The following is a 57222-nucleotide window of genomic DNA, read 5'->3' as shown; positions in this document are numbered from 1 at the left end:
GGTTGCGTAAACCGTAAGGATGACAAAACCGACAAGCAAGCAGAAAATAAAAGCATCTTTGTGCAAGCTCCGCTGCAAAATACTCACGAATTGCATGTTCATCAGCGCATCCCAGCTATTTAGACGGTATTCTCTTCCCAAAAGAATGCCGTATCCGCTCAGCAGCGAGGTCGCGATGATGAGCAGCCACGAGAGGAGGCGGCCCCAGCTTTTGACCGCGATCACATGAATCATATACATGGAGCTGCACCCCAGCAATAATCCGTTCCAAGCAAATAAAAAAATAGTAAAAAGATCATACCAATAATTCATACTCCATGTTTTTTTAGGCATATAGGAGTTCTTTAGAATCGTTAAATGAATGAAATCGGTGACGATATACGGAGCATTAGGGAGGAACAGCAGCCAGGCTAGTCCTAATGCGAGTATGAGAATTTTTCGGGAAGCAAAGGGTTTTAGCGGATGTAAAAAGTAAGCTCCCAAAGCGAAGAGATTGGGGATCCACGCAAGAAACAGATTCCAAAGCAGAAATTCATAATACGTTTGGTTTTTGAAAAGCAAATAGATCCCGATCGTACACAAAGAAAGGAGAGCAAGTAAAATCTGCAGATACCATTGATTCAAAGTTTTCATTCTAAGCTCCAGTCATAATAATCGGATAGTTTATCTATATTTTACCAATTATAACTGCAACCAACAAGCAGAAAAACCCGCACCCCGAAGAGGGCGCGAGTTCACGGAAAGTTCGGCAGACGGCAAGAATGCCGCTATAAAATTTGTTTGCCCAGCAAGGAGCTGATCAGACCGACGGCTAATTGCGAGGTTTTGTTGTTATCGTCGAGCAGCGGATTGACCTCAACGAATTCAGCGGACGTGACGATGCCTGCTTCGTGCAGCATTTCTACGGCGAGATGGGCTTCGCGGAATTGCAGCCCGCCTTTTACCGCCGTGCCTGTGCCGGGGGCTTCAAGCGGATCCAAGGAATCGACGTCAAAGCTGAGATGAACGCCGTCCGTTTTCCCGCTGATATAAGCGATAGCATCCTGCATCACAGCCGCCATCCCTTTGATATCGATATCATGCATCGTGTAACATTTAATGCCCAGCGCCCGGATCAGTTTTTTCTCCCCTTCATCCAGCGAACGCGATCCGATAAGGACAATATTTTCCGGCTTTACTTTCGCTAAATCCCGTTTAATGCCGGTTAATAACGGATGCCCCATGCCAAGGCTGACCGCCAGGGACATGCCGTGAATATTACCGGTCGGGCTGGTGTCCGCTGTATTCAAGTCAGAATGCGCATCAATCCAAATAACGCCTAAGTTGTTATAATGCCCGGATAATCCTGCCAGAGTCCCGATGGCGATGCTGTGATCTCCGCCAATGACGAGGGGGAAATGCCCTTGCTCCGCAGCCTTGGACACTTGTTCGGACAGGAGCGTATTTATCTCGATAACCTCAGCTAAATATTTCAAATTCGTTTTATCCACCTCAGGCGCAAGCGGAGCTGCTTTATCGCCCGGGAGGCGAATTTCCGCCACGTGCTCGGCGGCGATATCCATTTGCTGCAAGCTCCGCAATAAGCCTGCTTGCATGATGGCTTTAGGGCCTTTACTAGCCCCGCGCCGGCCTGCTCCAAGGTCAAATGGCACGCTAATCGCAGCAATCGTCGGTTTGGTGCTCATACGATCAACTCCTCTTGTTTGGATAGGGTTGCCTAAATTTCCGTCTGTCTTCTGACTAACATTCCCAAATTGATAAGAAGCAATGCTCCCGGTTCGCTGTTATTTGTCCAACTAAGGACTTGAAACAGGTTGTTTCTTTACTATATGAAAAAAGAACCTCCCGCTCCACACTTATTGTGGGTTTGGAAGGTTTCTTTGGTTTATGTTACAATGCCCAATTGCCCTTGCGGAAAACAGGTTCAATGCGGCCGTCGGCATGCTCGCCGTCAATGTCCATCTCCCCAGAACCGATCATAAAGTCAACATGGATCAGGCTGTCGTTAAGGCCGGCTTGCAGCTGCTCTTCCTTGGACATGGAAGTTCCGCCCTGCACGCATGTCGGGAAAGCACTTCCTAGAGCCAAATGATTAGAAGCATTTTCATCAAAAAGCGTATTGAAAAAGATCAGATTCGAGTTGGAAATCGGTGAATCATGCGGTACAAGCGCAATTTCCCCCAAATAATGGGAGCCTTCATCCATTTCGATCATTTCTTTCAAGGAGTCGAAGCCTGTCTCGGCGGTATAGTCGACGATCCTTCCGTTATCAAAAGTGATCGTAAAGTTGTCGATCAGGTTGCCATGATAGCTTAACGGTTTCGTACTGCGTACCGTTCCTTGCGTCCCTTGACGATGCGGTGAAACAAACACTTCTTCCGTCGGAATATTCGGGTTGAACTCAAAACCGCCTGTTCCGTTGGTTGCGGAACCCCCTCGCCAAATATGGTTTGGCGGCAGCTCGACAATCAGCTCAGTGCCTGGGGCGCGGTAATGAATTTTATGAAATTGCTTCTCGTTAAGGAGCTCTCTTTTGCTGCGCAGTGTAGCATTATGATCGTGCCAAGTTTGCACAGGGCTGTCTTGATCCGCCCGGACCGCTTTGAAAATGGCGTCCCACAAAGCGTTCATGGCAGCTTCTTCCTCCAACTGCGGGAACACTTTGCTAGCCCAGGCCGGAGATGGCGCAGCGGCGATCGACCAGGTCATGAAATAAGAAGACATGCTTTCTCTCCACGTCTTAAGTTTCGGACCTGCCGCTTTGGAATTAGCGGAAATACGCGCGGGATCCACGTCCTTCAGCAGCTCGGGATCATCGGCGTTAATCCATAGGTAAGCCCCGTTGTTTTCCGCCAATTCTGTAAGGGCTTGCGCTCTCCATGACGGATACTCGTGAAAGGCTTCGTCAGGAGCATGCATATATTTAATTTGCGTGGAGATTTCATCCTGCCATTCGATATGTACGTGTTTGGCTCCGGCTTCATAAGCTTTACGGGATATGAGGCGCACGAGCGCAGGATGGAGGATGGGAGCATTGATCCAAAGCGTTTGACCAGACTGAATATTCAAACCGATGCGGACGATAAGCTCCGCATATTTGTCAAGATTACGTTCAAAGGTCATAGAAATCCTCCTTTATTCTATATCTTGCTTGCAGTTTATCGTGCGGGCACCGAACTGTCAAATAAATTTTACCGTCGTTCTTTCATAAAGGTGCTGGGGGTTGTGCCCTGCCATTTGCGGAATTGCTTGGTGAAGTGATTATAGTTTTGAAAGCCTACGTCATAGCACACTTCTGAAGCGCTGCGCTGTGTATGCTCCAGCAGCAGAGCAGCCTGCCTGATCCGCATCCGGTTGAGGGAATCGATAATGGAATAACCGGTGCTGGCTTTGAAAAGATGAGCAAGTCTCGAAGGAGAAAGCCCGACATGCTGCGCCAGCTCCTCGATGCGGACAGGCTCGCGCATCTGCTGCGACAGTAGGTAAAGGACCTCTTCAATGCGCGGGTCCATTTTACGGCTTGTTTTCTGCGCCATGATGAGCAGAATTTCCCGTAAGGAAGAGAGAATCAGCTCAAACCAATATTCGCCCCGCTCTCTGGAATCCTGGAGGATGCGTACGAAAGCTTGAAAGATGCGCTCTCGAAGCGACTCGCTTTCAATCGTAACGAAAAGCTGCTCTTCCTTCGGCAGCAGGTTTGTTTCTGTGAGGAGGGATGGAAAATGCGCCCAGACGAAATGCCAGGTATGGTTCTTCCTCGTACCGTAGTGCTGCGGTGTCCCCGGAGCAAGAAGGGTGAGGTCCCCGGTCCGGCAGCGCCGTTCATGGCCGGCGTGTTTGAAGTAGCCTTCTCCGTCCAGTGTGAAGCAAAGGAGCCAATCGCTGCGTCCCTCGGGACGTATGGTGACATACGAATCTGTTTCTTTGAAATGTCCTGCCAAGAATGTGTTTTCTTCGCTGTTCATGAGGATCTCTTCCTTCCTGACCGCTGCCGGATGATGATATGAGTATAACAGAAGATAGCAGAATTGTAGGAGTAATTAGCAGCATTCTTACTTCTATGCTATGGCAAAGTTCGATATGCTGGAAACATGAAAGAACACTATGGGACCTTGGGGGGAAGACGAGATGAAAAGCGCATTGCTAAGACTGACAGAGGAGCAAAAACAACATTTTGAAAGAGAAGGATATTTGATTGTAAAAGGGTTGTTTTCGGCGGGAAATCTGGCTGAAATCGACGCCACATTCGCAGAGATCGCCATGGGTACGGTGCCGGGCCATTTTGAGCCTGATTTGCAGGCGGACGGGGCCGATCCGTTAAAGCGTTACCCGCGAGTTATGCATCCCCACCGCTTCAATGAGACAGCGAAGAAGTATATGCTGCATCAGCCGGTTATGGAGGTGTTAGCCGATTTGTATGACGAAGAGGCGCTGGCTGCGCAGAGCATGTTTTATTACAAACCGCCGGGTTCCCGCGGCCAAGCGCTTCACCAGGATAACTTCTATCTGCAGGTTGAGCCCGGCAACTGTATTGCCGCCTGGACTGCGATTGACGCGGCGGATGAGGAAAACGGCGGCTTGCTCGTCGTTCCCAAAACAAACGCGCTGGAGCTGTCCTGCCCGGATCTTGCGGACGCCAAGGAATCGTTTACGACGCACTATGTGAAGCCGCCCAAAGACGAGAAGGCGATGCCAGTCGTCATGGACAGAGGCGATGTGCTTTTTTTTAACGGCAATCTCATCCACGGCTCGTATCGCAACAAAACGAAGGACCGCTTCCGCAGGGCGTTCATCTGTCATTACGCCAATCAGTCCGCTACGCACATTAGCAGCTACTATCGCCCTTTGTACCGCCAAAACGGCGCCACTGTCGACTTGGAAATCAACCCGAACGGCGGCCCTTGCGGAGAAGAGTTCCAAATCGTTTACCCGCACTAAAGAACATCCTATAAATTGGAAAATAAGGACTTGTCCTCGGCCGGCCTCATGGTTGGGGACGGTCCTTTTTGCATGATCGTTATGAAATCATTTATGGGGTATGGAAAATTTTCAATTGTTTACAATAGGGGAGGGGTGATTGATTTGATGATACATGGATGGATTGCGGGGCTGCTGCTTTTATTACAGCAGAGTGAAGCGCCGGAAGCCGCAACCAAAGATGGAACTTCTCCAATTCAAGCGAATGTGCAGCGTGAGGCCTATAGGCTTGACTTTGTGGATTTGCCTTTGATCGATAATGAACGTGTAAATCGACTTATGGCCGAGATGGAGAAGAAAGCGTACCGGAAGCCGGTGAACGCTACGATTAGCGATGCCGGCGGCATTGTGAAGGAGATCCCGGGCGCAAGGCTGAACCGGAAAGCGTTTGTGGAACAATTTTATACCCATTTCTACAGTGATGGACCTTTGACATTCGATGTTCCGCTGACGTCCATTTATCCTAAAGTCGATAGTGAACTGCTGGCCAGCATTCGGGTACATCCAATCGGCTATTATGTCACGTATTTTAATTCGAATAATAAGCACCGCTTTACGAACATTAAACTGGCGACTCAGGCGATTAACAATTACGTCGTTCTCCCGAACGAGACGTTTTCTTTTAACCGGGTTGTCGGTGTTCGTACGCGCGGCAGGGGCTATATGCCCGCCAAAGTCATTGTCAGGGGCGAATTCTCGGAAGGGATTGGCGGCGGCATTTGCCAAACGTCCTCAACGCTATTTAACGCGGTGGACAGGGCGGGGCTTACGATTGTGGAAAGATACTCGCACAGCCGGTCGGTTCCCTATGTTCCCTCAGGGAGAGACGCGACGGTGAACTGGGGAGGTCCTGATTTTAGTTTCAAAAACAACTATAACCAGCCTGTCCTTATCAGGGCTCAGGCTTTGCCCGGGCGTGTGTATGTCAGCATCTACTCCTCCGAGCAAATCAATCATAAGCCGCGGCATGTTCCGGGCGCTTCCAAGGCTTTGCCGGAAGAAATAACGGTGGGGGCAGATCCGAAAAATTCAGCTCCCTAGTCATGGGCAAGGTCAATATATGCATATTTCACAAAATTAAAGCAAAAAATCACAAGACTTCACCTCCACCTTCCGCTACAATTAAGGGCAGATCATGCAGGTTAGAGAAGGGTGGAAATTCACTTTATGAAAACGTTTTTAGATGAAAATTTTTTGCTTACCAATGAAACAGCCGTTCATTTGTTCCACGAATATGCCAAAGATCTGCCGATTATTGATTATCACTGCCATTTGAGCCCTAAAGAAATTTATGAAAATAAACAATTCAATACGATTACCGAAGCATGGTTGTATGGCGACCACTACAAATGGCGTATGATGCGCGCCAACGGCGTTGAAGAAAATAAAATTACCGGCGAAGCTAGCGATTACGATCGTTTCGTTGCTTGGGCAGGAACGCTTCCGATGGCGATCGGCAATCCGTTATATCACTGGTCCCATATGGAGCTGCAAACGTATTTCGGTGTATATGACCTGATCAATGAACAGAATGCGCCTGCAATCTGGGAAAAAGTGAATGCCAAGCTGGCTGAAGGCAATTCACGCGCCAGAGACCTGATCAAGAATTCCAAAGTAACGGTCATTTGCACAACGGACGATCCGGTTGACTCCCTGGAATATCATATCAAAATCAAAGAAATCGAAGATTTCAATACGCAAGTGCTGCCGTCTTACCGTCCAGACAAAGCGCTTGAAATTAACCGCGCGACATTCCTACCTTGGATTGCTCAGCTGGAAAAAGCAGCCGGCATCGCGATCTCGTCTTACGACGATCTGCTCGCGGCGCTTGAGAACAGAGCGGAATTCTTTAATTCCGTAGGCTGTAAGGTGTCTGACCATGCGTTGGATTATGTGCCTTTTGCAGTGGCGACCAAAGAGGAAGTAGAGCAAATCTTCAAATCTGCGCTGGCCGGCAACGCGGTTAGTTTGGAAGAGGAGAAGAAATATAAAGCCTTCACTTTATTATTCCTTGGTGGCGTGTACAAAAAGCTGGATTGGGCGATGCAGTACCATATCAACGCGTCCCGCAACAATAACGGACAAGCTTTTGCGAAGCTCGGCCCGGACACTGGATTCGACTCCATTAACGATAGCCTTGTAGCGAGCGCGCTTACCGGCTTGCTTTCATCGCTGGCTGTTGCGGATTCACTGCCAAGAACCATTCTTTACTCCTTGAATGCCCGCGATAATGAAATTCTCGCCTCCTTGATGGGCAGCTTCCAAGGCGACGGCATCCCAGGCAAAATTCAGCTTGGCGCCGCTTGGTGGTTCAACGATACAAAAGACGGCATGGTATCGCAGATGAAATCGCTCGGCAATTTCGGCTTGCTCGGCCGTTTCGTCGGCATGCTCACCGACTCCAGAAGCTTCTTGTCATACACAAGACATGAGTACTTCCGCAGAATTTTGTGCAACATGTTCGGCGAGTGGGTCGAAGCGGGCGAATTCCCGAACGACGAGCAGCTGCTCAAGCAATTGGTGCAAGGCATTTCCTACGACAACGCGAAACAATACTTTGGGTTCTAAATAAGAAAGGGGCTTCCTGCGAGTAGAGTGATCTACTTGTGGGGAGCCCCTTTTTTTGCTACTGGCTGAGCCTCATCAGCTTCCGGCACTCCAGCGGCGTCTGCGTAGTGACCTGCTTGAACACGCGGCCAAAATGAGCGACGCTGTCGAAGCCGGATTGCTCGGCGATATGGATCACCTTCAGCTTCGTTTCTCTGAGGAGCCGCTGGGCTTCTCTGATTCGCACATTGTTCAAATACTCAACGAACGAAAAGCCGGTGGTCTCTTTAAACGAGCGGCAAAAATAGCTGGGACTAATATAGAACGTCTCCGAAATGGAGGCAAGCGTCAGCCGAGTCCGGTAATGCTCGTTGATATAAGCCACAATCTCAAAGATTTTGGGATTATGGGCTTGCGGGTGCTCCTGTGCAGAGCTTAGCTTATCGGTCAGCCGCGAGCAGAAAATCAGCAGCTGCGTAAACAGCGCTCGGCTGTTCAATTGCCAGCCGCTCAGCGCTTGCTGCTGTTCTCTAAGCAATTGAAACAGCAGATTCTCCACGAGGGTACGATTCGTACCGCTAAGTGAGAATACGTGCTGCTTTTGCACGAAAGGGAGGAGCAAATGCGTGACGGCATCTTCACCGATGGAGCGAATCCACCTGTCATCGAAACTGAGCAAAATGCGTTCATGCATCTCCTCATCGACATTCCGCGTTTTGTGAAGCTGATTTTTATCGATAAAGACGAGATCGCCTTCTTGAATGAGGTACGACCGGTCCTGGATAAAGTAGTAGCGCTTGCCGCTTAACAAATAATAAATTTCATAATGATCATGAAAATGGTTCAGCTGCATCGAGTAAGGGCGCTCTCTTCGCAGTCGTTCGATTTCGTATTGGATCACAAGGGACACCTCTCGGTCATGCCAAAATAAATGTACTCTCATTATAGCAAAATATGCAAGGATTGAAAGAGAATAGATAAGATTTGAATAGAAACGCAGCAAATATTGTATTAATCTTGAGGTAAGAAAACTTATTCTCGAGAGGGGTTAAATCAGTATGAAAAAACGTTATGCAATCGTCGGCACCGGAGGACGGGCTGAGTTTTTCTATGGCGCTATCGTGAGAGATTTCCAAGATACATCAGAGTTGGTTGCGATCTGCGATGTTAATCAAACGAGAATGGATTTTACAAACGGTTTGCTGCAAAACAAATATGAATATAAGGCGGTTCCAACGTATAAAGCAAATGAATTCGAAGAGATGATCCGCAGAGAGAAGCCGGATTACGTGATTGTAACCTCGGTTGACCGTACGCATCATACGTATATTATTAAAGCGATGGAGCTAGGGTGCGATGTGATTTCAGAGAAACCGATGACGGTGGATGAAGAGAAATGCCAAGAAATTCTCGACGCGATTAAAAGGACGGGCCGTCAGCTTCGCGTGACCTTCAATTACCGTTACGCTCCGCACAATACGAAAATCCGTGAGCTGATTATGGATGGAACGATTGGCGACGTGCATTCCGTGCATTTCGAATGGCTGCTGAATACGGAGCACGGAGCAGACTATTTCCGCAGATGGCACCGGGATAAGCGCAATGGCGGCGGGCTGCTGGTGCATAAATCTACGCATCATTTTGATTTGGTGAATTTTTGGCTGGGGACGCGTCCTGATACGGTTTTTGCGATGGGCGGCTTAATGTTTTACGGCCGGGAAAATGCCGAGAAGCGCGGAGAAACGAAGTTCTACCAACGCGCCACAGGGAACGAAAACGCGAAAGGAGATCCTTTTGCCCTCCATTTGGATCAGAATGAGCACCTCAAAGGCCTGTATTTGGATGCGGAGCATGAAGACGGCTACCAGCGCGATCAAAGCGTTTTCGGCGACGGCATTAATATTGAAGATACGATGGGCGTAATGGTTCGTTACAAAAACAAAGCAATCCTGACCTATTCCTTGAATGCCTATATGCCATGGGAAGGCTTCAACGTGCAAATCAACGGCAGCAAGGGCCGCATTGAGATGAAGGTCGTTGAGAAATCCTACGTGAATTCCGGCGGCAAAAAAGAAGACGAAGGCGCTTTGCAGGAAAAAACGATTAAAGTATTCCCGATGTTCGCGGCTCCTTATCAGGTTCATATCGAAGAAGGCGTTGGCGGTCACGGCGGCGGCGATCCTGTGCTGCTTCGCGATATTTTCGAGAAAGCGTCTGACGACCGGTTCCAAAGAGCGGCATCCCATGTGGACGGTGCGATGTCCATTCTTACAGGCATCGCGGGCAATATTTCACTGCGTACGGGACAACCGGTTGCCGTTGATAAATTAGTCACGTTTTAGCGGATGAGAGTGAGGGGATTGTATGTGGAATCCAGATGCTGTTATGGAGAAGCTTTATCATTCCTATGAGCAAAAGCGTCAAGCGCAGCTGCAGCAAGAGACTGCCGGCCAGACGAGAGACAGGCTGAAACAAGGGTTAGCCGACTCTTTGCAAATAGGGATGGAGAAGGAAGATGAGCTTCTTCCTGTTCTTCTTGAGCGGACTGAGCGGGAAGATCACATTCGCGAGCGCATCGAGTTCGGTACGGTGTTGGGATTCCGCGTCCCCGCTTACGTCCTTATACCTAAGGGGAAAAAGGGGCCGTCAAGAGCGGTGCTTGCTCTGCACGGGCATGGTTATGGCAGCAGGCAGATTGCCGGCATGCATCAGGATGGCTCCGAAAACACGGGAGAACCGGATTCCCATGGCAACTATGCGCTTGAATTAGTGAGGCGCGGCTTCATTGTGATGGTACCTGAGATCATCGGTTTCGGCGATCGCCGATTGGCTGATGATCTCAAGGAAGGAAAGGTTGGCAGCTCATCCTGCCAATCGCTTGCCTCCCATCTGCTGCTGTACGGCATATCGCTGGCAGGGCTGCGCGTGCAGGAGGCGCAGCGCGCCATCGACTATATGCTGTCTCGCGATGATGTTGACGGCGGCCGTGTGGGTTGTTTCGGCTTCTCCGGAGGCGCCTTGATCGCTTCATACACCGCGGCCATGGACGAACGGGTCAAAGCGGTGGTGCTATGCGCTTTCGCCAATACATTCAAAGGCAGCATTATGCATGTCCGCCACTGCATCGACAACTACTTGCCCGGCGCGCTGGCGTATGGGGAGCTGCCTGAATTCATGGGGCTCATAGCTCCGCGTCCGCTGTTCATTGCTTCAGGCAAACAGGATCCGATTTTCCCTGTTGCAACGGCGGAAGCCGCGGTTCAGTATTTGCGGGGCTTGTACGCAGAAGCGGGCGCGGCTGAGAATTTAGGGGTTCATTTGTACGAGGGCAAACACGAAGTGAATGGAAGCCAGGCGTATCCATGGCTTGTGGAGGCTATGGAAAGAGAGCTGTCCGGTCATTAACCGGCGGCTCTTTTTGCTTTCTATCGCATGCTATCTGTGCTACCCTGTAGGAAGAGTTTACAAGGTGGTGGGCTTTCTGAAACGAATCTTAATTACGGGCTATAAAGCATCCGAGCTGGGCATTTTTTCTTTAAAACATCCGGGTATCCCGATTATAAAAAAAGCCATTCAAAAAAGACTCACTCCGCTGATTGAAGAGGGACTGGAATGGGTCGTTGTCAGCGGTGGATGGGGCGTTGAACTGTGGGCGGCCGAGGCTGTCCTTGAACTAAGAGAGAGTACTTTTCCGCAGCTGAAATTGGCTGTCATTACGCCTTTTTTGGAGCAGGAAGAGAAATGGAGCGACGAGAAGAAGAGCTGCTACAGCAGCGTCATGAATCGGGCGAATTATGTCAACAGCATCACGAAGACCAAGTATGAAGGGCCGTGGCAGTTCAAAGAGCGGGACAAGTTCCTGCTGCGCAATTCGGACGGCATTCTGCTGGTGTACGATGAGGAAACGGAAGGATCGCCGAAGTTTATGAAGCTGCAGGCTGCGCAGTTGGCGGCCGCACACACCTACCCGATCATAACAATCAATGCCGCCGATCTGCAAAATGTCGCAGAAGATGAGCAGGGGGACCAGCAAGGAGATCAGTGGGGAGATATGGACGCCCCCATGCATGATACGGACTATCAGGAAATCTAAAGAGCACATCGCTCTAAGCTCCGGCATCTCCTGGGATCATACCGATTAATGCGTTAAGCGAGCTGCTGACAAAGGCATCTTTGCGCGTAATAAATTCAGTTTTGATAAAGCGGTATGGTTGAGGAATCGCAAATGTGCGAAGTAAACCTTCTACCTCATGTTTGTGCGTGACGGCTTTGGGCATGAGCGAAATCCCTAGTCCAGCGGATACGCCGCCTATAATGGCTTCCAGCATGCCGAATTCCATGATGACCGGATGCGGTGTGCCGACGGATTGCAGCCACTGTTCCAAAACGTCACGATAAGAGCAGCCCGGGCTAAAGACTAGGATGGGCTTCTTTAAAGCTTCATCGAGACTGGCTGTTTGAGGTCCGGCCGCGACAACCAATTCCTCTTCGTATGCCGGGATAGACTGCAGGTCAGGATGTGTGCAGGAACAGCCGATGAACGCGCCATCGAGCTCGTACCGAAGCACTTTTTCCATTAAAAATTGGGAATGTCCTGTCGTCAAAGAGAGCTGAACATTGGAATGCTGTTCGTAGTAGAAGGCAAGCAGTTTGGGAAGCCTGACCGCAGCAGCCGTCTGTGTTGAGCCTATCAAAAGCGGACCGCTGGGTTCGGCGGAGGAAGACATGGCCAGGACAGCTTCGTCCAGCAGGCCGACGATTTTATCGGCATAAGCGAGCAGCGTTTTTCCGTTGGATGTTAAGGACATGCCCCGGTTATGCCGGAAAAAGAGAACTGTCTGCAGCTCTGACTCCAGCTGCTGTATACGAGCGGTAATGTTGGATTGTACATAACCGAGCCGTCCGGCCGCTTTGGTCACGGAGCCTTCACGTGCAACCATTTGAAACACTCGCAAATCTGCGCTTTCCATTGTTTTGAGCCTCCGTATCGCGGTGATTTTGGTATCACTTTTTCTGATGTTGAGTATCCATAGTAATCATTATACATAATTTTAAACCTCCTTTACAATGGAATCAACTTGTTGATAGGGAGGCTTTTTAGGATGAATAAATATAAATATATGGCACTAATACTTGTCACAACCTTAATCATGGGGATTTCTTTTCCCGTTGGGAAAGTGGGGATGGCTTATGCGACGCCTTTCTTTTTGATGGGCATTCGGTTTGTTCTGGCAGGGGGGATACTCGCTGCTATCGTTTGGAAAAAGCCCCGTCCCGTTGGCTCGATGTGGGGGAAAGCGGCGTTGATCGGCCTGATTCAATCTGCCGGCGTGATGGGCTGCGCCTATTACAGCATGCATTGGATTAGCTCGGGCGAATCCTCGATTATTACTTGTACGAACCCGCTGCTCGTTATCGTGCTGGGGACTTTCTTTATGGGAGCCAAGTACCGCGGGCGTCAATGGTTCGGCGTAGCATTTGGTTTTCTCGGCGTCGTCATTACCTTCGGACTGCAGATGAATTTCCAAGTGGGTACTTTGATCGGCTTTGCCGGAGCTGTCTTTTTTGCTGCATCTACGCTGCTCATTAAGCGGTGGGGTGCTGAGTTTGATATGAACGTACTGGCTGCTTATCAGATGCTTGCAGGGGGGATTGCGCTTCTCCTTCTGAGTGCAGGGACGGAGCATCCGTATTTTGTATTTGCTGCTGCGTCGGTATCCGTGGTGCTTTGGCTTGTTATCATGGGATCGATCGTTCAATTCGTCTTATGGTTTTATTTGCTCCGCAGCGGAGACCCGGCCAAAACGAGCGCCTTTTTGTTTCTAGTCCCGGTGTTCGGCCTCCTTTCCAGCTGGCTGCTGCTTGGCGAGAAAGTCGCCTGGTATGTCAGCTTGGGCGGTGCTTTTATTTGTGTGGGTATCTTTTTGGTAAATTGGGAGGGGAAGGCTCGCTCGGAAGGGCGATTGGTTAGAGTGCTAAGGTGAGATGTGCTGGCTTGTGGTGGATATCCGGCAGAGATAATCATGTTTTACAGCGTTACCGAGAGAAATCAGAGCATCCCCATATAAGCAACTCACACCTCCATTGCCGCCCAATGGGGGTGTTTTTTTCTTCCTCCGACCAAAGAAAAACAAAAATAAAAATAATGATTCAAAAATAAACAAAGATGTGTTACGATGAATCCATCAAAAACAAACACAACTTCATGGGATGTGAAGAGGAGAGACTTTGAGCAGCGCTCAAGGATCCCTATATTAGGAGGGTATTTATGGTTGCGAATTTGTGGGAAGCAGAAAAAGCAAGCAGCGTTTCAAAAGGCGTCGAGGAACTGGTGTACCGTTCCAACTTACTGGGGACCGATCGCGCAGTAGCTAACTGGGGCGGGGGCAATACGTCTTACAAAACGATCGAGAAGGATTTCCGCGGCCGTGACGTTGAAGTTATGTGGGTCAAAGGAAGCGGTTCCGACCTTGCGACGATGAAAGCGAAGAATTTCACAGGTCTTCGCATGGAAGACATCCGTCCTTTGTACGAAAGAGACGAAATGTCCGACGAGGAAATGGTCGCTTACCTAGTCAACTGCATGATCGACAGCAAGCATCCACGCGCTTCGATTGAGACGCTTTTGCACGCGTTCCTGCCGTTCAAACATGTGGATCACACGCATCCGGATGCGATTATTTCGCTGTGCTGCTCGCATAACGGCCGTGAGCTGGCGAAAGAAATTTATGGCGACCGCTTCGTATGGGTACCTTACGTACGTCCTGGCTTTACACTGTCCAAGATGATCGCCGAAGGCGTAAGAAACAATCCGCAAGCCGAGCTGGTGCTGATGGAGAAGCACGGTCTGGTTACATGGGGCGAAACGTCCGAGGAAAGCTACCTCAAAACGCTGGCGATCATCAATGAAGCTGAGAGCTTTATCGAAGCGCGTGTTAATGAAGATAGCCTGTATGGCGGCTCCAAATACGAGTCCCTTTCCGAGTCCGAGCGCAGCGACATCTTGGCGCAAGTGCTGCCAATCGCTCGCGGAGCTGTTTCCCAAGAGAAGAAAATGATTCTTACCGTAGACAGCGCTGACGATGTTTTGAAGTTCGTAAACAGCAAGGATGCAGCTGTCCTATCCCAAGTTGGCGCAGCTTGCCCGGATCACCTTGTTCACACGAAAATGAAGCCGCTTTACATCGACTGGAATCCGAATTCCCGCGATGCCGCTTCCTTAACCGAGGCTCTAATAGCAGGCATCTCAGCATACAAAGAAGAGTACAAAGCGTACTTCGAGCGCAACAAAAATGAAGGCGACGTGATTTTTGAAACGGCTCCACGCGTTATTTTGATCCCGGGAATCGGGATGATCAACACGGGCAAAAGCTGGGCCATGGCGCAAGTAAGCGGCGCGCTGTACCACCGTGCGATTTCCGTAATGAGAGGCGCAACGGCTCTTGGAACATTCGTTTCCTTAAGCGAAAACGAGTCCTACAACGTGGAATACTGGCCACTTGAATTATACAAATTGACGCTTGCTCCTGCAGAAGCGGAATTTTCCCGCAAAATCGCTTTTATCACTGGCGGCGCAGGCGGAATCGGAAGCGTAACAGCCCGTCAATTCCTCAAAGACGGCGCGCACGTCGTGCTGGCTGACCTGAATCTCGAAGGCGCACAGAAATTAGCGGCAGAACTTAACGAGCAGTATGGCGAAAACAGAGCCATCGCCGTCAAAATGGACGTCACGAAGGAAGAAGAAGTGGAGGCGGCATACCGCGACTCGATCCTCAGCTACGGCGGGGTTGACATCATCGTGAACAATGCGGGTCTTGCGACATCAAGTCCTTTTGACGAAACTTCCCTCAAAGAGTGGAACCTGAACATGAACGTGCTCAGCACAGGCTATTTCCTGGTAGCCAGAGAAGCGTTTAAAATTATGAAAAAACAAAGCGTTGGCGGCAGCATGGTATTCGTCGGCTCCAAAAACTCTGTATTTGCAGGTAAAAATGCCTCTGCTTACTCAACAGCGAAAGCGGCTGAAATTCACTTGGCGCGCTGCATCGCAGCTGAGGGCGGGGAATACGGCATTCGCGTGAACTCCGTATTGCCGGATGCAATTCTGCAAGGTTCGACGATTTGGAACTCCAACTGGCGCAATGAGCGCGCTGCGGCTTACGGCATCGAACCGGACCAACTGGAAGAGCACTACCGCAAAAGAACGACGCTGCTTGTCAATATTTTCCCGAAAGACGTTGCGGAAGCAATCGTGTACTTCGCTTCTTCCAAAGCAGAGAAAACGACGGGCTGCATGCTCACCGTTGACGGCGGCGTTCCGGCTGCATTCACCCGCTAATCCGTTCCATATCCAAAAGGAGGCTATTATCCGATGAGCGATAAAGCATATGCGCTGTTTGAAGAACAGCAAGCAAATAGAGGGATTGACCTGGCGGCTGTCAAAGCCAAGCTGAAAGCCCTCAAAGTAGAAACCCCATCCTGGGGTTACGGAGATTCCGGAACTCGCTTCAAAGTGTATAAGCAAAACGGCGTGCCCCGCAATCCTTTCGAGAAGTTCGAGGATGCGGCGCAGGTTCATAAGCTGACGGGCGTTTGCCCGTCGGTGGCCATCCACATTCCTTGGGATAAAGTGGACGATTACGCGAAGCTGAAGCAGCATGCGGCTGATCTTGGCGTTTCCATCGGTGCGGTGAACCCTAACCTTTTTCAAGAAGATGATTATATTTTCGGAAGCGTGACGAATTCGAACGCAGCGATTCGCCGCAAAGCGACGGATCATTTGCTGGAGTGCGTGGACATCGCCAAAACAGTAGGCTCCGACATTTTGAGCCTATGGTTTGCTGACGGTTCCAACTACCCGGGGCAAGTCGATATTCGCGCACGCAAAACTTGGATGTATGAGGCGCTCAAAGAAATGTACGACGCTATGACGCCAAGCATGCGCATGCTGATTGAATATAAATTCTATGAGCCGGCTTTCTACCACACGGATTTGGCGGACTGGGGCATGGCGTTCAATATGGCTAACAAATTGGGTCCTCAAGCGGAAGTGCTTGTAGACACAGGCCATCATCCGCAAGGTACGAATATCGAGCATATCGTGACTTATTTATTAGATGAAAATAAACTCGGCGGCTTTCATTTCAACTCCCGCAAATATGGGGATGACGACTTGATCGTAGGCTCCGTGAACCCTTACGAGCTGTTCCTGATTTTCTACCAAATTATTGATGCAGCCAACGATAAAAATCCGCAAATCCGTCAAGCCGCAAACAACATCGCGTACATGATCGATCAAAGCCATAATATCGAGCGCAAAATTCCTGCGATGCTGCGTTCCGTACTGAACGTTCAAACTCAATATGCAAAAGCTCTTCTCATCAACCTCGACGAAGTGAAAGACGCTCAAGAGCGTCAAGACGTTCTAGGCGCAGAAGATGCGGTTCGCAAAGCGTTCGAATTCGATGTTACGCCGCTGCTGCATGCTGTTCGCGAAGAGATTGGCGTGCCTGTCGATCCGATGAAAGCGTATCTGGAGAGCGGCTACGACGAAAGCATCAATGTTAGGGGCAAAGGCGGTGCGAGCTGGTGAGCAAACCCTCAAGCGTTCTGGCCTTTGATTTGGGAGCAAGCAGCGGCAGAGCGATCGTCGGACGCCTTGATGCTGAAGCGGGCCAAGTGACGATCGAGGAAATTCACCGCTTTGCGAATGATCCGGTGCAGGTGGGGGACCGCCTTCACTGGGACATTTTGCGCTTGTTTCATGAGTTGAAACAAGGCATTTTACAAACCAAGCATTTGGGATACACGGAGATTGAAAGCTTGGCCATCGATTCCTGGGCGGTAGATTTCGGGCTTCTCTCCAAGAATGGCGAGCTGCTCGGCAATCCGTACCATTATCGCGATCATCAGACCGACCATATCATGGAGAAGGTGTTCGCAACCGTCGGACGCGAGGAGCTTTATGCCAAAACAGGGCTGCAATTCCTGCAATTCAACTCGATTTTTCAGTTAGCTGCGATCAACGAGAGAAATCCGGAGCTGCTCGAACGCGCTGAAACGTTCTTGATGATTCCCGATTTGCTCCGCTACTTCTTAACAGGCGAAAAACATAGCGAGTTCACGAATGCCACGACGACACAGCTTTTGAATGCGACAACGATGACATGGGATACGGAACTTCTGGAGCGGCTTGAACTTCCATCGGATCTGTTCCTCAATCCGGTTCCATCGGGCACACGTGTAGGTTCATTAACCGAAGACATCTGCCAGGAGCTTGATGTTGCTTCCATCCCTGTGATAGCCGTCGGCGAGCATGATACGGCCTCTGCCGTGGCCGCCGTTCCTGCGCTTGACGATGATTTTGCTTTTTTAAGCTGCGGCACTTGGTCCTTACTGGGCACTGAAACGATGGAGCCGGTCCTGACGGAACAGGCCTTGGCATGGAACTTTACGAACGAAGGCGGCGTGTATGGTACGAACCGGCTGCTCAAGAACATTATGGGCTTGTGGCTGATTCAGGAGTGCAAACGTACGTGGGATAAAGAAGGCAACAAAATGAGCTTCTCCGAGCTCGTCCAGCTTGCCGGGCAGGCGAAGCCGTTCCAATTCTTCATTGATCCGGATGACGACATGTTCCTCAATCCGCCGCATATGCCGAAGCAAATTCAGCAGTATTGCCGGGAAACGCAGCAGGCTCAGCCGCAGAACGAAGGGGAGATCGTGCGTGCTATTTTAGAAAGTCTGGCTCTCAAATACCGGTTTGTCCTGGAGCGGACCGAACAGCTCACGGGTAAAACGTACGCCGGCCTTCATATCGTTGGCGGAGGCATCCAAAATGAACTGCTCTGTCAATTTACAGCGAGTGCTATAGAGCGCGAGGTTTGGGCAGGACCTGTCGAGGGTAGTGCCTTAGGAAACCTTGTAGTACAATGGATAGCATTAGGGTATATCGCGAATTTGCGCGAAGCCAGGAAGCTGATTCGGAATTCGTTCCCGGTCAAAACGTACATCCCCGAGGATGGCGCGGGTTGGCAGGCGGCGTATGAAACATTTTGTCAGGTGGCGTCCCGATCGAGGATGAAATGAGGGAAGACGATGCTGGTAGCGGAAAGATGGCAGAGAATCGTTCAGTTAGTTAATGAAAGAGGAAGCATTCGCGTGACAGAGCTCAGCGAGCTGTGTCAAGTGACGGAAGAAACGATCCGGCGGGATTTGGACCGGTTGGAAAGCGAAGGCAAGCTGATGCGCAGCCATGGCGGCGCAGTCAGTGTGAAGGAAGCGCAGTCGGAAGTCCCGTTCCTGGAAAGGGAGACGGCACATGCCGATTTCAAGAACAGCATTGCGAAGGAAGCGGTATCGCATATTCGCGAGGGTGACAGAATCATATTGGATGCGAGCACAACAGCTTGGTACATGGCCAAATTGATCCCCGATATGCCTCTGACCATCTTGACGAATTCGATGAAGGTTGCGCTTGAGGTCAGCGGCAAGGAAAAGATTCAAGTTATTTCAACCGGAGGCCTGCTTTCTCCGAAGTCGTTGTCCTACGTAGGACCACTGGCGGAGAGATCGCTGGACATGTACCACGTCCACAAGCTGTTCTTGTCCTGCAAAGGCGTTCATATCCAACGCGGCACCAGCGAGTCGAACGAGCTCCAAGCGCTCATTAAGCGCAAAATGATCTCCATTGCCGACGAAACGTACCTGCTGGCGGATCACAGCAAATTCGGCATGCAATCTTTAACGCAGGTGGCGGCTTGGCCGGAAATTAAGCATGTCATTACTGACGGACAAACGAATAAGGAAGACTTGGACTCCATTCGCGAAAAAGGTGTGCATGTCATCCAATTAGATAAAGAGTAATCGACATTGTTCCTTCCATCTCCAGTATGTTCTCCCGTACTGAGGATGGTTTTTTATATAGCCAAATGCCTCTGTGGAGGGAACGATTCAGGAAGGGAGTTAGCTGCAACATGAAAGTATCGATGTTCATTACGTGCCTCAGCGATCTTGTCTATCCCAAGGTTGGCGAGTCTATCGTTCAGTTGCTTGCCAGATACGGAGTCAAGCTGGACTTCCCCGCGATGCAAACCTGCTGCGGCCAGCCCGCTTTTAACAGCGGGTATTGGGATGAGGCGCGAGGTTCTGCGTTAACGCTGCTGGAGGCTTTCGAAGACAGCGATTTTGTCATATCGCCTTCAGGCTCCTGTACAAGTATGATTCATCATTATTATCCGAAGCTTTTCGAAAATGATCCTGTTCAACTGGCGCGCGCGAACCGTCTCGTTGAAAAAACATATGAATTCACGCAGTTCCTCGTGCAAGTGCTTGGCGTTACGGATGTCGGGGCCGAGTTCCCGCACAAGGTGACCTATCATCCGTCCTGCCACGGCAGCCGGCTTCTGGGCGTTAAAGCCGAACCGATGCAGCTGATGCAAAACGTTCGCGGCATGGAGCTGCTGCCGCTTCCTCATGCAGAGGATTGCTGCGGGTTTGGCGGTACTTTTGCGGTCAAAATGTGCGATATTTCCGGTGCGATGGTTTCGGAGAAATCCGATCACGTGCTCGAGACGGAAGCCGAAGTGCTCGTTGGACTCGACATGGGCTGTTTAATGAATATTGCCGGCAATTTGTCCTACCGCGGGAAACCCGTGAAGGTGATGCATTTGGCGGAATTATTGGCTGAGGGAGTGAAACTTGCCCATGAGCGAGCATAAACCAAGCGGAACGGTGAAGGACAGATCCAAGATTGCCTTGAACAACGATTTCTTGCGCAACGCGGTGAAATTTACGACGGAGCGGCTGAAGAACGGGAAGCTGGCAGCGGCCGCAGAGCACGGGAATTGGGAAGAGTGGCGTGAGCGCGGACGGGAAATTCGCTTGCATACGATTGCGCACCTTGACTACTACCTTGGCAAATTTGTTGAAAATGCAAGGGCCCAGGGGGTACACGTTCATTTCGCAGCCGATGCGGCCGACGCTGTCCGGTTGACGATGCAGATTGCCGAGCACAAAAAGGCGAAGAGTGTCGTGAAGTCCAAGTCGATGGTCTCCGAGGAGCTGCACATTAACCATGCGCTTGAGGAAATCGGCGTCGAGGCGATTGAGACGGATCTCGGCGAATACATCATTCAGCTTGCCGGCGAAACGCCGTCGCATATCATTATTCCGGCGATTCACAAAAACCGGTACCAGATCGCAGACCTTCTCTCCGAGGACGCAGGGGAAAAATTAGAGCCGGATACCGGGATTTTGGCCGGGTATGTGCGCAGGAAGCTGCGCGAGAAATTCCTGGAAGCCGACATCGGGATGACGGGCTGCAATTTTGCCATTGCCGAAACAGGCTCCATGGTCCTCTTCGAGAATGAAGGGAACGCCAGAATGGTGAGCACCATCCCGAAGACACAGATTACGTTCATGGGGATGGAACGCATCATTCCTACGCTGGACGATCTCGAAGTCATGGCGACGCTGCTGCCGCGTTCGGCGACCGGACAGAAGCTGACGGTGTACATGTCTGTCATTTCCGGTCCGCAGCGCAAGCAGGACGGCGATGGCCCCGAGGAGATGCATATCATTATCCTGGATAACGGACGATCGCTGCAGCTCGGCGATCCGGAGTTCCAGGAATTGCTGAATTGCATTCGCTGCGGCGCTTGCTTGAACGCCTGCCCGGTGTACCGCCATATCGGCGGTCACGCCTACGGAGGCGTGTACAGCGGCCCGATCGGGGCTGTGCTGACGCCGGCTTTGAACAAAAATGTCGACACATGGGACGACATCGCGAACGCTTCCAGCCTTTGCGGCGCTTGCTATGAGGCGTGCCCGGTGAAAATTCCGCTGCATGATATGCTCGTCTACCTTCGCCAGCGTAAAGTAGAGCGGGGATCGACGGATTTTGCCGAGAAAGTGGGCATGAAAGGCTTTCGTTTCCTCATGTCCGACGCGAAGCGCGTAAAGGCGCTCATTAAGCTCGGTCGCGTCGGGCAAAAGCTGCTCGTCCGCGACGGTCATATTAAAGCGCGAATCGGGCCGCTCAAAGGGTGGAATTCGTATCGTTACGCGCCAAGTATGGCGAAGAAGACGTTCCGCGAATCGTGGAAAGACATTGAACAGGGGCTGGAAGGTACCTTTCCCGAGCTTGACGCTGTCATGAAAGCGCGCATGGAGAAGCTGGTGGCTGACCGCAAAAACGGCGGAGGAGGACAACATCATGGCTAAATCGGATGCGGCATTTCTACATCAACTGCAGGAAGAAGCGCTCAAGAAGCAGGAGGCGTTCTTCGCTAATATTGCGACGCGCCTGGGCAGAGCAAAGCCTTTGCAGACCGCTCCGGCGCACCCTATGAAGGGAGCTCCGGCTTTTTGGGAGGAAGTCAACCTCCCGATGGAGGAGCGGATCCAGCTGTTCATGACGAACTGGCAAAAAGCCGGCGGACACGCCCAACGCTTGTCGGGCATGGAGGAAGCGGGAGCGTTTATTATAGATTTTATCGCTAAAACGCAGGCGAAGCACTTGATCATGCAGGATCAGGCGGAGCTGGAGATGCTGCGTGCGACGCTGGCTGAAGAGACGGACACCGACATGACCGTGTGGAACGCGCAAGACTCCGGTGCTGAGGCCAAAGACGAGCTAGTCGCCAAAGCGGCCGGCGCAGATATCGGCATCGTCGCTGTCGAGCACGCCGTAGCCTATACCGGCTCGCTAGTGGTCACGTCCGACGCGACGAGAGGCAGAAGCGTCAGCCTGCTGCCGACGACGTTCATCGCGATCATTCCGGTGGATCGGCTCCGGACGAAGCTGGGCGAAGTTCTGCGGCCTTTTGACGAGCTTGCTGTAGGCGAGCGGCCCGCAGGCATTCATTTCATCTCCGGTCCGAGTCGGTCCGCCGATATCGAGAACGATTTGACCATTGGTGTGCATGGTCCCGGCATCGTATATGCGTTGATTATCGAATAAGGCACTACTTGCACAAAAGGCTGTCCCACAAGTCATAGACATGACTGGGGACAGCCTATAATTTTTTATCAGGCGGTTAATTGAAACGCTTCTACCGAACGTACCATTCTCCCGACACCCAGTCGGTTGATTTCCAGCGCAGTACATCCGGATTGGCTAGATGCATAATCTCCTTCAGGAAGTCCAGCTGCTCTAATTCAGTCATTGGCTTAAAGCTATTGGCGATAGCCAGATTCTTCTCCAGCTGCTCCATCGATTCCATGCCGACGATAGAGGTAGCAATCGGCAGAGAGAACGTGTATTGCAGCGCCTTCTCATACCAAGGGGCAAGCTTGCCGAGCGCCATCACTTTCATACCGATAACAGCGATGCCCTTCTCATTCGCCTTGGGCAGAAACTCATGCGCGAAGCTGTATACGAGGTGATCGGCCGCTGAGAGGGCGACAAGCGCACTGTCGAACGGATACCGGTCGATCGCTTCCAACTGAACGCGGGGGTTCGTATGTCCGCTGATTGATATATGCTTGATCATGCCTTGTTCTTTGGCTTCAAGCAAAGCTTCCAGAGCCCCGCCCTTGGCAAAGCAATTGTCCAGCTCTTCCATCGTCATGATGTTGTGCAAGCGCCATTCATCCACATGATCCGTTTGCAGCCGTTTGAGACTCTCTTCCAGCAGCTTCAATGAACCGTCTCTGGTTCGATCGTGCGTCTTGGTCGCAATCCAGACATCCTTTCTGCGGCCATGCAGCGCTAACGCTTTGCCGAGTCTTTCTTCCGATTGGCCTTTGGAGTAACTCGGCGCTGTATCGAAATACGTAATGCCTTCGTCAATCGCGCGATTCACAATCGCAATCGCTTCTTCTTCCGTACAGTTGTGCTCGTCTACGATGCGCTGCGCGCCAAAGCTGAGTAGAGGAAATTGCTGCCCCGTCCGGCCAAACATTCGTTTCTCCAAGATCATCGCTCCTTTATGTATGCTACTTCTCTATCGTTTCCTAACCTGCTACCTAATCATACCATCGTCTTTTCATATGGGGATATCGATTTTTGCAGGAGTTGCTTATCCTCAAGTATAAATTAGTCTGGAGAAAGCCGCCAGAATTCGTCAAATATCATTAATTTTCACAAAAAATACATGTCTGCGGTCCTATGTTTCAGCAAAATAGATTGTAATTTTTAGCAATAAAACCTATCATTATATACATAGAAGATCTATTTGTCGAATTATGGAGAGCTTCTGACACGGCTTCAATTATTAGAGATAAGAGGGTGCCTGGAAGATGGAGAAATCATCATTAATTGGAATTGTTTTAGCGTTTATATCGATTGGTGTAGGTATGGTGTTAAAAGGAGCGAGTTTGGCGGCGCTTCTGAATCCTGCTGCTGCTCTCATCATTTTCGGTGGAACAGCTTCGGCCTTATTTATTGCGTTTTCATTGGAAGAAATTAAGAAGATTCCTGCGCTGTTAAAAATCATTTTTACCGAACAAAAATTAATGCCTAAAAAAGAACTGATCAATACGTTTATCGAATGGGTATCCATTACGCGTCGCGAAGGCTTGCTTTCTCTTGAGAAACAAGCGGAGGAGCTGTCGGATCCTTTTATGAAAAGCGGTATGCGCCTCATTATCGACGGAAATGATCCTGATTTCGTGCGCGACGTCCTGCTTGAGGATATTGCCGAAATGGAAGCGAGACATAAGAAATACGCAGGTATTTTTACGCAAGCCGGTACATATGCACCGACACTCGGCGTTTTGGGCGCCGTTGTAGGTTTGATTGCTGCCCTGGGTAATTTAAGTGAAGTAGAGAAGCTGGGGCATCTGATTTCAGCGGCATTCGTTGCGACAATGTTCGGGATTTTTCTGGGATACGTTGTTTTTCACCCTTTTGCCAACAAGCTAAAACAGAAGTCCAAGAAGGAAGTTGAAATTAAACTTATGGTGGTTGAAGGCTTGCTCTCGATTCAATCCGGTGTTTCCGCCAACTCTGTGAAGCAAAAAATGATGATCTTCGTAGCCAACAACGAACGCGCGTCGTATGACGAAGAAGAGAAAGGGGCCGCTCCGCAGTGAGTAAAAAGAAGAAGCATGAGGACCATGAAGAACACGTTGATGAATCCTGGCTCATTCCCTATGCGGACTTGCTTACTTTGCTTCTAGCTCTATTTATCATTCTATTTGCTTCCAGCCAGTTGGATTCGAAGAAATACGACTCCATTATGAGGTCCTTAAACAATGCGTTCACGGGCGGGGAAGCGCCCTTCGCAGTTTCTCATATAGTTCCTATTGATAATGCGGCGAACTCTACGAAAAACAATAACAAGAACCAGAACCCAGAGGCGAAAGAGCAAAGCAAAACGGACAGCCAACTGGCGGCCAAACTGCAGAAGGAAGAGAAAGATCTGGAAGAATTGAAGAAAAGCATGGATGCTTTCATCAAAGATAATCAGTTGAACGAGCAGTTGACGACGAAGCTGGATAACGAGAAATTGACGATTACGATCAGTGACCGCGCGCTGTTTGATTCCGGATCGGCGACGATCAAGCAAGATTCGCAGAAGCTGGCTGTGTCCATAGGGGACATGCTGGCGAATTATCCGGGCTATCAGGTTGAAGTGGGAGGACATACGGATAACATCCCGATTCACCGGGCGGATTTTGAAACGAACTGGGATTTGAGCGCGAAAAGGTCCGTTAATTTTATGAAAATATTGTTGAACAACGGTAAAATCAACCCGTCTTCGTACTCCTCTGTCGGATACGGGGAATACCGCCCGATTGCCTCGAATGATACGACGGAAGGCCGGGCCCAGAACCGCCGTGTCGAAGTCAGCATCCTGCGCAACATTAAAGCAACGGATGCGATTGCGAGATAGGATGAGGTAAAAAGCAAAGGCAAGCTCAAGGGAGAGCGAAAACTTAGAAGCATAAGGGAACTACAGGGTGCTATTCCGGCTATTTTGCTGCGAAGGAGCTAGAAAGAGGAACTATAGTATGCTATTCTTTCAAACTACTCCGAAATCATACCTACATCGCCAAATAGGGGATCGTAGTTCCCCTCGAAACAGAAACTATCCGTTTTGGGTAAAAATAGTGCCCTGTAGTTCCGCTTTAGGGGTGCAGGGGAACAAATAAAGGACCTTAGGGAAATCCCTAGGTCCTTTATTCGTTTACCCGACAATCGCCGGCTCTTTCTTCTCCTGCGCTCCTTCAGGGGCGGGCTTATCAGCACCATTGCCACTAAAAGAATGATCCTCGATATCCCTCTCTGTTTCGTCTGCATCATCATCTGCTTCTGCATCAGCCTCCGCAGCCTCAACATCCTCAGGAACTACCGCCGCGGCCTCATGCGTATGATTCACGCCCGTATCGCCAATCCGAAACTTGCTGATTTCCGCAAATAATTGATCGGCTAAAGCAAGAATGTCATCCGACTCTTCCGCGATTCGGCGGATGGAGGCATCCTGCTCTGTAGATGTCGAGTTGACCTCTTCAACGCCGGCGGCTGTTTCCTGGGCAATCGCCGCCACGAATTGAACAGAGTCAACAAGCGTATCGTTCTTGGAACGCGCTTGCTCGATTTTCAGATGAATGTGCTCGATCTGTTCCTTGATGCCATTCATGGAGTGCTCGATGCGCTCGAAGGAGCTGAGCGTGTCCGCTACGCGATGATTCTGTGTATCCGCAGAATCCCTTGCTTCCAAGAGCGAGCTTTGCAGCTCTTGGATTTGTACTTGCAGCGCCTGCGTAATGCCGCTGATCGTCTTGGACGAATCGTTCGTCTGCTGCGACAGCTGACGAACCTCATCCGCGATCACGGAGAAGCCGCGGCCGTGCACCCCGGCCCTTGCCGCTTCAATCGCGGCATTGAGGGCCAGCACGTTCGTTTGCGTCGAGATCTCCGTGATCGAACGTGTGATGGCGCCAATCTGCTTCGAGCTGGCGGCTAAGGTCTGCATCGCTGCATCAACTTTGTGCAGCACAGCTTGTGACTGTTCGGACGAGGCTTTCAACGCCCGGACGTAGCCTGCCCCCTGCAGCGTGCCTGCGGCGGCCTCGTCGCTTGCGCGAATCATTTCGTGCGTGTAGGCCGTAATGTCGCGAATTTCCGATTCAAGCTCGGCAATGATGAAGGAGCTGGACTCGGTTTTCGTGGCTTGCTCATCCGCGCCTTTCGATATTTCATGGATCGCCTTCAAAATATCCGAATTGGCGGTCGCCGTGATTTGCGAGAAGCGGTGAAATTCATGCGAGTGTTCGCTTAACGAAGAAGCGATCTCCTTAGTCGTATGAAGCATATGCCGAACCTGCAGGATCATATGGTCAAAGCTCTGACTGAGCTGACCGAGCTCGTCCTTGGAGGCAGCGTTAATGGTATGCGTCAGATCCCCGGCGGCGATTAGAGAAACGGCTTTCTGCAGTTTCTGAATCGGACGGACGAAAGAACGGATAAGGATGAAAGCGATCAAGACAGTCACGATAAGCACCAGTACGGAGGCATACATCATAACTTGGCTGGTGCTGTCCAGGGCATCGGTAGATGAAAGGATCGCTTGATCCGCAGACTCTGAGTAGGTCACATAAAACTTGTCGACGAGGTCGAAGATGCTCGTTTTCAAATCCTGGGACTCATTGTACAAATACATCAGATTGATTTCTAAATCCTTCGTGCTCGTACCATTATTAACTTGAATCATTTGTGCGGCAGAATCAAAGTTGTTTATGTAGTCTACGGAGGCTTGGATCAATTGGCTGCGCCATTTTTGTTGATCCGGCGTAGCGGCGGTATCGCCAATTTTTTTAACGTAATCATTAAAAGGTTGACGCTTCGCATTGTATTTAAATATGTATTCCGGTTTCTTCGAAATCTCCAGCCCTGAGGCAATGATGTTCATATCTTGAACCATTTCCTTAAATTCAAGTGCCATTACTTTGAGTGCGACTTTGTCATTCTGATCCTTCAAATGTTGTTTGATTTGATTAACCTGGTGGAGATTGAAAAAGGCAACAGCTAGAAAGATTAGCAGCACTCCACTGAAACTAGCGATTAATTTGGATCTCATGGTCGTATTGAAAAAGAATAACTTACTCACACTCATCCCTCCATAAATAGACAAGATCTGATATATTTCTTGTTTCTACTTATTAATATAGGAGGCTTCTATTAACTAAAGCGTCGATCTGTGTAAATAACATGTAAAATCAACCATACAAATCTAGCAAAAAGGAACTATAAAAAGTTTTACATTACGTTTACGTTTCTTGGGTTTGAAATTTACATTCGATTGTTAAGATGTATTTGTAAGTTAGTTGCGAGAGACAAACAAGGAAATCGAAACTAACCAGACAAGCAACATACAAATAAAAGGAGGACATGCTGACTATGTTCAAGCTCATGTCGAAAAAAGGGATTACATTTACACTTTCCGCGGTATTAATGATGGGGTCATTGGTTGGATGCGGAGCTAAAACAGAAACTAACGGAGCTTCCACAACACCTGCTGCAACTACTGCTGCAACAGCGTCGGCAAAGCCTACTGATACGCCTAAAACAGAACTTTCCGGTACAATCACGGCTTCCGGTTCAAGCGCACTTCTTCCACTAGTTAAACAAGCGGCAACTGAGTTCATGGAAAAGAACCCGAAAGTAACGATCAACGTTACAGCCGGCGGTTCAGGTACAGGGATTAAAAACGTAGCTGACGGTACTTCCGATATCGGTAACTCCGACGTAGAACCTGCTGCTGAATATAAAGATAAAGGTCTTGTTGACCACCAAGTAGCAATTGCTCCATTTGCACTTATCGTAAACAAAGATGTTAAAGTAGATAACGTAACAAAAGCACAAGCAGCTGACATTTACATGGGTAAAGTAACGAACTGGAAAGAAGTTGGCGGCAACGATGCGAAAATCGTTCTTGTACACCGTCCAGACAGCTCCGGTTCCCGTACACTTGTGAAAAACATCATTCTTGATGGCAAAGACTTCACAAAAGACGGAATCACGCAAGAAAACAGCGGCGCAATGAAAACAGCGGTAGCTGGCCAATCCAGCTCCATCGGTTATGTTGATACTCCTTACATCGATGACACTGTAAAAGCTTTGAAAATCGATGGCGTAGCTTTCTCTGAAGACAACATCAAAAACGGCACTTACAAATTGTTCGGTGTTGAGCACATGTATACAAAAGGCGAAGCAAAAGATCCTGCTAAAGCATTCATCGAGTATATCTCCAGCAAAGAATTCCAAGGTAAACAAGTTCGCGATTTGAAATTCTTGCCTGCTGATTTGCTTAAAAAATAATTGAATCTCACATCAAGAGCGTACGCAAACATGCGGGCGCTCTTTTTGCTGTTCTAGATGCCATAATCGTAAACTTTTACATTCCCTTTACAATTCATTAACGATCCAATGACAATCATGTCCTATTATGAAGGTATGACATGTTTAGGGCATGTGGTATTAAATAAAGGGGGATTAACCCAGTGAATTCCGTAGCAGACAAACTATCAAATGCGAGTTCAGACAACAAAAGCCGTCCAATTGTTAGTAAATGGACCCAAGGACAACATAGACAAGACAGCATCATGAGATGGGTGTTTGTCGGGAGTGCTGCTCTTGTATCAGCCATCATTTTCTCTATCATTGTTTTTGTCGGGATGCAAGGATTAAAAACCTTTCAGGGAGTAAGTCCTTTGGAGTTTTTCTTCTCCACCGACTGGACGCCAGGCTCAAATAAATTCGGAGCGTTTCCGTTTCTATACAGCACCTTGCTGATGACGCTAGTTTCCGTCGTTATCTCCGTACCGCTGGCCTTGTCCGGAGCGTTGTTCATGGCCAAAATCGCACCGAAATGGATGCGTGAAATCATGCGTCCCGCCACCGATTTGTTCGTGGGCATTCCTTCGGTCGTCTACGGTTTGATCGGGATGACGGTCATCGTTCCGGCATTGGGTAAATTAACCGGCAATGTCGCTTACGGCATACTGCCTGCTTCTATCATATTGGCGATTATGATTCTACCGACTATTCTCTCCATTTCGGAGGATGCTATCCGCTCGCTGCCCAGCCGGCTGGAGGAAGCCTCGCTGGCACTCGGAGCTACGCGTTGGCAAACATTGTGGCGGGTACTGCTGCCGGCAGCAAGACCGGGTATTTTAACGGCGATTATTCTTGGCATGGGTCGTGCAATCGGTGAAACGATGGCGGTGTTCATGGTTATCGGTAACTCGCCGCAAATGCCGAAATCATTGCTGGATTCCACAACGGTATTAACAACGGCTATCGTGAAGGACATGGGAAATACGAATTACGGATCAACTTGGAACAATGCCTTATACATGATGGCGCTGCTTTTACTTGTGATCTCCTTATCCTTAATCATTATTATTCGCATCGTTGCAAAGAGGAGTGAAGTGAAATGACAAGTAAAACAACAGATCGGATTGCCACGGTGTACTTCTGGACATCGGGTATTGTCATCATTGCAATTTTAGCTTGGTTTCTCTTTCGAATTTTAGGCGATGGGATTCCACATTTGTCCTGGCACTTCATCTTCGGCAAACCGGAGGAAATCAAAGCCGGCGGAGGCGTCGGACCTCAATTATTCAACTCTTTCTATGTTTTGATTTTGTCCTTATTGATCTCTATTCCAATTGGACTATTCTCAGGCATTTACTTAGCGATTTACGCGCAAAAGAACTGGTTTACGGATCTTGTCCGTATCTCTGTTGAAGCTTTGTCTTCCGTGCCTTCCATCGTTTTTGGTTTGTTTGGTTTCTTGCTGTTTGCCAATTTGCTCGGACTGAAATTCTCCATTCTCGGCGGCGCGGCGACGGTAGCCCTGTTGAACTTGCCCGTTATGGTTCGCGTTACGGAAGAATCGATCCGCACCGTTCCGGATTCCTACTGGGAAGCAAGCTTGGCGCTCGGCTCAACCAAGTGGCAGGCGATCCGCAAAGTGCTGATTCCTGCGGCGCTGCCCAGCTTGATTACGGGGATCACGTTGATTGCCGGACGCGCATTGGGCGAATCCGCCATTCTCATTTACACAGCCGGCTTATCGGTTTCCAGGTTCTTCCCGGATTTCAACCCGCTGAAGATGGGTGAGACGTTATCCGTTCACCTGTGGTATGTCGGCGCTGAAGCGCTCGTTCCGGACGCGAAGGAAATTGCCAAAGGAAGTGCCGCGCTGCTCCTGATCGTCGTACTTATCTTTAACCTGCTAGTCAGCATACCAAGCCGAATCTTACAAAAAAGACTTTCCGGGGGGAAATAACTGTGGCGACCATGACGATGACAAAAATCAAAGCAGATAAATTGAATTTATTTTACGGAGAAAATCACGCGCTTCACGATATCGATTTAACGATTGAAAAAGGAAGCATCGCGGCATTGATCGGACCTTCAGGCTGCGGAAAATCAACGTTCCTGCGTACCTTGAACCGCATGAACGATTTAATTGACAGCGTTCGTATTACAGGAAACGTAGTCGTAGACGGCCATAACATTTACGGCCCCGATTCAGATGTTGTTTCTTTGCGCAAAAGAGTGGGCATGGTGTTTCAACGCCCAAATCCTTTTCCAATGAGCATCTACGATAATATTGCCTATGGTCCGCGCATTCACGGCATTAAGAAGAAAGCGATGCTCGATGAAATCGTGGAACGCAGCCTTGTGCAAGCCGCGCTGTGGGATGAAGTGAAGGATCGCTTGCATAAATCCGCTCTCGGGTTGTCAGGCGGACAGCAGCAGCGGTTATGTATCGCCCGTTTGCTGGCGGTTGAACCGGATGTGCTGCTCATGGATGAGCCTACTTCGGCGCTAGACCCGATTTCAACGCTCAAGGTTGAAGAGTTGACGCAAACCCTGAAAGATAAATACACGATTATTATCGTAACGCACAATATGCAGCAGGCAGCCAGAATTTCCGATATGACGTCCTTTTTCTTGAATGGTTATTTAGTTGAAACCGACAAAACAGATAAAATCTTTACAAATCCGAACGATCAGCGCACCGAAGATTACATCACGGGAAGATTCGGCTAACAACAACCGGAAGGGGCAACGTACATGGATGCAAGACCCGGGTTTCACCAATCGTTAACTTTGTTGCAAAAAGAATTACTGGATATGGGGGAAAGCGTCAAGGATTTGATTCTTAAATCCGTTGAGTCCCTGTCAACGCTTGATGAGCAGACGGCGCAGCAAGTGATCAAAAATGACGATCTGATCGACGAGTACTTAACGAGAATCGATGAGCTGTCGCTGCGTCTTATTGCACTGCAGCAGCCTATGGCTAGCGATTTGCGCATTATCGGCACAGCACTCAAAATCGCTACGGATTTGGAGCGCATCGCCGACCATGCGGTCGACATCGCCAAAATTACGATCCGCTTCGCAGGGGAAGAGCTTGTGAAACCGCTCGAAACGATTCCGCAAATGGCGGGTATCGCCATCGAGATGCTGCAGGAGAGCCTGCTGTCTTACACGGAACGCGACGTACACCGGGCCGCAGCACTGGCTGAGAAGGATGATCGCGTAGATAAAATGTACAGCACCGTGATGACGGAGCTGATGGGCATGATGAATTCCGACTATCACCGGAATCGCCAGTTGACGCATTTGCTGCTCGTTGCGCACTTCTTGGAGCGTGTAGCCGATCACACGACGAATATCGGTGAAGGCGTTATTTATATGGTGACGGGTAAGCGCAAGGATTTGAACGTGTAAAAGTTAACATGAACAGCTGTATGGTGAGCAACCATGCGGCTGTTTTTTTGCAATAAAAAACCGACCCTATTTAGGATCGGCGGCATCCCCTGGAACAGGGAAGCGAATGTAGAAGGTTGTCCCCTTCGGACTGGATTGGACTTCAATGGAAGCATGATGTCTGGCTGCGATGCTGTAGCAAATGGCTAAACCGAGACCCGTGCCTTCATCCTTCGTCGTGAAGAAAGGACGTCCGAGCTTTTCCAAATGCTTCTCATCAATGCCCGTCCCCTCGTCAGAGATCAGCAAGACAACGTGTTCGTTCTCGCAGTACGTTTGGATGTTTAGCGTGCCGCCAATCGTCATAGCTTCCAGTCCGTTCATGCACATGTTCAAAATAAGCTGCCGCATCTCCTTGTCGTCAAGGTGGATGACCGGGCAATCGGCGAATTGGAACTGCACATGCTTGCCTGACATGACAGCCTCCGCCTGGATGAGCGGGATGAGCATTTCGATGATCCGGTTAATCTGATCCGGCTGCTGGTGGGATTGCTTATTCTTGGCGAGCGATAAATATTCGGTAATAATCTCGTTGGCCCGGTCCAGTTCTTCGAGCATGATCGGAATATACTCTTTCTGCATATTGCGATCGTTCTCACGAAACAATTGTAAAAATCCGCGAATCGTCGTCATCGGGTTGCGAATTTCATGGGCGATGCCGGCAGCCATTTCCCCCACTAGATTCAATTGGGCAAGACGGGCCATCTCCGTCTCAAAACGCAAGCTTTCCGTAATATCTACCGCCACCTGAAGCAAGCAGCTTTCATTCTCGATATCGATGATTTCCGTAGAGAGCAGAGCCGTCCGAATCTCCTTGGATTTGGTTTCATACCGCACTTTGCAGTTATGTACAACCTCGCCGTTACTGGTCGGTTCGCCGGTTTCCGGGCGCATCAGGTCCATCGTCGTTCCAATAATTTCGTCGCCATACCCCGTATATTGCTTCCAGCTCTCGTTGATTTCGATATAGCTAAGATCCGGCAGACGGCAGATGGCCATCAAGGAAGGGGAGAGCATGAACATTTTCCTAAAATGGTCCTGCGATTTCAGCAGCTTCTCATGCGCATCCACCAGCTCGGAAGTCCGTTCTTCGACCCATTGTTCTAAAAGCGTATTTTGCTGCTTGAGTTTTTCTTCCGCTTCCGCCAGCTTGCGGTTGGTCTCCTCGAGATCCAGCGTACGCTTATGAAGTAGCTCGCTTTGATATTTGATTTTCTGGTGTCCCAGATGCATATTGACGAAAGCGTCGACTTTCATACGCAGCATTTCGGGATGAACCGGTTTGAACAAGTAATCAATCGAGCCCACGTGATAGCCTTTTAACACATGCTCAATCGATGTACTGAGGGCTGTAAGGAAGATGATCGGAATATCCTGGCAAGCTTTGCGCTGCTTGATCAGTTCAACGGTTTCAAAGCCGCTTAGTCCGGGCATTTGCACATCCATGAGAATAACTGCAATATGATCGGCAGGTTCCTTTAACAAATATCGGAGAACTTCCTCGCCGGATTGCAGTGAAATTACGTCATAGTGGGATGAGGCCAAAATGCTATTCAGAGCAAGCAAATTCTCATAGCGGTCATCTACCGCCAAGATTTTGACTTGTTGTTCCATTTCAATTCCTTTCCGTGCTTGTACATGCTATGTACGCACCTAGCAATCGTCCTTCTATTTTTTCGTGGCAAATATCAAATTCCCTCTTTTTTATTTGAAGTCTTTACATACATTTTACATATCGATAATAAAGCCTGTCATTTCGTTTGCTAGACTGGGGATATACTTATATTGACATAAGGGATGATGGACATGAGCAGTCAGTCAGAAGAGCTACGCGAATTTTACGATATCATAGAAAATGGTTCCATTCACTCTGTCTATCAACCTATCGTTTCTATGGAAGACGGTCAAGTAATGGGGTATGAAGCGTTAATACGCGGCCCCGAGAAAAGCACGTTTCATGCTCCTCTGACACTGTTTCAATTCGCAGAGAATCACGGCGAGCTGTACAAGCTTGAGCAACTGGCACGGGAGAAAGCGATTCAAGGGTCCATATTGGAGCATCCGCAGCAGCTGCTTTTTATTAATATTTCTTCACATGTGCTGTATGACCCCGGGTTCGTTCCTGGGAAAACATTGGAAAAACTGCAGAAATACGGGCTGCGCCCAAGCAACGTCGTATTCGAAATAACGGAAAGAACGTCGATCGAAGATTTCTCTCTGGCTCAAAAAATATTGGAGCATTACCGGAAACAAGGCTACCGGATCGCGATCGATGATGCCGGCGCCGGGTATTCCTCTATGCAGGCTATTGCCGAGCTGCAACCGGATTTTATAAAGATCGACCGCTCTCTTATCCAGGATATACATAGAAATAAAGTGAAAGAGTACATATTGGAAACATTCGTTACATTTGCGCAAAAAATGAACATTTTCCTTATTGCCGAAGGCATTGAAAAGGAAGATGAACTGATCAAATTAGCCCGGCTTGGCGTTCATTATGCGCAGGGTTTCTTGCTTGGCAAACCGAAAGCGGCATCGGCCGCGATTGAGGACAGCTTGAAGATGTTGATTTGGCATCAGCGCAAAGCACAAGGAGGCCATATGAGCTGGAGTATTGGCGATCTTAAAACACCGGTGAAAGTGTTCGACAGGAAGGCGCCGATTTCGGAAGTGGCGGATTATTTCAAAAAAAATCAAGAAGCTGTGGGCGCCGTTATCGTCAGCAGCGAAGTGCCGGTCGGCCTGATGATGAGAGATCGCCTGTTTCAGCAATTGGCTGGACAGTATGCGTTCTCTTTGTTCTGGAACCGGACGATCGACAGCATCATGGATGATGCGCCGCTGATGGTGGACGAGTTCATGCCCGTCGAGCAGGTGTCCCAGATGGCGACATCGCGCTCCATTCATCGTCTGTATGACTTGGTGATCATTACTAGCAATGGGAAGATGGCAGGAATTGCTTCGATCAGAGCGATTCTGGAGAGCATTACCAATGTTCGGGTGGAATCGGCGCGAGTGGCCAATCCGCTGACAGGCTTGCCGGGGAATTTGCAAATCAACAGGGAATTGAACAAACGGATTCACGAGAGCAAACCTTTTCATGTTGTCTATGCGGATTTGGACTATTTTAAATGGTTCAATGACCGGTTCGGCTTTCAGAAAGGGGATCAGCTGATTCAATACACGGCGGACATTATGCAGCAGGCCATCTCGGTTTGCGGGACCCCGCTTGATTTTGTGGGGCATGTGGGAGGCGACGATTTTATCGCGATTTCGTCAACGGCCGCACCCGAGCTGTTGTGTCAAGAAATGATCCGCAGGTTCGAGCAGGGAGTCCAGATGTTTTATGAAGATGAAGAATGGGAGTATGTGTGGGACCGTAGCGGCAACAAGGTCAAAAACGAGGGAGTCACCTTATCGCTGTCGTTAGTCGTTTGCAGGTGTGAATCTCCCATCTCGCTTGAACATATTTCCCATACCGCGGCCGTCCTCAAAAAGAAGGCCAAAGCGCATCCCGGCAGCATTTATTATTTTCAAAATATTGGCTAGCATGCAGCATGCTCCGTTTAGAAGGTGTAGAGCAATTGTTTGAAAGAACGGATGATAACGACCTTCTGTTTGCCGATACGGCGTTCTGAAATTTTCTTCATATTCCCCGGATGTATCCAGATGGCGTCTAAGCCGCTGGAGGCGGCTCCTACGACATCGTTGCGCCACGAGTTACCCACCATCACACTTTGGCTTGAAGCCGCGTTCATGGTCTTCAGAGCCCTTTCAAATATAGCAGGGTGCGGTTTACGCGGACCGTCCTTCTCTGAGCTGAATAAGCGATCCTCGGTAATCCAGCGGGTCAGCTTCATTTTGTCCAGATTATGCTGCAACCTTCTCCGATTACCGTTACTGATAATGGCAAGCTTATAGTTCTGGGACAAAGCTTCCAGAGTGTCCTCCACGCCGGGAAAGAGCGCGACAAAATGGTCTTCCTGCTCTTCGACCTGCTCAAAAAAAGCCCGGGTAAAGGCCGTGCTGACATTGACAGGGAGGGGCTGGAGCGCTTTGCGTAAACAAATGTGCCTAAGCTCATCCGGCGAAATGGGGCTTCGAATCGGCGCTTTGCGGTGCCGGCTCCATTCCATTTTGTAACTCTGGAGCACGTCTTGGGCGGTGAAGAGCGATTCGTCCGGCTCCCAACGCGCCGTATAGTCGTTCATGACTTCCAGGAAGGCAGAATCAAAGCATTGTCTCCGATCCAGAATCGTATTATTCATATCGAAAAAAATAACCTTTTTACGTGTTGGTGAGAAAAATGGGCTCATCCGGAGAACCTCCTTTTGAAGACCGGAACATCGATTAATGGATTCCTTACATGTTTATGTGCGCTAGTGTTTTTTTATTTTAATTTCGTATGCTATGATGAAGGAAGTATGTCTAAAATCGGGGTGCGAACTTATGGATAAGCTTATTATTATTGATGGTAACTCTATTGCGAACAGAGCTTTCTATGCTTTGCCGCTGCTAAGCAATTCGAGCGGATTGCACACGAACGCCGTTTATGGTTTTACAACGATGCTGCTGAAATTAATCGAAGAAGAAAAGCCTACGCATTTCCTCGTTGCATTCGATGCCGGGAAAATCACTTTTCGACATAAAGAATATACCGAATACAAGGGCGGTCGGGCCAAAACACCGTCTGAGCTGTCCGAACAATTTCCGCTGATCAAAGAACTGCTGAAAGCGTTCAAAATTCCGCAGTTTGAGCTGTCAGGCTATGAAGCTGACGATATTATCGGAACGCTGACCAAGGCGGCGGACGCCAAGGGGGAGAAGGTGCTTCTCGTCTCCGGAGACAAGGATATGCTGCAGCTCGCTTCCGAACATGTCACCGTTGCGATAACGCGTAAAGGAATTACGGAAGTAGAGCTGTATAATCCGGCGGAAATCAAAGAGAAATACGGTCTCACGCCAGCCCAGATTATCGATCTCAAAGGACTAATGGGCGATACGTCGGATAACATTCCGGGCATCCCCGGGGTTGGGGAGAAGACTGCGCTCAAAATGCTCCATGAATTCGGCACCGTGGAGGAAGTGCTTGCGAATACGGCCAGCCTGAAAGGCAAAATGAAAGAAAAGGTCGAGGAGCATGCCAAAGATGCGCTCATGAGCAAGGAGCTTGCTACCATCTTCCGTGAAGTGCCGATGGAAACCGAGTGGGAGATATTCCGCTACGATGGATTTGACGGACAAGCTTTGGCGGGCATGTTCCGCAAGCTGGAGTTTAAATCTTTGCTGGAGAAAATGGATTTCGGTTCCGTGGATTTGGAAGCCGAGGGTCAAGTTGTTGAAAGCATGGAAGCGGTTGTTGTGACAGAAGCCAATGTTAGCGAGCTGATTGGCAAATTAAGCGACAGCGCAGCGATTCACGTGGAAGCAGTCGGCGAAAATCCGCATCAAGCGGTTAACGTCGGCGTTGTCTGGTTTACTCAGGAGGGGGAGACGAATACCTCTTATTATGTGCCTATCCAGCTGCTAGTCGGGGAAGCGGGCGAGCCGCTGCGCGCGTGGCTGGGGGACGATACGAAGAAGAAGCAGCTGTTTGACCTGCACCGCTCTATTTTGGCGCTGGCTTGGCAGGGCATTGCGCTTAAAGGCGTGGATTTCGACGCACTGCTGGCCGCTTACCTGCTGGACCCGACGGAGTCGAACCTTACCTTGAGCGGGCTGTCTGCGAAGTACAGCTTGCCGGGCCTCAAGGCCGACGAAGAGGTGTTCGGCAAAGGCGCGAAATTCCGCCTGCCGGAGCTTCCTGCGCTTAGCGACCACTTGGGCCGCAAAGCGATGGCGACCGCACGCCTCGTGCCGGTGCTGGCGGAGGAGCTGGAGAAGGGCGAGATGCATCGCCTCTTCTATGAGCTGGAGCAGCCGCTGGCCGGCGTGCTGGCGGAGATGGAGCTGCGCGGCATCGCGGTGGATGCCGAAGGTCTTAAGGCGCTCGGCGTCGATCTGGCCAAGCAGCTGGAGACGATCATGACCAGCATCTATACGCTTGCCGGCGTGGAGTTTAATATTAACTCGCCGAAGCAGCTTGGCGAGATCTTGTTCGAGAAGCTGGGGCTGCCGGCTTGGAAGAAGACCAAAACCGGCTACTCGACGGATGCCGAGGTGCTGGAGCGGCTGGCGCCCTACAACGAAGTCGTCGGGCAGATCCTGCACTACCGTCAGCTTGCGAAGCTGCAATCGACGTATGTGGAAGGGCTGCTGAAAGAGGTGCGGCCGGAGACCGGTAAGGTGCATACCTATTACCGGCAAACCATTGCCGCCACAGGACGGCTCAGCAGCCAGTTCCCGAACCTCCAGAACATTCCGATTCGTCTGGAGGAGGGCCGCAAGATCCGCAAAGTGTTCGTGCCATCCGAGCCCGGATGGTACATTCTCGCTGCGGATTACTCGCAGATCGAGCTGCGCGTGCTGGCGCACATCTCGCAGGACGAGAAGCTGAAGGAGGCGTTCCTTCAGAATATGGACATCCACACGAAGACGGCGATGGACGTCTTCGGTGTGGAGGAGAGCGCCGTCGACGCGAATATGCGGCGCCAAGCGAAAGCCGTCAACTTCGGCATTGTTTACGGCATCAGCGATTATGGCTTGTCCCAGAACTTGGACATTACCCGCAGGGAGGCAGCACAGTTCATCGAACAGTATTTCGCTGTCTTCCAGGGCGTACGCAAATATATGGATGATATCGTGAAAGAGGCGCGTGAGAAAGGCTATGTGACGACGCTGCTGCAGCGCCGCCGGTATTTGCCGGAGATCACGCATTCGAATTTCAATCTGCGCTCCTTTGCGGAGCGTACCGCGATGAACACGCCGATTCAAGGAACGGCGGCCGACATTATTAAGCTGGCCATGGTACAGATGGCTGCCCGGTTGAAGCAAGAAGGCTTGAAGAGCCGCATGCTGCTTCAAGTACACGATGAGCTGGTCTTCGAGGTCCCGGAAGAGGAGCTCGAGACGATGCGCAGCCTTGTGCCGGAAGTCATGGCAGGCGCCTTGAAGCTGGACGTGCCGCTGAGCGCAGACTTAGATTTCGGCCTTACTTGGTATGACGCCAAGTAAAGCCAGTCAATTACAAAAAGAGGTGAACATCCGTGCCTGAATTACCCGAAGTCGAGACGGTCAAACGCACACTTAACTACTTAATTACCGGTAAAACGATCGAGCGTGTTCAGGTCAGATTGCCGCGCATTATCCAGAAGCCGGACGATATTCAGATGTTCGAGGTCCTGCTGCAAGGGCAGCAGATTGAAACCATCGAGCGCAGAGGCAAGTTTTTGCGGTTTGTTTTGACGGATTATGTGATGGTCTCTCATCTGCGGATGGAGGGCCGGTATGGTCTGTACAGCAGTGAAGATCCGCTTGAATCCCACACGCACGTGCTGTTTCGGTTTACCGACGGCAGCGAGCTGCGGTACAAAGATGTGAGACAATTTGGAACCATGCATCTGTTCCCCAGAGGGGAAGAGCTTACGCAGCCTCCGCTGCATAAGCTGGGCATAGAGCCGCTTGACGAAGGCTTCACTTTCGAAGCTTTCCGCGATCGGATTGCAAGCAAGAAAACGAAGATTAAGCCGCTTCTGCTGAATCAAGAATATATTGTCGGTATCGGTAATATTTATGTAGACGAGTCTCTTTTCTTAGCCGGTATTCATCCGGAACGAGAGGCCTCCTCGCTTAGCAAGAAGGAGCTTCTCCTGCTGCATGAGGCGATCATCCGCACGCTTAGCGAATCCGTTGAGGCTGGAGGCTCTTCGATCAAATCGTACGTCAACGGTCAAGGCGAAATCGGCATGTTTCAGCAGCAGCTGAACGTCTACGGACGGCAGTCGCAATCTTGCAAAACTTGCGGCAGCGAAATATACAAAACCGTTGTCGGCGGGCGTGGAACGCACATCTGTCCGACCTGTCAACCCTTGAAGCGGAAGAGAATCCGAAAGAAGTCTGAGAAATAGGCACGTGAAGCCTGCCCTTCCCATATGATAAGGAGTACTTAGCCCAGATAACCAGCTGGCCAGCTGGTTATTCAGGTATAACTCTTAGGAGGGGTATTATGCTTCCGGTGATTTCTTTGTTCATTCTGGCTTTCGCAGTTTCATTGGATGGTTTCGGGGTTGGTGTCATGTACGGGTTGCGTAAAATACGAATTCCGTTTCTCTCTATTGGTATTATATCTCTATGGTCTGGTATCATTATTTATAGTTCCATGCAAATCGGCGTGCTGATGTCTTCTTTTATGAGCCCGATGGTGGCTCAACGCATTGGAGCTCTTATTTTGATCGGGATCGGGATCTGGGCGTTGGCACAGCAAAGACAGAAATCACAGGAATCCCAGGAGTCGGAGAAATCCTCCGAAGATCAAGTCTCTATCTCCACGACCTCCCCGGCCGGCCATGAATCCGCTACGCTGGATACACTGCAGAGGACCAAGGAAATTTTAAATATTGAGCTCAAGCGGTTTGGTTTGGTTATTCAAATTTTGCGAACTCCGTCCATTGCCGATGTCGATAAATCGGGCAATATTTCGGCTTCTGAGGCCACTTTGCTGGGCCTAGCGCTCTCTTTGGACGCCTTTGGCGCAGGAATTGGGGCCGCATTAATCGGTTTTGTTCCTTTGTTGACAGCAGCTGTAATTTCCCTTTCAAGCGGTTCATTTATTGCGCTGGGCTTGCGTATCGGATTTCGTTATGCGGAAATGAGTTGGATGAAGAAGCTGTCTATACTTCCTGGATGTGTACTTATGCTTATGGGTTTATTGAAAATGCTATAGTGGAAAAGGAATACGTTTAGGAGAGATTTGCCTATGAATATCGGGTTAACAGGAGGAATCGCATGCGGCAAAAGCACGGTTAGCGCTATGCTGGTCAGCCGCGGCGCTCTATTAGTTGATGCGGATCAAATTGCCCGCGATGTTGTCCTGCCCGGCAGCCCTGTTCTCGAACAGGTTGCTGCGCATTTTGGACAAGCTGTTCTGCAGGAGGACGGCTCCCTGAATCGTAAAAAGCTGGGTGAGATTGTGTTTGGGGATACGGAAGCGCGCAAGCAGCTCGAGCAGTTGCTGCACCCGCCTATCCGCCAGATGATCAGAGAGCAGATGGAATCATATGAAAAACAATTTCCGGACAAGTTGGTTGTCGTCGATATTCCTTTATTGATAGAATCAAATTTATCCTTTATGTTCGAAGAGATTATGGTCGTGTATGTGCCCCGGCACGTCCAGCTGGAGCGCTTGATGCTGCGGGACGGCTTAACGGAAAGCGCGGCGAACAACCGAATAGACGCACAGATGTCGATAGAAGAAAAACGCAAACTAGCGGATATCGTGATCGACAACAGCGGTGCTTGGGAAGATACCTATGCTGAGGTTGAACGGTTTTGGCTAGGGAAGGGGCTTTCATGAAGTTTTTACGCAAAAAACGAGTCTTTGCCCTTTTGCTCGTTTGCTTCGTTATGGTCCTCTTTATGAATAGCAATTTTATCGGAAGAAAGCTGTATCCCATCTATTATGAGCAGGAAATTAGGCAAAGTGCGGCGAAACACAATATAGACCCTTTTCTCATTGCCGCCATCATTCGGGTGGAAACGAATTATAAACATCATTTGGAATCGAGAAAAGGTGCGCTGGGACTTATGCAATTGATGCCGGATACGGCGAATTGGATTGCGGAGTCCACGAATTTAGAACCTCATTCACCGGAAGATTTATTAAAAGTAGATGTGAACATTAATCTCGGCTCTTGGTATTTAAGCTGGCTCGAAAAGCATTATAACGGAAATTTGATTTATGCGATTGCGGCTTATAATGCAGGACAAGGGAATGTGAATAAATGGAAGCAAGCGGAAGTTTGGGACGGCACGGTTGAGCGGATCGACCAAATCCCGTTCGGCGAAACGCGGCATTACGTCCAGAGGGTCATCTACTATTACGAGAAGTACAAAAAGCTGTATACGGAGACGGAGCGCTGGGAAAACAAAGAAGCATTGGACTAGCTCCTTTGAGGGGCGTAGAGTCCAATACTTCCCGTTTTGCAGATTCAGCGGCACACTCTATCCAAGATTACTTGAATTGACCAGCCAAAGATTGTTCTGCGATTTGCACCAGGCGACGAGTAATGTGACCACCGATGGCACCAGTGTCACGAGTAGCCATATTACCATAGTATCCATCTTGTGGGATAGAGATACCAAGTTCTTGAGCTACTTCGTATTTCAACTGATCCAACGCTGCGTTAGCTTGAGGAACAACTAGCGTGTTGCTGTTTCCTGCGCTCATGTCTGTTCACCTCCTTGTCGGTTGGTACTAGTATTGTGCGCACTTCTCCTTAGTTCATGACATGTAACATATGGTAATCCACTACACGAAGAGAAAGGAGAGATAGCGAATGAAGTGTCCGTTCTGTGATTATTCCGGTACGAAAGTGCTTGACTCACGTTCAGCTAATGAAAACAAATCGATCCGCCGCCGCCGGGAATGCGAGAAATGTGCGCGAAGGTTTACAACCTTTGAGATGGTGGAAGAAACACCGCTTATTGTGATTAAAAAGGATGGCAGCAGGGAAGAATTTAGCCGTGAGAAAATATTAAGAGGCTTGATTCGTGCCTGTGAGAAGCGCCCCGTCTCCATGGAAAGGCTGGAGATGCTGGTATCCGAAGTTGAAATGCAGCTCCGCACGACCGCTCATGCGGAAGTTGACAGTTTAGGCATTGGCGAACTCGTCATGGAACAACTGTATCCGGTCGATGAAGTGGCGTACATTCGCTTCGCCTCCGTTTACCGTCAATTTAAGGACATCAACATGTTCCTGAAAGAGCTGACGCAAATATTGGGAAAGCATGACCCCGGTCTTCTCCGGGACAAATAAATAAAGCCGGTCGAGATTCGTTTATGCAAACGGGATCTGGACCGGCTTTTTTTTGTTATACCGTAGTAATGACGGTAGTCACGACGAGATTGTTTGTCGTTGAAGATGAGACCGACGTGGCTGTAAAGGAGAGAGTTTCCAGGACAACCGTGACGCCGATCGTCAGGGCATTGTTGATCGCCAGACTGGCCGTTGTCAAAGTCGTCAAGCCCCCGGCGATGAGAATCCCATTCACAAACACATTGTAATAGCCATTGCTGCCCGGAACGGTGAGGCTGTTCGCGGGCAAATTCGTACTAGTGTCATCCTTGAAGCTGGAAGATGGAATAGTGGTTACGCCAGAAAGAATGTTGCCTATGACGACGGTTGCTGTGAAGCGCTTGACCAGCGGCGTAATGGTCGAGGTGGTCGTTGTCGTAATCGTGCCCGATACTGTGCTGGTTGCGGTCAAATGCAAAGTAATCAAGCTTGAACTCATAGCCATTCTCCTTTCCATTCTTCCTACTCTCGTATGAAATCTAGTACTTTTAATTATTTTATGTAAAATCTATGGACGTGCTTGGATGAATCATCCCCAAATAAAAAAAATAAATTTTATAGACAATAACCGACTGCATTTTTGGATCCGTTCGTGCATAATTCTGTTATTGAATACGTTTGTCCAGTTCACTCCTTAGAAAATGAATAAACTTAATCGATTCTTCGGGTGATAACAGGTTGTTATTGAATTTAAAGGCAAACATATTCAAAATATCGCTTTCCGGAAGATGAAGATTAGCAATTAAGTGTTCCACATCCAAGCTCATACTGCCATCCAACACAATTTTTCCCATTATTTTGATCCTCCTAGTGTGTTCTACATTAATCGGACGGAGGCTGTTTTGGCAGCTGGCTGACATTTTGGATCGTGAAATGCGATGCCAAGTTAGTCCCTATAGCTTTGCGTCACCACTTTTCAATGGTTTTGCCTTTGTCGTACCGATTAATGCTTGTAAGAAAACTATATCACATTTTAACGAAATTGTTCCATTTATTACATCTATTCGAAGGATGGTTGAAGCATATGTCCGTCAAGTCCAATCTAATCCCAGGCTCTTTATATGAACTAGATATTATGAAAGTAGCCAGTTCATTAGGCATTGATCAAGATCGTTTATTGGCTTATGTGTATTCGAACATGGAAGTAAGCAAGCGGAGTGAGGATAGATCGGCGCAGGCAGTAAGCGGAATGGACGATCCTACATAAAGTCTTAGTAAACAAAGAAGCACTGCAGCCTACGAAGCGGCGGCAGTGCTCTATTACTTAGTGGTAAATGGATTACACCATAATTTTGCAGATGTCGTTGGTGAATTCTACCGGATCTTGAAGCGGCAGGCCCTCGATTAAGAGTGCTTGGTTGTACAAGAGGGCCGTGTACAGGTTGAGCTTCTCTTTATCTTTCTCAAAAGCGTCCTTCAGCGAACCGAAAACGTCATGGTTCACATTGATTTCAAGCACCTTCTCCGCTTTGACATTCGGGTTATTCGGCATGGCATTCAAGATTTTTTCCATTTCGATCGTGACGTCACCGTCTGTGGATAAGCATACCGGATGCTTTTTGAGACGTTTGGATGCTTTGACGTTCGTGACTTTTCCGGACAACAAGCTTGTCATATAGTCAAAAAGTTCTTTGTTGTCGTTTTTATCCGCTTCACTCTCGGACTTGTCGTCCGCTTCGATGCCCAGATCGCCGCTGGAAACGGATTTGAATTCTTTTTCTTTGTAAGTCATGATCATTTTGATCGCGAATTCATCGATATCGTCTGTGAAGTACAAGATTTCATAGCCTTTATCGGTAACAAGCTCTGTTTGCGGAAGCTTATCGATGCGTTCCATGGACTCTCCGGAAGCATAGTAAATATACTTTTGGTCTTCCGGCATTCTAGCAATGTACTCTTCGAGCGTAACCAGCTTCTTCTCTTTGGAAGAGTGGAACATGAGGAGGTCCTGCAGAACTTCTTTATGTGTGCCATAATCGCTGTAGACACCGAATTTCAGCTGACGGCCGAACGATTTATAGAAGAGCTCGTATTTGTCTCTTTCATCCCTCAGCATGGACTGAAGCTGGCCTTTAATTTTGCTTTGAATGTTTTTGGCGATCAGTTTCAATTGACGGTCATGCTGCAGCATCTCTCTGGAAATGTTGAGAGACAGGCTTTCGGAATCGACCATCCCTTTTACGAAACTGAAGTAGTCCGGAAGCAAGTCCGCACATTTGTTCATGATCAGAACGCCATTGGCATACAGCTCCAAGCCTTTTTCATATTCCTTGGAATAATAGTCGAAAGGCATATTTTCCGGGATAAAGAGAATCGCTTGGTAGACGACAGCGCCGTCCGCGCTAACATGGATATGTTTAAGCGGCTTGTCGAAGCCGTAATGCTTCTCATGGTAGAACTTCTCATAGTCCTCAGGCGTCAATTCGCTTTTGTTTTTTCTCCAAATTGGCACCATGCTGTTCAACTGCTGCTCTTCTTGATAATCCTCGAACTCATTTTCAGTGCCTTCTTTGAGTCTTTTTCCGGCAATGTCCATTTTAATCGGGTAACGGATGAAATCGGAATATTTTTTGATGATCGCTTTTAAACGATACTCGTCCAAGTATTCGTCGTAATTGTCATCTTCGGTGTTCGCTTTGATCTGCAGGACGATTTCCGTTCCTACGGAATCTTTCTCGGCCTTCTCAATCGTGTAGCCGTCGGCGCCGGTCGATTCCCATTTGTAAGCCGTGTCGCTGCCGAGGGCTTTGCTTGTAACCGTTACAACATCGGCTACCATGAACGCGGAGTAGAAGCCTACGCCGAATTGGCCGATGATATTGTGGCCGTCTTTGGCTTCGTTTTCTTTTTTGAACGCTAACGATCCGCTCTTCGCGATGATACCCAGATTGTTCTCGAGATCTTCCTTGGTCATCCCGATTCCTGTATCGCGGATCGTGAGTATGCGGTTTGCCTTGTCAGCAATGACTTTAATGAAGTAGCTGTCTTTGTCAAATACTAAAGAGTCGTCCGTTAAAGCCTTGTAATAAATTTTGTCGATCGCATCGCTGGAATTGGAGATGAGCTCTCTTAAGAAGATTTCTCGCTGCGTATAAATGGAGTTAATCATCATTTCTAATAGTCGCTTGGATTCTGCTTGAAACTGTTTCTTTTCCACGGATAAATCTCCTTTCAATAGGTAACGAAGATTATTTGGGCCGAATGGTTTGATTAGCACTCTCGGTCTTCGAGTGCTATACACTTATTTTTATATCATCCCTGAAATTTAATGTCAATCGCTATCGTCATGAAAAATGCCGCAACCGTCCTTGCACCAAGGGTGCCTGGAAGCTGCGGCATTTCATTATTTCATGGTTGCAGCCGGTCTGGGCTTAAGTGCCACTGATGATTTCCGGTGATGCAGTGCATAGTACAACAGTGCCGAACACGCGACAACGATGCCGGCAACGAGGTACATCGTGTGGTAATTCGTTTTGGATGCTACAATGCCGAGCACATAGGAGCCGATTCCATAGCCCGTGTCGAACAGCAAGAAGTACGTGCCTGTGGCAAGACCCCTGCGGTGAGCGGGCGCCGCTTGAATGGCGATCGTTTGGAAGCTCGGAAGCATCGCACCGAACCCAAGTCCGAGCATGCCGCCGGCAACCAGAAACGGAACGGGCGAAGAGATCAGGCTAAGAACGATCATGCCTGCGGTGAACAGAACAACGCCCGGATAGACCAATCCGTTGGGCCCCGAACGATCGAACCATTTGCCTGTAAAAGGTCTGGAAATGACAATCATCAAAGCGAACACCATGAAGAAATAGCTCGCATAGCTTTCCAGCCCGTTCGCTTTGGCATATACGGATAGAAACGTTGTGATGGCGCCGTATGAGAAAGCGAGCACACTGCCTGTCAAAGAAATCGGGATTGACCGCGGCTCGACGAATTTTCTCCAGCCCTTTTCCGGTTTCACCGAAGGCAGGGCGACGCGCTGCGGAATACGGAGAGACAGGCCGAATAAGAGGGAGAGCACGGAGAACACAATACATACGCCAAAGAGCAATGTATTATTGTGAGACTGCATAATCGTTAAGCCGAGAAACGGCCCGACAACCATCGCTAAGCTCATGAAAAGGCTGAAATAGCCGATTCCTTCGCCTTTGCGCCGGTCCGGCACCAAGTCAATAGCAACCGCTCCGGCGGCCGTTGTCGCCATCCCGAAGCCAATGCCATGGAGAAATCGCACGCCGAGCAGGATAGCATATTGATGGATGAACGGATACATCGCGGTGCAAATCATAAAGAGGGCAAGCGCGAAAGAAATAATTTTCTTTCTGTTCCATTCGTCCATCCATTTCCCTGTTAACGGCCGCAGAATGACGGTTGAAATAATAAAGACGGTCATGACGAGTCCGATTTGCTGTTGTCCGCCATGCAGGGTATCGGTAACAAAGATAGGCAGTGTTACGGCTAGAATATAAAATGTCATGAATAAAAAAAAGCTGCTGAGACATACAGCAACAAAATCGCGGTTCCATAATTTCGGATCGGTATCGGTATTCACGGTGATTCCTCCACTTCCTTGATGCGTGCATTGGCTTCTTGGGTGATTCGTCCGAGCAGCTCCTTTAATTGGGATGCCTCTGCTTCCGTGAAGCCGCCAAGCAGCGAGGCGATTACTTCCTGTTCAATAGGGGTCAGGATGTCGTTCATAGCTCTTCCTTGATCCGTAATGAACGTAAGAAAGGATCGGCGATCCTGCTCATTAGCCCGGCGTTCGACCATGCCTTTGCGCTCCAATTGGTCGAGAATGCGGGTAATGTTCGTTTGATCCTTCTCCGCTCGAATAGCAAGCAGCTTCTGTGTAATGCCGTCCTCGCACGCTAGACGATGCAGCACGACCCATTGTTCGGTCGTCATATCGTAGGGCTGGAACCGATGGCTCAACAGCTGTGTCAATCGACGCCCGGCATGATTCAAAATAAACCCCAAAGAATGCTCCAGCTTCATGTCAAACACCTCCTCCTGAAAATTAGTTGCTATAGCAATTATATTCCTAGCAATTACTTTCGTCAATCCTTTTGATCCGCTGGGGGTGAGCTATGTATAACATGCCCGAGATCGGACATACTAAATTTCGACGGTGATTCAGAGAGGTGTTGTGTCGCATATTATGTAGACGAAAATACCGGGGAAGTTGTTTTTGAATCTGCCTAGAAGCGAGGAGATGTGCCGCAGAACAGTTAATGTAGTCTAGTACTGCACGAATGTGATGAGGTAGTTAACCGAGCCAAGTATGGTTCAAGGCAAAAAGTACCATCAATTTGTCACCGTCGAAAAGGACTCCGCGAGGAGTCCTTTTTCTTTAAAAATGATTGAGATCGCTGCTTATATCATACCTCTCTTATAAATTCTATTATTTGCGGATAATTCGTTTATTCGCAGCTTCTTTCAGCCAGACCGGGAATTCATTCAACAGGAGATGATACAGCTGCTCATCCGAGATTGAGGCAATATCCTTGATATGTATAAAATTCGCATTGTCGACAAGGCGGCCTTCAAAGGATATGCCAAAAAATCCCTTGAGGCTTAACCTCAAGGGACCTGTCGGCCGAAAGCACGTTAATACCTGCGGCAGCTTGCTCTGATCATTTTCCCATTTCAGTAACCGCATTCATGGGTCAGTTTACTTTAGCTTGCACGACGCTCGTAAGTACATCGCAGGAAAGATCGGATTTGAAATCTTGTATATGCTGTAAAGCTTGCTGTTCTTCAATTCCTAGCACGCTTGTGAAGTAATAGAGCATGTGATCATAGATTGAAACATACTTCTTAAGTTCATTGGGGTTATCAGACAAATAGTGCTGATGCTGCTTTATGAGCTTCTCGGTGACTGCTTTCAATTTGATATACCTCCAATGGATGATACATTCAATCTATCATATTTATTGGAGAGAGAACAGGAATTATTTTATGTTTTTAGATTTTTTTCATGTAAAATTGCACTTTCAGGTGGATTTTGCAATTTTTCTTAGAGTTACAGCGAGCCGCTTACCAGGCTGCCCTTATACCAAACGGCTTGACGCTCCGATCTTCGCGCAACGGCTTCTGCCGAACAGCTGGCAGGAAGGAGCACAAAGCTGGCTGCGTCGCCGACTTTTGGCCATACTTGCTTCCCTTGACGATCGAGCGGCGTTATCCCGCCAGTAATGAATCCGAGGGACTGAGACAGCGACATTTCGTCGGTATACCCATATAATTCTGCGAATCGTCCGGCCTTCTCCAATTGATCGCCATTTCCGAAAGGAGACCAGTGATCCGTCAAACTGTCTGTTGCTAATTTGACTTTAACGCCTTTGTTAAACAGCATCGGGAGCGGCATCATTGTTCGGCCGATCGGCACTGTCGATGCAATCGTCATGCCAAGTGAAGACATCCGCTCAGCCATTTCTTCGGTCTCTTGCCGCGGAGCGCTTGCGAACCAGAACGCGTGGCTAACCGTTACCTTGCCTTGCAAACCGGCTTCTTCCGTCAGATCTGCAAGCCGCAGCAAAGTTTGTTTCCCTGCTTCATTGCCATCGTGTAAGTGAAGATCGATGCCTGCCTTGTTCATGGCAGCAAGCTCCACCATAGTCTGCAGTGATTTTTCAATATCCCCGTCCACCGAAAATGGATCTACCCCGCCAACAAGGGTTGCCCCTTCAGCCAGAGATTGCTTGACCAATTGCACAGAATGGGACCGGAGCAGTCCATGCTGCGGAAAAGCTACGATCTCCGATGATAGCTTGCCGGAGAAAGTGTCCAGCGCTTGCAGGGTTGCTTCTAATCGATGCAGACCACTGACAGGCTCGATATTGCAATGGCTGCGCACATGAGTCGCGCCAAACTTTTGGATAAGCGTCAGAATGCTCTCCGCTTGTTGTCTCGCCATGGGCAGCAATTTAGGCAATAATCTTTTTTCTTCCTCGATCCGTTCGAAGATGCTGGACACTTTCTCCACGGCTTTCCATGGCCCATCGTAATATGTTTTATCCAAATGAATATGCGCCTCCTCGAAAGAAGGGAGCATCAGCCTCTCTTTGCAGTCGTATTTCGGAAAATGGCTTGGCGGCTGCGATTCATTTCCAATCACTTCGGCAATAACGCCGCCTTCAATTCGGACGTGACAAATCTTCGTATGCGTACCAACCACTTGTCCGTTTTCCTTGGCATAACCTTGTTCCAGTCGTACATTCGTTAACCAATAGGAAGCATTCAACATGTTATCCCTTCCTTTTTAAATGAAAATATAGGAGTCCGAGTTAAGCCCCGGCGTCGACTAGTAAACGTTCTATCTCTATAAAATGAAGCGCTCTTGCATGCTCTAGCGGCGTAACCCCGTGCTTGTCCGGAATCGTCACGTCAGCTCCGTGCTCAATAAGCAGTTGGATGATGTGCTGATGTTTGGGCCCGCCATTGCTTAATACGATGGCTTCCATCAGCGCCGTCCAACCAAGATTGTTGATGTGATTGACATGAACCTTTGAATGGGCAAGCAGCTCTTTTACGACGTCAACATGGCCGCGTTCCGATGCCGGAATAAGCGCGGTTCCTCCATACCGGTTCGTTATTGCCGGATTTGCTCTGGCAGCGTTCAATAACTTAACGATTTCGAGCAATCCGTTCGCGCCGGCGTATAAGAGAGGAGTATCTAAAATGTGATCCTGTAAGTTGATGTCTGCTCCGGCTTCAATTAATGCTTTTACCGTTTCTATTCGATTGCCGTGTGTGGCGGCTAGAATCGGAGTGCGTCCTCGTTCATCTCTTGCATTGATATCCGCGCCATCTTGGATACACTGTAAGACCAAATTAGTTTTCCCATATTCTGCTGCTTGAATGAGTGATAGTTTCATGGACGGCACCACTTCTTTCTTCGAAATATACTGTTATGGTAACATAGCCATTAGCATACGAAAAATATTTAAAACGTTTAGTTTCCATATGGAAAACATTCGAGTGGGGGTTATTTCTTCCATGGATATACGTCAGCTTCGCTATTTCATTGCCATCGCAGAAGAGAAGCAAATTACCGCAGCCGCCCAAAGATTGCACATGACACAACCTCCGCTTGGTCAACAATTGAAGAGCATGGAGCAAGAGCTGGGCGTGCAGCTTGTGATAAGGAACGGCAAAGTGCTGGAACTGACCGACGCAGGGCAAGCTTTATACAAGCATGCCGTTCATTTGACGCAGCTGATCGAAGAATCGGAGAACGAAGTGAAAGAAATCGGCATGGGTACGCGAGGCAAATTGATGATAGGCGTGAATACGTTATCTTCAGCACCATTGCCTCAATTGTTGCGAGTTTTTAAGAAGCGGTATCCCAGAGTGACATATAAAATACAGCAGAGCGAATCCATACAGCTTCTGAGGCTCATCAGGGAACGATCCATAGAGCTTGCCATCGTAAGGCTCCCGATGGATTTAAGTGATTTTGACGTGCTCAAATTTCAATCGGAGCCGTTTTATTTCGTCATGGCCAGAAGCTTGGCGCCTGAGGCCCGCGAATTTACCTACGCTGATATTCAGCGTTATCCGCTCATTTTGCCCAGCGCAGAAGGGCTTGGGCTCTATCAAAGCATCATGGATCAATTTACGGAGCGTGGCTTGCATGCAAACATAATCGGGGAATGTTCGGATATCGTTACGCTATTGCAGTGGGTATCCAGCGGGGACGGGGCGACCATCGTGCCGGAATCCATTCTGCACCTGCACCGCGGATATGACATTCAATCCTTTGCAATTTCCGGGAATCAGCTGCAATTCGCAACCGGATTGGTCTGGTTGAGAGATCGCTATCTGACCAAAGCGGCGCAACACTTTATAGAACTCATGAAAGAGTTGAAATAACGGAAACAGCACCACAAACCTCTGAGGTTCTGGTGCTGTTTTTGCTGCGCAAGTATACTACCACTATTTTAGAATGCCGTCCAAACTGGCGCCGGTCGCAAATAAACGCACGATGTTTTGTTCGACTTCCGGATCCGGTATTAATGGCGGTGCTTGGTGCGGTTTGATCCGCGCATCAATCACAACATTGTCGCAAGCCCAATGCTTGAACTCATAATAGCTGTTTACGCCATAAATATCGTGGGAGGGGTTGCTGCGTGTAAAGGTGGCCCAAAGGAAATTGTCGATAGCGGCGCTCATAAATTGGCTGTCATCGCAGACGATGATCATGGGGCAAGAAGGAAGCGGGCCTTGTGCGCCTAGAGCTTCGCATAAATGTTGAATGTCCGACTGCGTCTCGCTATAGCTTCTAAATGCGGACATCTGAATCGCGACGATGCCCGGCATTACCAAATGCGCCTGTTCAACTCCCGGTAAGTTACTAAAAACGGAGGGAACCTCCAGGCATAACTCTCTTTTAATATCCCCGACCGCTGCGAATACAACTTTACTGCCGCTATTTAATCCAGTTCCCGAGTAATCGAGCGTGTCGATGGTCGTATTTGTATAAAAATGAATATCACGATGAAGATCTATACGAGCCAGGATGTAGGTCATAAAATGCTCAACATCATGAGAGTCCAGAGGCTGGTTCTCTTCTGCTGTAATAAACAAATATTTAGCCAAGCTGACTTGTCCCGTTCCCAAAATTCGATTGGCAATGGTGAGCAGCTCTGCCGGCTGTTTGACTTGCTGGTAGGGCGTGTAACGTTCGCTGCCAATCGCAAAGAGCAGGGGATGTACGCCAGCCGCATCTACGGCATGAACTTCTTTGACACCGGGAATTTCTTGCTGGATGGCGTCACCTGTCAATTCATGAATTAATGCTCCGAATGCCGTGTCCTCTTGAGGCGGCCTGCCCACCACAGTGAATGGAAAAATCGCATTCTTCTTCGCATACACTTTATGCACTCTCATAAGAGGGAAAGGATGCGTAAGGCTGTAGTAGCCCAAATGATCGCCGAAAGGGCCTTCCGGTTTGGTTTCGCCCGGATAAATTTCTCCTGTGATGACAAAATCGGCATCATGACTAATACAATAGCCATCGATATAGCTGTAGCGGAAACGGCGTCCGGAAAGCAGACCGGCAAAGGTAATCTCGCTCATGCCTTCCGGCAATGGCATAACGGCTGACAAGGTGTGCGCCGGCGGTCCGCCGATAAAACAGCTTACTTTGAGCGGAAGCCCTTGTTTCGTTGCCTTGGCTTGGTGAACGCCGATGCCGCGGTGAATTTGATAGTGCAAGCCGATTTCTTTATTTAATTCGTACTCGTTTCCGCTCAGTTGAATCCGATACATTCCCAGATTGGAATTCATAATGCCCGGTTTCTCCGGATCTTCCGAATACACTTGCGGCAGCGTGACGAATGCACCGCCATCCTCTGGCCAGTGGCGGATAAGCGGAAGGTCGGCGATGCTGATTTCCTCGAAGGAATCGGGGAGTCCGCCGGATATTTTCTGGGGCAGAGCTTTCCAGGCGGCAAGTCCTGTTCCGAAATGCTGCAAGGGACTTTTCAGGGCCTTCATGGGATCGCTTCGCAAAGCGATGACGTTCTGCGTGCCCTCCCAGGTTTGTCGAAATATATATTTACTGCGCTCTACAGTTCCGAACAGGTTGGAAAGCGCCCGAAACTTCGATCCTTTGACATTTTCGAACAAAAGGGCCGGGCCTCCGGCTTCATGAACTTTCATATGAATGGCTGCCATTTCAAGCTCAGGATCGACTTCTTCCTGAATGCGAACTAAATGCCCGTTCTTCTCTAAATCCATGATGCATTCTTCTAAATTTTGATAGTTCATTCGTTTGCTCCAATCGGATAGCTATTCCCCAAAAGGTCTATGTAATAAGTCAATTCTACACCATATATCGCCAAAAATAAAAACACGTCACAACGACGTGTCAGATATTTACTTCCTTACACAGGAAGCAGTTCATAGGCTAATTTCATAATGACTTCTTTGTGCTGCGGATATTGCTCTAGCAGCTCTTTTTGCGTAAACATTTCGAAATCCTGAAAATCGAACCCCGGTGCCACCATGCATCCAACTAGTGAAAAAGTATCCTTTTCCATAACGGACGAACCGAAAATTGAATTTTTTGGAACTAAATATTGCGGAGTTTCGCCTTTATCGATATGAATGCCGAGTTTGACCTCCTCATAAGTGCCATCCTCCAAAATAACATGAATGGTCAGAGGGCTGCCCGCATGAAAATACCACAATTCGTCCGATTTCAAGCGGTGGAAATGTGAAACATCATGGGATTGCAGGAGAAAATAAATGCTGGTATACAGCATGCGCGAACCGTCAAACTGAACGGATAGTTCTTGATCCGTAATCTTTTCTTCTGCTTGATAGGTTCGTTTATAGTAACCGCCTTCGGGGTGAGCTTCTAGTTCAAGTTTAGAAATCCAGTATTCGGGACTATTTGTATTCATACCATCATTTCCTTTGTATTTAAAGTAATATGCCAGACTGTATTATAATCTAGCAAGTGTATGATTTCAATCTCGATAGGGAAACTAAAAAAAGCCATCCCGAAGTAGAACAGGCTACTTTCAGGACAGCTTTATGTCAGACTCGTTGAATTTACGATTCACGATTTCCTAGCACCTTTTGAGCGAATAGTTCCAAAGCTGTTACGTCCGTGATGTTTTTGTTGCAAACCGCGCTGTCTACACACATATAGTTGCCGATCGCTTTATAGTAATCGGGGGATGCGTTAGCCGGCTTCCATTTGGTGACCGCTGTGAATAAAGCAAGCTCTTCATGCCGATTGCACAAAAAGCATACGCCTTTATTCGATGGGGTATATCTTCCTTCGATGCCGACCCATTGCCCGTTCAGAGGATACACGATGAACATTTTATTCGTCGCGATGTCGACCCAGCCCAAGTAAGTGACATAGCGGTAATCGGTAGTTGTGAAATCAGGAGCCTTTAGCTTTTTAATTTTTGGGAAAAGTTTGCTAAGCTGCTTTCCTGTCACTTGTGAACTTTCCACCATATAAGGCTTTAGTGCCTGCAGATAATGCTGGAATTCTTCCGCAGTCCTGAGTGCCGCGATCTTCTCTAAGGATTGTTTGTGTTCATCTGTCATTTCCGGGAACGCTTCAATCACTTTGGATTGAGCGCTGAATCTTACCGACTCCACCACTTTGGGATCGGAGACGGAATTGGCGGTTTGCTGCAGCAAATCGACCTGCTTTTTAATTAAATTATATTGATGGTTTCTAATGAATGGTTTGACCATTGCTTTTCAGCTCCTTATTTTTTATCCATAACAAAAATAAGTGCAGAGCCCATTATTAGAAACGATATTAGCTGTATGGGGCGACAATGTTAACGCTGCTGTCCGGCCCATGCGAAGTATCGCCCTAATCGTAGGCTTTGCATGAGCAGTTACTTATTCCGGCAAATTGATTTGCCATAGCTAACTACCACCTTTCACGGACCATTATAGAGGAATCCGCCCCAACGTTCTATGGCAAAAACAGTTATAAATCATGTATGCCTGCAAATAAAAGTGATATAATAGAAGAATTATTGTTGCCATTCAGTCCACGATAGGGAAGGAGAACATTCAATGAATACAAAGCAATTGGATCGAATCCATACGGGAAAGGGTTTTATAGCGGCCTTGGATCAAAGCGGCGGTAGCACTCCTAAAGCTCTGCTGCAATATGGCATTACAGAAAACAGCTATTCCAATGAAGAAGAGATGTATGAATTGGTTCACGAGATGAGAACGCGTATTATTAAGAGCGATGCGTTTGATTCCCAGTACATTTTAGGTGCGATCTTATTTGAGAACACGATGGACCGATCTATTGACGGGCAGTTTACCGCGGATTATTTGTGGGAGAAGAAAGGCATCGTTCCTTTTCTAAAAGTCGATCAAGGTCTTGCCGATCTTGAAAACGGGGTCCAGCTCATGAAGCCTATTCCCGGCTTAAACGATCTTTTGAAACGGGCGGTTGAGAGGAACATCTTCGGAACGAAAATGCGCTCGCTTATTAAGGAAGCCAATCCTGCCGGAATCAAAAAAGTCATCGAGCAGCAGTTTGCCATCGGCAAGCAGATCGCAGAGATGGGACTGGTTCCGATTATCGAGCCGGAAGTTGATATCAACAGCGCCGATAAGGCAATATCGGAAAAATTGGTTAAGGATGAAATTTTCACGCAATTATCCGCTCTTGGCCAAGACGTAAAGATCATGTTGAAACTTTCCATACCGACGGAAGACAATTTCTACAGCGATTTAATGGAGGATCCTCACGTTGTAAGGATTGTTGCTCTGTCAGGCGGTTACACGCAAGCGGAAGCAAATGAAAAGCTGGCGCGCAACCACGGGCTGATCGCGAGTTTCTCACGCGCTTTATCGCAGGGGCTAACTTCGGGACAAACGAACGATGAATTCAACGCCATGCTGTCCAAATCGATTAAAGACATTTATGAAGCCTCTATCCAATAAATTTCTTTAAAGGATAACGGAATCACACGGGAGCTGGATTCAACTGGGATAAAATACAAGCCATCTTCTCATACTAATCATGAGACGATGGAGGTGAATGTTATGCCTAAGAATGAAGCCAACCCTAAGCATGACCGTGAGAATAACCGGGCAGATAGTAAAAGCAATCAGCAAAATGACGCCAGTCTTCTTGAAGAAGCGCAAACGTTATCGAGCAGCAACGCTGCTGATTCTGTCCCCAGTTTAAACAATATCAACAAAAACCAGGTTTAAGAAATAGGCTGTTCTTTTCATCGCGATAGGATGAGAGAGCAGCTTTTTTTTATCAGCTTTTACGAGTGGAAGCAACGATTAAGAACAGAACTAAAATCAGCAACCATATCACTTGAACCATAAGCATCCCCGCCGATATTCCATAATGAGTCAAGTTTAACAGTTATGCGTGATAAATTCTGTTTGAAAACAAACAAAATGTAGGATTTACTCGAAAAATAAACAAAATTGTTATAGGCATGTAGCGGCATAAGGATAAAGTTTATCTATAACTAAATAAGACCATGAGGT

Annotated in this window: 55 protein-coding genes and 1 riboswitch (1 of these 56 only partly in view); of the genes, 32 read left to right on the top strand and 23 right to left on the bottom strand. The window is 48.8% G+C overall.

Features of this window, described 5'->3' with window-relative positions; genetic code table 11:
* From AC3WRW_RS24125 to AC3WRW_RS24110, 4 genes are all read right to left on the bottom strand, one after another.
* Window positions 1–633, bottom strand: partial view of a DUF1361 domain-containing protein gene (locus AC3WRW_RS24125; protein ID WP_492548820.1) — the 5' portion only. The gene continues 81 nt to the left of window position 1, outside the view; only the first 633 of its 714 coding nucleotides appear in the window; its start codon is at window positions 631–633; its stop codon lies beyond the left edge, outside the window.
* 134 nt (window positions 634–767) lie between these two features.
* Window positions 768–1685: an arginase gene (gene rocF / locus AC3WRW_RS24120; RefSeq protein ID WP_492548819.1), complete on the bottom strand. Its 918-nt coding sequence runs from the start codon at window positions 1683–1685 to the stop codon at window positions 768–770.
* A 205-nt stretch (window positions 1686–1890) separates the two neighbouring features.
* Window positions 1891–3123 carry an aminopeptidase gene (locus tag AC3WRW_RS24115; protein WP_492548818.1) on the bottom strand — a complete coding sequence of 411 codons (1233 nt, stop codon included), beginning with the start codon at window positions 3121–3123 and terminating at the stop codon, window positions 1891–1893.
* Window positions 3124–3191: 68 nt separating this feature from the next.
* Entirely contained in the window at window positions 3192–3965 is a 774-nt protein-coding gene (locus AC3WRW_RS24110) for a helix-turn-helix domain-containing protein (protein ID WP_492548817.1), read from the bottom strand.
* A 163-nt stretch (window positions 3966–4128) separates the two neighbouring features.
* Between AC3WRW_RS24110 and AC3WRW_RS24105 the strand changes: the two genes are divergently transcribed.
* From AC3WRW_RS24105 to uxaC, 3 genes are all read left to right on the top strand, one after another.
* Window positions 4129–4938 carry a phytanoyl-CoA dioxygenase family protein gene (locus tag AC3WRW_RS24105; protein WP_492548816.1) on the top strand — a complete coding sequence of 270 codons (810 nt, stop codon included), beginning with the start codon at window positions 4129–4131 and terminating at the stop codon, window positions 4936–4938.
* A gap of 147 nt (window positions 4939–5085) precedes the next feature.
* Entirely contained in the window at window positions 5086–6018 is a 933-nt protein-coding gene (locus AC3WRW_RS24100) for a VanW family protein (protein WP_492548826.1), read from the top strand.
* A gap of 126 nt (window positions 6019–6144) precedes the next feature.
* Complete coding sequence (uxaC, locus tag AC3WRW_RS24095; RefSeq protein WP_492548815.1) at window positions 6145–7545, top strand: glucuronate isomerase; 1401 nt, start codon at window positions 6145–6147, stop codon at window positions 7543–7545.
* 58 nt (window positions 7546–7603) lie between these two features.
* Here uxaC and AC3WRW_RS24090 read toward each other — a convergent pair whose 3' ends face one another.
* Complete coding sequence (locus tag AC3WRW_RS24090) at window positions 7604–8425, bottom strand: helix-turn-helix transcriptional regulator (protein WP_492548814.1); 822 nt, start codon at window positions 8423–8425, stop codon at window positions 7604–7606.
* Between the two features lie 157 nt (window positions 8426–8582).
* On the opposite strand from AC3WRW_RS24090, the gene AC3WRW_RS24085 reads away from it, so the two are divergent.
* From AC3WRW_RS24085 to AC3WRW_RS24075, 3 genes are all read left to right on the top strand, one after another.
* Window positions 8583–9866: a Gfo/Idh/MocA family protein gene (locus AC3WRW_RS24085; protein WP_492548813.1), complete on the top strand. Its 1284-nt coding sequence runs from the start codon at window positions 8583–8585 to the stop codon at window positions 9864–9866.
* A gap of 22 nt (window positions 9867–9888) precedes the next feature.
* On the top strand, window positions 9889–10929 hold the full coding sequence (locus tag AC3WRW_RS24080) for a dienelactone hydrolase family protein (RefSeq protein ID WP_492548812.1): 1041 nt from the start codon (window positions 9889–9891) through the stop codon (window positions 10927–10929).
* 76 nt (window positions 10930–11005) lie between these two features.
* Window positions 11006–11617, top strand: coding sequence for an SLOG family protein (locus AC3WRW_RS24075; RefSeq protein WP_492548825.1), 612 nt, complete (start codon window positions 11006–11008; stop codon window positions 11615–11617).
* Window positions 11618–11630: 13 nt separating this feature from the next.
* On the opposite strand, the gene AC3WRW_RS24070 is transcribed toward AC3WRW_RS24075, so the two are convergent.
* Window positions 11631–12494 (bottom strand): LysR family transcriptional regulator, encoded by an 864-nt coding sequence (locus AC3WRW_RS24070; RefSeq protein ID WP_492548811.1) that lies wholly within the window; start codon window positions 12492–12494, stop codon window positions 11631–11633.
* A gap of 132 nt (window positions 12495–12626) precedes the next feature.
* Here AC3WRW_RS24070 and AC3WRW_RS24065 point away from each other — a divergent pair, with 132 nt between their 5' ends.
* The 8 genes from AC3WRW_RS24065 to AC3WRW_RS24030 all read left to right on the top strand — a co-directional run bounded on the left by AC3WRW_RS24065 (window position 12627) and on the right by AC3WRW_RS24030 (window position 22486).
* Window positions 12627–13508, top strand: coding sequence for a DMT family transporter (locus AC3WRW_RS24065; protein WP_492548810.1), 882 nt, complete (start codon window positions 12627–12629; stop codon window positions 13506–13508).
* A gap of 284 nt (window positions 13509–13792) precedes the next feature.
* Complete coding sequence (locus tag AC3WRW_RS24060; protein WP_492548809.1) at window positions 13793–15862, top strand: bifunctional aldolase/short-chain dehydrogenase; 2070 nt, start codon at window positions 13793–13795, stop codon at window positions 15860–15862.
* A 33-nt stretch (window positions 15863–15895) separates the two neighbouring features.
* Window positions 15896–17116 (top strand): L-rhamnose isomerase, encoded by a 1221-nt coding sequence (gene rhaI / locus AC3WRW_RS24055; protein ID WP_492548808.1) that lies wholly within the window; start codon window positions 15896–15898, stop codon window positions 17114–17116.
* Complete coding sequence (gene rhaB / locus AC3WRW_RS24050; protein WP_492548824.1) at window positions 17110–18612, top strand: rhamnulokinase; 1503 nt, start codon at window positions 17110–17112, stop codon at window positions 18610–18612. The genes rhaI and rhaB overlap by 7 nt, the downstream gene beginning before the upstream one ends.
* Before the next feature lie 9 nt (window positions 18613–18621).
* Window positions 18622–19389, top strand: coding sequence for a DeoR/GlpR family DNA-binding transcription regulator (locus AC3WRW_RS24045; RefSeq protein ID WP_492548807.1), 768 nt, complete (start codon window positions 18622–18624; stop codon window positions 19387–19389).
* Window positions 19390–19499: 110 nt separating this feature from the next.
* On the top strand, window positions 19500–20243 hold the full coding sequence (locus tag AC3WRW_RS24040; protein WP_492548806.1) for a (Fe-S)-binding protein: 744 nt from the start codon (window positions 19500–19502) through the stop codon (window positions 20241–20243).
* Window positions 20230–21747 (top strand): LutB/LldF family L-lactate oxidation iron-sulfur protein, encoded by a 1518-nt coding sequence (locus tag AC3WRW_RS24035; protein WP_492548805.1) that lies wholly within the window; start codon window positions 20230–20232, stop codon window positions 21745–21747. Before AC3WRW_RS24040 ends, AC3WRW_RS24035 begins: the two co-directional genes overlap by 14 nt.
* Window positions 21740–22486: a LutC/YkgG family protein gene (locus tag AC3WRW_RS24030; RefSeq protein WP_492548804.1), complete on the top strand. Its 747-nt coding sequence runs from the start codon at window positions 21740–21742 to the stop codon at window positions 22484–22486. The genes AC3WRW_RS24035 and AC3WRW_RS24030 overlap by 8 nt, the downstream gene beginning before the upstream one ends.
* Window positions 22487–22577: 91 nt before the next feature.
* On the opposite strand, the gene AC3WRW_RS24025 is transcribed toward AC3WRW_RS24030, so the two are convergent.
* Window positions 22578–23441, bottom strand: a complete 864-nt coding sequence (locus tag AC3WRW_RS24025; protein ID WP_492548803.1) for an aldo/keto reductase — start codon at window positions 23439–23441, stop codon at window positions 22578–22580.
* Window positions 23442–23766: 325 nt separating this feature from the next.
* Between AC3WRW_RS24025 and motA the strand changes: the two genes are divergently transcribed.
* Window positions 23767–24561, top strand: coding sequence for a flagellar motor stator protein MotA (gene motA / locus AC3WRW_RS24020; RefSeq protein WP_492548802.1), 795 nt, complete (start codon window positions 23767–23769; stop codon window positions 24559–24561).
* Window positions 24558–25364, top strand: coding sequence for a flagellar motor protein MotB (gene motB, locus AC3WRW_RS24015; protein WP_492548801.1), 807 nt, complete (start codon window positions 24558–24560; stop codon window positions 25362–25364). Before motA ends, motB begins: the two co-directional genes overlap by 4 nt.
* Window positions 25365–25658: 294 nt before the next feature.
* Here the strand turns inward: motB and AC3WRW_RS24010 are convergent, their stop codons facing one another.
* Window positions 25659–27581 (bottom strand): methyl-accepting chemotaxis protein, encoded by a 1923-nt coding sequence (locus tag AC3WRW_RS24010; RefSeq protein ID WP_492548800.1) that lies wholly within the window; start codon window positions 27579–27581, stop codon window positions 25659–25661.
* Window positions 27582–27871: 290 nt separating this feature from the next.
* Here AC3WRW_RS24010 and AC3WRW_RS24005 point away from each other — a divergent pair, with 290 nt between their 5' ends.
* The 5 genes from AC3WRW_RS24005 to phoU all read left to right on the top strand — a co-directional run bounded on the left by AC3WRW_RS24005 (window position 27872) and on the right by phoU (window position 32221).
* Window positions 27872–28792, top strand: a complete 921-nt coding sequence (locus AC3WRW_RS24005; RefSeq protein WP_492548799.1) for a phosphate ABC transporter substrate-binding protein — start codon at window positions 27872–27874, stop codon at window positions 28790–28792.
* 284 nt (window positions 28793–29076) lie between these two features.
* A complete protein-coding gene (gene pstC / locus AC3WRW_RS24000; protein WP_492548798.1) occupies window positions 29077–29913 on the top strand; it encodes a phosphate ABC transporter permease subunit PstC in 837 nt (278 codons plus the stop codon).
* Window positions 29910–30767, top strand: coding sequence for a phosphate ABC transporter permease PstA (gene pstA / locus AC3WRW_RS23995; protein WP_492548797.1), 858 nt, complete (start codon window positions 29910–29912; stop codon window positions 30765–30767). The genes pstC and pstA overlap by 4 nt, the downstream gene beginning before the upstream one ends.
* 11 nt (window positions 30768–30778) lie before the next feature.
* A complete protein-coding gene (gene pstB / locus AC3WRW_RS23990) occupies window positions 30779–31537 on the top strand; it encodes a phosphate ABC transporter ATP-binding protein PstB (RefSeq protein WP_492548823.1) in 759 nt (252 codons plus the stop codon).
* A gap of 24 nt (window positions 31538–31561) precedes the next feature.
* Window positions 31562–32221 (top strand): phosphate signaling complex protein PhoU, encoded by a 660-nt coding sequence (phoU, locus tag AC3WRW_RS23985; RefSeq protein WP_492548796.1) that lies wholly within the window; start codon window positions 31562–31564, stop codon window positions 32219–32221.
* Window positions 32222–32287: 66 nt separating this feature from the next.
* Here the strand turns inward: phoU and AC3WRW_RS23980 are convergent, their stop codons facing one another.
* Entirely contained in the window at window positions 32288–33874 is a 1587-nt protein-coding gene (locus AC3WRW_RS23980) for an ATP-binding protein (RefSeq protein WP_492548795.1), read from the bottom strand.
* A 192-nt stretch (window positions 33875–34066) separates the two neighbouring features.
* On the opposite strand from AC3WRW_RS23980, the gene AC3WRW_RS23975 reads away from it, so the two are divergent.
* On the top strand, window positions 34067–35809 hold the full coding sequence (locus AC3WRW_RS23975) for a GGDEF domain-containing protein (RefSeq protein ID WP_492548794.1): 1743 nt from the start codon (window positions 34067–34069) through the stop codon (window positions 35807–35809).
* Window positions 35810–35826: 17 nt separating this feature from the next.
* Here AC3WRW_RS23975 and AC3WRW_RS23970 read toward each other — a convergent pair whose 3' ends face one another.
* Window positions 35827–36576 (bottom strand): HAD family hydrolase, encoded by a 750-nt coding sequence (locus AC3WRW_RS23970; protein ID WP_171683728.1) that lies wholly within the window; start codon window positions 36574–36576, stop codon window positions 35827–35829.
* A gap of 133 nt (window positions 36577–36709) precedes the next feature.
* On the opposite strand from AC3WRW_RS23970, the gene polA reads away from it, so the two are divergent.
* The 5 genes from polA to AC3WRW_RS23945 all read left to right on the top strand — a co-directional run bounded on the left by polA (window position 36710) and on the right by AC3WRW_RS23945 (window position 42301).
* A complete protein-coding gene (gene polA / locus AC3WRW_RS23965; RefSeq protein ID WP_492548793.1) occupies window positions 36710–39373 on the top strand; it encodes a DNA polymerase I in 2664 nt (887 codons plus the stop codon).
* Between the two features lie 32 nt (window positions 39374–39405).
* Window positions 39406–40266, top strand: a complete 861-nt coding sequence (gene mutM, locus AC3WRW_RS23960; RefSeq protein WP_492548792.1) for a DNA-formamidopyrimidine glycosylase — start codon at window positions 39406–39408, stop codon at window positions 40264–40266.
* Between the two features lie 98 nt (window positions 40267–40364).
* Window positions 40365–41081 (top strand): MntP/YtaF family protein, encoded by a 717-nt coding sequence (locus tag AC3WRW_RS23955; protein ID WP_492548791.1) that lies wholly within the window; start codon window positions 40365–40367, stop codon window positions 41079–41081.
* Window positions 41082–41114: 33 nt separating this feature from the next.
* Window positions 41115–41711, top strand: coding sequence for a dephospho-CoA kinase (gene coaE / locus AC3WRW_RS23950; protein ID WP_492548790.1), 597 nt, complete (start codon window positions 41115–41117; stop codon window positions 41709–41711).
* Window positions 41708–42301, top strand: coding sequence for a lytic transglycosylase domain-containing protein (locus AC3WRW_RS23945; protein WP_492548789.1), 594 nt, complete (start codon window positions 41708–41710; stop codon window positions 42299–42301). The genes coaE and AC3WRW_RS23945 overlap by 4 nt, the downstream gene beginning before the upstream one ends.
* A gap of 67 nt (window positions 42302–42368) precedes the next feature.
* Here AC3WRW_RS23945 and AC3WRW_RS23940 read toward each other — a convergent pair whose 3' ends face one another.
* Window positions 42369–42584, bottom strand: coding sequence for an alpha/beta-type small acid-soluble spore protein (locus AC3WRW_RS23940; protein WP_127458075.1), 216 nt, complete (start codon window positions 42582–42584; stop codon window positions 42369–42371).
* Window positions 42585–42693: 109 nt separating this feature from the next.
* Between AC3WRW_RS23940 and nrdR the strand changes: the two genes are divergently transcribed.
* Window positions 42694–43173 carry a transcriptional regulator NrdR gene (gene nrdR / locus AC3WRW_RS23935; protein ID WP_171683722.1) on the top strand — a complete coding sequence of 160 codons (480 nt, stop codon included), beginning with the start codon at window positions 42694–42696 and terminating at the stop codon, window positions 43171–43173.
* Window positions 43174–43228: 55 nt separating this feature from the next.
* On the opposite strand, the gene AC3WRW_RS23930 is transcribed toward nrdR, so the two are convergent.
* The gene (locus AC3WRW_RS23930) at window positions 43229–43651 is read right to left on the bottom strand and encodes a DUF4183 domain-containing protein (RefSeq protein ID WP_492548788.1); all 423 of its coding nucleotides are present in this window, start codon (window positions 43649–43651) and stop codon (window positions 43229–43231) included.
* Window positions 43652–43817: 166 nt separating this feature from the next.
* On the bottom strand, window positions 43818–44006 hold the full coding sequence (locus AC3WRW_RS23925; RefSeq protein WP_492548787.1) for a hypothetical protein: 189 nt from the start codon (window positions 44004–44006) through the stop codon (window positions 43818–43820).
* Window positions 44007–44053: 47 nt separating this feature from the next.
* Window positions 44054–44152, bottom strand: a riboswitch (cyclic di-GMP riboswitch).
* Between the two features lie 84 nt (window positions 44153–44236).
* Between AC3WRW_RS23925 and AC3WRW_RS23920 the strand changes: the two genes are divergently transcribed.
* A complete protein-coding gene (locus AC3WRW_RS23920; RefSeq protein WP_492548786.1) occupies window positions 44237–44419 on the top strand; it encodes a hypothetical protein in 183 nt (60 codons plus the stop codon).
* A gap of 72 nt (window positions 44420–44491) precedes the next feature.
* Here AC3WRW_RS23920 and htpG read toward each other — a convergent pair whose 3' ends face one another.
* From htpG to AC3WRW_RS23885, 7 genes are all read right to left on the bottom strand, one after another.
* Window positions 44492–46369: a molecular chaperone HtpG gene (htpG, locus tag AC3WRW_RS23915; RefSeq protein ID WP_492548785.1), complete on the bottom strand. Its 1878-nt coding sequence runs from the start codon at window positions 46367–46369 to the stop codon at window positions 44492–44494.
* Between the two features lie 186 nt (window positions 46370–46555).
* Window positions 46556–47761 (bottom strand): MFS transporter, encoded by a 1206-nt coding sequence (locus AC3WRW_RS23910; protein WP_492548784.1) that lies wholly within the window; start codon window positions 47759–47761, stop codon window positions 46556–46558.
* Complete coding sequence (locus AC3WRW_RS23905) at window positions 47758–48207, bottom strand: MarR family winged helix-turn-helix transcriptional regulator (RefSeq protein ID WP_492548783.1); 450 nt, start codon at window positions 48205–48207, stop codon at window positions 47758–47760. Before AC3WRW_RS23905 ends, AC3WRW_RS23910 begins: the two co-directional genes overlap by 4 nt.
* 406 nt (window positions 48208–48613) lie before the next feature.
* Window positions 48614–48871 (bottom strand): VWA domain-containing protein, encoded by a 258-nt coding sequence (locus AC3WRW_RS23900; RefSeq protein WP_492548782.1) that lies wholly within the window; start codon window positions 48869–48871, stop codon window positions 48614–48616.
* Between the two features lie 7 nt (window positions 48872–48878).
* The gene (locus AC3WRW_RS23895; protein ID WP_492548781.1) at window positions 48879–49100 is read right to left on the bottom strand and encodes a hypothetical protein; all 222 of its coding nucleotides are present in this window, start codon (window positions 49098–49100) and stop codon (window positions 48879–48881) included.
* Between the two features lie 134 nt (window positions 49101–49234).
* Window positions 49235–50458 carry an amidohydrolase gene (locus AC3WRW_RS23890; RefSeq protein ID WP_492548780.1) on the bottom strand — a complete coding sequence of 408 codons (1224 nt, stop codon included), beginning with the start codon at window positions 50456–50458 and terminating at the stop codon, window positions 49235–49237.
* A gap of 40 nt (window positions 50459–50498) precedes the next feature.
* Window positions 50499–51089, bottom strand: coding sequence for an ankyrin repeat domain-containing protein (locus AC3WRW_RS23885; protein WP_492548779.1), 591 nt, complete (start codon window positions 51087–51089; stop codon window positions 50499–50501).
* A 121-nt stretch (window positions 51090–51210) separates the two neighbouring features.
* Here AC3WRW_RS23885 and AC3WRW_RS23880 point away from each other — a divergent pair, with 121 nt between their 5' ends.
* Window positions 51211–52086: a LysR family transcriptional regulator gene (locus AC3WRW_RS23880; protein WP_492548778.1), complete on the top strand. Its 876-nt coding sequence runs from the start codon at window positions 51211–51213 to the stop codon at window positions 52084–52086.
* A 63-nt stretch (window positions 52087–52149) separates the two neighbouring features.
* Here the strand turns inward: AC3WRW_RS23880 and AC3WRW_RS23875 are convergent, their stop codons facing one another.
* The 3 genes from AC3WRW_RS23875 to AC3WRW_RS23865 form a co-directional block, all read right to left on the bottom strand.
* Window positions 52150–53985: a UbiD family decarboxylase gene (locus AC3WRW_RS23875; RefSeq protein ID WP_492548777.1), complete on the bottom strand. Its 1836-nt coding sequence runs from the start codon at window positions 53983–53985 to the stop codon at window positions 52150–52152.
* A 116-nt stretch (window positions 53986–54101) separates the two neighbouring features.
* A complete protein-coding gene (locus AC3WRW_RS23870) occupies window positions 54102–54623 on the bottom strand; it encodes a cupin domain-containing protein (RefSeq protein ID WP_492548776.1) in 522 nt (173 codons plus the stop codon).
* A 151-nt stretch (window positions 54624–54774) separates the two neighbouring features.
* Window positions 54775–55437 (bottom strand): FusB/FusC family EF-G-binding protein, encoded by a 663-nt coding sequence (locus AC3WRW_RS23865; RefSeq protein ID WP_492548775.1) that lies wholly within the window; start codon window positions 55435–55437, stop codon window positions 54775–54777.
* A 333-nt stretch (window positions 55438–55770) separates the two neighbouring features.
* Between AC3WRW_RS23865 and AC3WRW_RS23860 the strand changes: the two genes are divergently transcribed.
* Window positions 55771–56658, top strand: coding sequence for a fructose bisphosphate aldolase (locus tag AC3WRW_RS23860; RefSeq protein WP_492548774.1), 888 nt, complete (start codon window positions 55771–55773; stop codon window positions 56656–56658).
* 102 nt (window positions 56659–56760) lie between these two features.
* On the top strand, window positions 56761–56931 hold the full coding sequence (locus AC3WRW_RS23855) for a hypothetical protein (protein WP_492548773.1): 171 nt from the start codon (window positions 56761–56763) through the stop codon (window positions 56929–56931).
* Window positions 56932–57222 lie beyond the last annotated feature (291 nt).

Source organism: Paenibacillus sp. FW126-R14, assembly GCF_058789495.1.
This window is presented reverse-complemented; position numbering and strand designations above follow the sequence as displayed.

Bases quoted from the DNA above. Each gene is read 5' to 3' on its own strand.
- rocF (WP_492548819.1), bottom strand. From the start codon at position 1,685: ATGAGCACCAAACCGACGATTGCTGCGATTAGCGTGCCATTTGACCTT.
- AC3WRW_RS24115 (WP_492548818.1), bottom strand. From the start codon at position 3,123: ATGACCTTTGAACGTAATCTTGACAAATATGCGGAGCTTATCGTCCGC.
- AC3WRW_RS24110 (WP_492548817.1), bottom strand. From the start codon at position 3,965: ATGAACAGCGAAGAAAACACATTCTTGGCAGGACATTTCAAAGAAACA.
- AC3WRW_RS24105 (WP_492548816.1), top strand. From the start codon at position 4,129: ATGAAAAGCGCATTGCTAAGACTGACAGAGGAGCAAAAACAACATTTT.
- AC3WRW_RS24100 (WP_492548826.1), top strand. From the start codon at position 5,086: ATGATACATGGATGGATTGCGGGGCTGCTGCTTTTATTACAGCAGAGT.
- uxaC (WP_492548815.1), top strand. From the start codon at position 6,145: ATGAAAACGTTTTTAGATGAAAATTTTTTGCTTACCAATGAAACAGCC.
- AC3WRW_RS24085 (WP_492548813.1), top strand. From the start codon at position 8,583: ATGAAAAAACGTTATGCAATCGTCGGCACCGGAGGACGGGCTGAGTTT.
- AC3WRW_RS24080 (WP_492548812.1), top strand. From the start codon at position 9,889: ATGTGGAATCCAGATGCTGTTATGGAGAAGCTTTATCATTCCTATGAG.
- AC3WRW_RS24070 (WP_492548811.1), bottom strand. From the start codon at position 12,494: ATGGAAAGCGCAGATTTGCGAGTGTTTCAAATGGTTGCACGTGAAGGC.
- AC3WRW_RS24065 (WP_492548810.1), top strand. From the start codon at position 12,627: ATGAATAAATATAAATATATGGCACTAATACTTGTCACAACCTTAATC.
- AC3WRW_RS24060 (WP_492548809.1), top strand. From the start codon at position 13,793: ATGGTTGCGAATTTGTGGGAAGCAGAAAAAGCAAGCAGCGTTTCAAAA.
- rhaI (WP_492548808.1), top strand. From the start codon at position 15,896: ATGAGCGATAAAGCATATGCGCTGTTTGAAGAACAGCAAGCAAATAGA.
- AC3WRW_RS24045 (WP_492548807.1), top strand. From the start codon at position 18,622: ATGCTGGTAGCGGAAAGATGGCAGAGAATCGTTCAGTTAGTTAATGAA.
- AC3WRW_RS24040 (WP_492548806.1), top strand. From the start codon at position 19,500: ATGAAAGTATCGATGTTCATTACGTGCCTCAGCGATCTTGTCTATCCC.
- AC3WRW_RS24035 (WP_492548805.1), top strand. From the start codon at position 20,230: ATGAGCGAGCATAAACCAAGCGGAACGGTGAAGGACAGATCCAAGATT.
- AC3WRW_RS24030 (WP_492548804.1), top strand. From the start codon at position 21,740: ATGGCTAAATCGGATGCGGCATTTCTACATCAACTGCAGGAAGAAGCG.
- motA (WP_492548802.1), top strand. From the start codon at position 23,767: ATGGAGAAATCATCATTAATTGGAATTGTTTTAGCGTTTATATCGATT.
- AC3WRW_RS24005 (WP_492548799.1), top strand. From the start codon at position 27,872: ATGTTCAAGCTCATGTCGAAAAAAGGGATTACATTTACACTTTCCGCG.
- pstC (WP_492548798.1), top strand. From the start codon at position 29,077: ATGAGATGGGTGTTTGTCGGGAGTGCTGCTCTTGTATCAGCCATCATT.
- pstA (WP_492548797.1), top strand. From the start codon at position 29,910: ATGACAAGTAAAACAACAGATCGGATTGCCACGGTGTACTTCTGGACA.
- pstB (WP_492548823.1), top strand. From the start codon at position 30,779: ATGACGATGACAAAAATCAAAGCAGATAAATTGAATTTATTTTACGGA.
- phoU (WP_492548796.1), top strand. From the start codon at position 31,562: ATGGATGCAAGACCCGGGTTTCACCAATCGTTAACTTTGTTGCAAAAA.
- AC3WRW_RS23980 (WP_492548795.1), bottom strand. From the start codon at position 33,874: ATGGAACAACAAGTCAAAATCTTGGCGGTAGATGACCGCTATGAGAAT.
- AC3WRW_RS23975 (WP_492548794.1), top strand. From the start codon at position 34,067: ATGAGCAGTCAGTCAGAAGAGCTACGCGAATTTTACGATATCATAGAA.
- AC3WRW_RS23970 (WP_171683728.1), bottom strand. From the start codon at position 36,576: ATGAGCCCATTTTTCTCACCAACACGTAAAAAGGTTATTTTTTTCGAT.
- polA (WP_492548793.1), top strand. From the start codon at position 36,710: ATGGATAAGCTTATTATTATTGATGGTAACTCTATTGCGAACAGAGCT.
- AC3WRW_RS23955 (WP_492548791.1), top strand. From the start codon at position 40,365: ATGCTTCCGGTGATTTCTTTGTTCATTCTGGCTTTCGCAGTTTCATTG.
- coaE (WP_492548790.1), top strand. From the start codon at position 41,115: ATGAATATCGGGTTAACAGGAGGAATCGCATGCGGCAAAAGCACGGTT.
- AC3WRW_RS23945 (WP_492548789.1), top strand. From the start codon at position 41,708: ATGAAGTTTTTACGCAAAAAACGAGTCTTTGCCCTTTTGCTCGTTTGC.
- AC3WRW_RS23940 (WP_127458075.1), bottom strand. From the start codon at position 42,584: ATGAGCGCAGGAAACAGCAACACGCTAGTTGTTCCTCAAGCTAACGCA.
- nrdR (WP_171683722.1), top strand. From the start codon at position 42,694: ATGAAGTGTCCGTTCTGTGATTATTCCGGTACGAAAGTGCTTGACTCA.
- AC3WRW_RS23930 (WP_492548788.1), bottom strand. From the start codon at position 43,651: ATGAGTTCAAGCTTGATTACTTTGCATTTGACCGCAACCAGCACAGTA.
- AC3WRW_RS23925 (WP_492548787.1), bottom strand. From the start codon at position 44,006: ATGGGAAAAATTGTGTTGGATGGCAGTATGAGCTTGGATGTGGAACAC.
- AC3WRW_RS23920 (WP_492548786.1), top strand. From the start codon at position 44,237: ATGTCCGTCAAGTCCAATCTAATCCCAGGCTCTTTATATGAACTAGAT.
- AC3WRW_RS23905 (WP_492548783.1), bottom strand. From the start codon at position 48,207: ATGAAGCTGGAGCATTCTTTGGGGTTTATTTTGAATCATGCCGGGCGT.
- AC3WRW_RS23900 (WP_492548782.1), bottom strand. From the start codon at position 48,871: ATGCGGTTACTGAAATGGGAAAATGATCAGAGCAAGCTGCCGCAGGTA.
- AC3WRW_RS23890 (WP_492548780.1), bottom strand. From the start codon at position 50,458: ATGTTGAATGCTTCCTATTGGTTAACGAATGTACGACTGGAACAAGGT.
- AC3WRW_RS23885 (WP_492548779.1), bottom strand. From the start codon at position 51,089: ATGAAACTATCACTCATTCAAGCAGCAGAATATGGGAAAACTAATTTG.
- AC3WRW_RS23880 (WP_492548778.1), top strand. From the start codon at position 51,211: ATGGATATACGTCAGCTTCGCTATTTCATTGCCATCGCAGAAGAGAAG.
- AC3WRW_RS23875 (WP_492548777.1), bottom strand. From the start codon at position 53,985: ATGAACTATCAAAATTTAGAAGAATGCATCATGGATTTAGAGAAGAAC.
- AC3WRW_RS23870 (WP_492548776.1), bottom strand. From the start codon at position 54,623: ATGAATACAAATAGTCCCGAATACTGGATTTCTAAACTTGAACTAGAA.
- AC3WRW_RS23865 (WP_492548775.1), bottom strand. From the start codon at position 55,437: ATGGTCAAACCATTCATTAGAAACCATCAATATAATTTAATTAAAAAG.
- AC3WRW_RS23860 (WP_492548774.1), top strand. From the start codon at position 55,771: ATGAATACAAAGCAATTGGATCGAATCCATACGGGAAAGGGTTTTATA.
- AC3WRW_RS23855 (WP_492548773.1), top strand. From the start codon at position 56,761: ATGCCTAAGAATGAAGCCAACCCTAAGCATGACCGTGAGAATAACCGG.